This window comes from Zunongwangia endophytica (assembly GCF_030409505.1).
In the GTDB taxonomy this organism is placed as follows: domain Bacteria; phylum Bacteroidota; class Bacteroidia; order Flavobacteriales; family Flavobacteriaceae; genus Zunongwangia; species Zunongwangia endophytica.
The window spans coordinates 1,499,456-1,552,500 of record NZ_JAUFPZ010000002.1 but is presented as its reverse complement, the minus strand read 5'-3'; the positions used below and the strand labels follow the sequence as shown (position 1 = coordinate 1,552,500).

The window sequence follows — 53,045 nt, the reverse complement described above, 5'->3', positions numbered from 1 at the left end:
TCTAGGATATTCCTGTCCAAAACTTGTCCAGAATTTCTGTCTCAAAATTTTACTTTCCGATTTACTGAACATGAACGATTAAATTAAATAGGCGAGTAAAATGCCTAAAATGATCACTGTAAGTTTAGAGGCATTAAATTTATGATTTTTTGAAGCCTCGAATAATATTGTTGTAGAGATATGAAGAAATATTCCGATTACTGTTGCGTTGATATATGCAGCATACTTTTCTATAAAATCAAATTGTAGTTTTAAAAGGCTACCAAGCGGAGTCATAAGAGCGAATAGTAAAAGAAATAAAATAGCTTTAGTTTTTCCTAATTTCGAATTGAAAAGAAAAATACTTAATATAGCGGCAACAGGTATTTTATGAATTGCCACTCCATATAGTAAATGACTGCTTTCATTTAAAGGAAATCCTTCAAGAAAAGAGTGGATACCCAAGCTTAAAAGTAATAATATTGGGAATTTCTTAGAGTTTGGATCATGGTGCATGTGACCATGTTCTAATCCTTTAGAGATAAATTCCAGTATAATCTGGAATAAAAGACCTAAGAGAATAAAAACACCAATATCTTTACCGCCTTCTTCATATACTTCAGGTAATAGATCAAATACTGTTACAGACAATAAATACGCACCGCTAAAGGATAGTAGAAGTTTGAAACTAGTAGAAGATGAAGGCTTCAGAAATTTAGCAATTAAATAGCCAATTAAAACTGCTACTAACGGTAATATAAAAATCATTAATTGTAATAAGTAAAATTATGAAGCTGGTTAGTCGCTCGTTCTCTTAAATAATTTCAGAAATAATAAAATTTTTAAGCAATTGACTTTGTGCTATTATTTGCTGCGAAAATAGTGTAATTTTGCTGTTCTTTAAAACAAAATTATGGCAGGCAATTTTAAAATGATAGCGAAAACTTTTTTTGGCTTCGAACCTTTATTAGCAAAGGAACTTCTTGATCTTGGAGCTATGGAAGTGAAAGAAGGCAACCGTATTGTTAGTTTTGTAGGAGACAAAGGTTTTATGTATAAAGCGAATTTATGCCTACGCACTGCTATTAAAATCCTGAAACCGTATGCCGGATTTAAAGTTTTTTCTGAAGAAGATTTATATCAAAATATAAAAAATCTGGATTGGGATTCGTTATTGGACGTAGACGGTAGTTTGGCTATAAATGCCACTTTGCATTCTGAAGTTTTTACACACTCAAAATATATCTCTTTAAAGACTAAAGATGCGATTGTAGACCGCTTTCGAGAAAAGTACGGTAGAAGACCAAATATCGATTTAAAATTCCCTGATCTAAAAATAGATATTCATATTGAAAAAACCTGGTGTAACGTTTCGTTAGACACTAGTGGAGAATCTTTACATAAAAGGGGCTATCGAACCGCAACAAATATTGCTCCTATAAACGAAATTCTTGCCGCGGGAATGATTATGAAATCTGGTTGGCACGGTGAATGTAATTTTATGGATCCTATGTGTGGTAGTGGAACTATCCCAGTGGAGGCCGCTATGATTGCTTGTAATATTCCGGCTAATATTAACCGAAAAGAATTTGGTTTTGAACGCTGGAAAGATTGGGATGAAAGTTTATTCGATAAAATTGAAGAATCTTGTTTGAAGAAAGTACGTGACTTTCATTTTCAAATAATAGGTTATGATAAAGCACCATCTGCAGTTGAAAAGGCCAAGGAGAATGTGAAAAACGCAAACTTGTCTGAATTTGTTAAAATAGAACGGACAGATTTTTTTGAAACTGAAAAGCAGACCGATGGTCATTTACACATGGTTTTTAATCCGCCTTATGGGGAACGCTTAGAAGTTAATATTGCTGAATTTTATAAAAGAATAGGGGATACCCTGAAGCAAAGTTATCCAGGAACAGAAGCCTGGTTTATAACTTCAGATACTGAAGCTATGAAAAGTGTGGGATTACGACCGTCCAGAAAAGTGAAAATGTTTAACGGAGGTCTTGAATCTCGCTTTTTGAAATATGAAATTTACGAGGGAAGTAAAAAACACAAAAAACAAGTCTAGTTTTTGGCTTTTTTGAAGATAGGAATTAAATAGGATATGGAATAGCCGTATCCTATTCCGAATTTGCTATCATCAAATGTTCTACCAAAGCCTGGTATGGTGAGATTATCAAAATCTTCTGGTTTACTCTCATTAACGCGGCTTTTTAATTGAACGTTTGCAGATAGAAATAGGTTGTTTAAAACTTCTACTTTAAATCCGGCCATTAATTCTATCCAACCAGTAGTAAGGCCAGAAGTTTCCCCGCGATCTCGCCTAATATCATCATCAAAATAGGTGTTTCTTGTATAGATTCTATATTGTTCTACATCTTGACTGAATGTAGAAAAGCCATAGCGTATACCGGCAAAAACAATATTTTCCATTCCTGCCCAGTTTTCATAAGCATTATAGTTGACCCCTAATTTGATAAAGCTACCGGAAGCCGATACTTCGATTTCATCTTCATTAAACGGTAAAGTTTCATTACCAATTTCAGCAGCAGCATAATAGTTTTTATAAACTCTCATATCCCCTTCAATAAGAAAACCGGTATAATTGTCTTCAAAAAAAGTTCTCGCTAATTTGCTAAGATCGATTCCTATTCTAAGTCCGTATTTTTCTCTGTAGGTGGTATCATTCAGCGTTTCTGGAGTGTTAGTTTCTGAATCTAAGTTCCTTTCCTGAGCAATTAAATTTACTTGGAAGCAAAGGATGCAACAAAGACTAAGAATTGCCGATAGCAAATTATTCTTGCTAGTATGTTTTTTTACTATTCTATTCAAAATATAAATTTAAATGAGCAGTATTAGCATCAGGATCGTTTTCTACATTATTAAAATTATCCGTTACGACATCTTCAACCAAAAGACGCATGCGGCTAATCCATCGACCATCGTCTCCTCCATCGGTAAGGTAAGACATGTTTAGAAAATTTACTTTGAACGAACAGGCGCGGTTAATATATTCTTCTTCGCGACTATAGTTAAAAGTGATAATATCTGTATTGGTATCGTTTTCTTCATTTAGCTCTGGATCGGGATCTCCATTTTCGTCAAAAATCACTCCATTTTGCACAAACTCATATTTAGTACTATCCCTATCTGTTCTTAACGGAATCCTGATACTTTGTCTATTTTCTCTATAATATAATGTATCAATTGTTTCTCTACCTACTTCGCGGATGGTTAGATTTACCGAAGGTCTTGGTTCTAAAGAACTTGAATTTTCATCAAAAAAGTTGATTACTAACATCGGGGTTGTATCTGTGCTCTCTGGACAGATGTCGTCTCGCTGGCATCCCGCAAATAATGCGAATGTAAAAATCCCAATGAGTAAGTAAGAATGTCTAATTTTTAAGTGCATTATTTTCTTTCTAAACAAACCACATTTTCTACGTGAAAAGTTTGCGGAAACATGTCGACAGGGCGAATCTTAGTTACTTTATAATATTCATCTAGTAACGCAAGATCTCTTGCCTGAGTTGCCGAATTACAGCTTACGTAAACTATTTTCTCTGGTAAAATACCGATAATTTGTGCAACAACGTCTTTATGCATTCCGTCACGTGGTGGATCTGTTATAATAACGTCTGGATGGCCATGTTTATTGATAAAATTTGAAGTAAAAACTTTTCTCATATCTCCGGCAAAGAATTCAGTATTGGTGATACCGTTTCTTTCTGCGTTTTCTTTTGCATCTTGTATAGCTTCTGGAACAGCCTCTACACCAATCACTTTTTTTGCTTTTTTAGCAACAAATTGAGCAATAGTCCCTGTGCCTGTGTATAGATCATAAACTAACTCGTCACCTTTTAAATCGGCAAATTCGCGAGTTATTTTATAAAGCTCGTAAGCTTGTGCCGAATTTGTTTGGTAAAAAGACTTTGCATTAATTTTGAATTTGAGACCTTCCATCTCTTCAAAAATATGATCTCTTCCTTTATAGCAAATTACTTCTTGATCATAAATAGTATCATTTCCTTTATTATTAATCACATATTGAAGCGAGGTGATTTCAGGAAATTCTTCAGCTACCCCATTCAGTAATAATTCTCTACTTGCTTTTTCTTCTTCAAAAAACTGAATAAGAACCATAATTTCACCATTGCTGGAAGTTCTAATCATCAATGTGCGTAGAAGTCCGGTTTGTGCTCTGGTATTAAAAAATGGAATGCTATTTTGTGTGGCGAAGATTTTCACAAAATTCCGGATAGCATTGCTGGGATCTTCCTGTAAGTGACATTTTTTGATGTCTAAAATTTTGTCCCACATTCCGGGAATATGGAATCCTAATGCATTCTTATCGTCAAATTCTTTACCACTTTGTATTTCATCCAGCGTTAACCAACGGCTATCACTAAAAGAAAATTCCATTTTATTACGATAAAAATAGATTTCCTTACTTCCTAATATTGGGGTAATCTCTGGAAGTTCTATTTTTCCTAATCGTTGTAAGTTATTGGTAACTTCCTGTTGTTTATATTCTAATTGGTACTTATAATCCATAAACTGCCATTTGCAACCACCACAGGTTCCAAAATGTTGGCAGACAGGCTCTACACGTTTTTCTGAAATTGAATGAAATTTTACGGCAGTACCTTCAAAATAAGACTTTCTTTTCTTAGTAGTTTGTATATCGGCAATATCACCCGGCACTGCGTTATTTACAAATATTACTCGGCCATCTGGCGATTTTGCGATGCTTTTACCTTTAGCCCCAGCATCTACAACTTCCACAGCTTCAAAAAGCTTATTTTTATTCCTTCTTCCCATAGCGCAAAAATAGAATAATTGCAGGATTTATAGTGGATGTCTTTAAAAAATTCATTAAACATTTAGTAAATTGCGGAGACATTAAATGGGTGATTTCTCTCCTAATCTGTAAAACAGAATAAGAAGGAATTGTAAATATTAATGAATAAAATTGAACAAAGAATGTCATTATCTAAAATTAATTCTTCTGAACAGGCAATAGAATTAGAAGAACAGCACGGAGCTCATAATTATCATCCGCTGCCGGCTGTTTTAAGCAAAGGAGAAGGTGTGCATGTTTGGGACGTAGAAGGAAAAAAATATTATGATTTTCTTTCAGCATATTCTGCTGTTAACCAAGGTCACTGTCATCCAAAAATTCTTGAAGCTTTAAATAAGCAGGCAGCTACATTAACTTTAACTTCCAGAGCATTTCACAACGATGTTTTGGGACCTTTTGAAAAGTACGCTACAGAATACTTTGGTTTTGATAAGTTATTACCAATGAATACTGGTGCTGAAGCTGTAGAAACTGCTATTAAATTAGCTAGAAAATGGGCTTACGAGACTAAGGGAGTTAAAGAAACGGAAGCTGAAATAATTGTATGTGAAAACAATTTCCACGGAAGAACAACAACTATAATTTCTTTCTCCAATGATGAAGGAGCCAGAAGAAATTTTGGTCCATATACTCCAGGTTTTCAGAAAATACCTTATGATGATGTCGATGCTTTAGAGCAGGCATTAAAGGAAAATGATAACATCGCCGGATTTTTGGTTGAACCAATTCAGGGAGAAGCAGGAGTTTATGTTCCTTCAGAAGGATATCTAAAGAGAGCTAAAGCGCTTTGTGAAAAGCATAATGTATTATTTATTGCAGATGAAGTACAAACCGGAATAGCTAGAACCGGGCAGTTACTCGCGGTAGATCACGAAGATGTGAAGCCAGATGTACTTATTCTTGGTAAAGCAATTTCTGGAGGTGTGTATCCCGTTTCAGCGGTATTAGCAAATAACAATGTAATGAATGTCATCAAACCAGGACAGCATGGATCTACTTTTGGAGGAAATCCTTTAGCCTGTGCTGTGGCTCATGCAGCACTTGAAGTTATAAAAGACGAAAAGCTTGCGGAAAACGCAGAAAGACTTGGAGGCTTATTCCGTAGATTATTGGATGATTATATAAGAAACTCGAATATTGTTGAGTTAGTAAGAGGTAAAGGTTTACTAAATGCTATTCTTATTAATGATACAGGGGATAGCTCAACAGCTTGGGATATTTGTATGGCTTTAAAAGAAAATGGTTTATTAGCAAAACCTACACATGGTAACATAATTCGTTTTGCCCCACCGTTAGTGATGAATGAAGAACAATTAAAGGATTGCGTGGATATTATTACGAAAACTTTAAAGCAATTTGAGAAATAATTGATGTATTCTTCAAAAAATAAAAATCCCCGGAATTCCGGGGATTTTTATTTACATCAATTTTAAAAAATCTTAAGTTTCATTTGGAACCTATTTTTAAAACTCATTTCCATATATTTCTCTTTGAATTTCCCAAAAGGCATCGAGTCCACCACCTATAAAAAACGTAACTATTCCGCTTACAATAGCTAGTATACTTAGTACTAATCCAATAATTCCTAAAATACGACCAGTCTTTACATTTTCGTAACCCATATAAAGGTCTGGGTTTGCATAATAAAGTGCTTTGGCTTTGTTCGCTAAAACTATCGCCAGTATTCCAAAGATAATTCCTAGTACTCCATAGCAGCAGCAACCGATAATGGATAAAATCCCAAAAACTAGAATTAAGGTTGAGTTAGGTAATTTTTCTTTCATTGATTAGATTAGTTGGTTAGATTATAAAATTGCACCATTTTAATGATATATGAAATAATCATTACAGATGCATTAAAAAGAATAAAGGCGATTTTAATATTAAAATCACCTTTGAATTTATAAAAAATATTGAAAATTAGAAATATAGCAAATAAGACAAGACTATATATAGCCGGATACATTATAAAGGCTTCTTTAAAATTGCCTTGGAATAATAACACCGCAGCTCTTTGTCCACCGCAACCATAACATTCTACCCCTAAGAGCGTTTTGTTAAGGCATGGGAGCATATATTCTTCGTATCCCGTATTAATTTTTCACAGTAATTTTCTTAGTAACACTACGGTTATCTGAAGTATTTAGTTGCACTATATAAATAGCATCTCTAAAATTAGCAGTAGTAAAACTAAATTCTTTTTCGCTTGTTGAGAGGTTTTTACTTACAACAGCTCCACCATTTAAATTGAAAATAGTAATGTGGTTTACTTCAACATCCTGAGGTATTTTCACCTGTAAGCGCCCTTCATTATTATTCTGAAAAACATCTATAGAAGCAACGAATATTTCTTCTTCTTTCGTTTCCTGAACTTTTTCTTCTTCCGTTGGTTGATCATTTTGAAAAGCCAAAAAGAAGCGATCTTTAGATTCACCATTTACCTGAACTTTGTAATGATCCTCTTTAATATCGGTAAACCTTTCATTTTCTGAATCGTATAAATATATATTTTCGTTGCCTAGAAATTCAGTTTCTGCAATAAAGAAATCAACTTCCATTTCGCTTGTAGTTAAAATATTAAGCGGAAGCATTGCAGAGCGATCGAAAGGTAAAACATTTATCATATATTCTCTTCCGTCGATATTCCAAGCAGCATCGCTGGTCAATTTACCAAACATTGGTGCGTCCATAGCTTTATCGGCTCCTTTAGTAGCTTCATCTTTAAATGCAACTAATAGCTGTCTGGTGTAAGTATCATTTAAGCTGATATTCAACCGAACTTTATATGGTTTTTCTTCGTCAATTATTACTGAAGAATTTTTGTTCTTACCATTACCGTAAGAAGATTTTGTTCTTGTTTTCAAATTAATTCCACGTTCATCTACTCGGTAACTATTTTTAAAAGTTAATTTGCCACCATTTTTTGTACCTACGACTGTAAAACCTTGTCCTATGGGAGCATATCTTCTTTCATATTCAAGGCCTAAAGCACCACCGCTATTTTCTACTTCTTTCCCGGTTTGATTTTTATATTTTTTAAAAGTTGCAGGAACATAATCATTTGCACCGGGAGAGTAAGCACCATATCCACCCTCATAATCTTTTACATAGTGAGAATTACCATTTTCCTTACTATCCCAAAAATAAGCGATTCCAGTTATATCATTGTCGGGATCTTTTAAAAAAGCGTTTAGATCGATTGTAGAGGGGTAAGGATTTCCTACGAGAATCGTGTTATTTTCATTAACATTAACTATTATGTCGCCATTGTTAGGTATCCCTCTAAAATCATAGCGTTGTTGACTACCAGGGTTATTCTTAACTCCGTTTACGGTAACTGTATTTTTTCCGTTGGTGCCTTTCATGGTAAAACCCATACCTGGCTGCAGTTTATTAATTTGCTTACCAATTGGATCCCATGATTTATAACCCACGCCAGAGAGTTTGTAGATCCATCTTGTAGAGATGGTTAAAGGGCTGGCACTACCATTGGGACCATTAGTTAGCCTAACAGGATTACTAAGTGTATTGGTTGCTGGTTCAAATAAAACCTGATCTAAAGTTTTGCCATTCGTTTCTACCGGCATGCCCCAGTAATCATAATCAAAAGAATTAGATGTTCCTTCCTGGAAAACCGATAAATAGCCTTTGCCTTTATTTTTGGTATCTAATCCCTGCAATAACTGAGCATCTTCTCTTAAATATATACTTGCTTCAGTTTCTTTAGAATTATTTTTATTTAATTCTATGGCACCATTAACGAATAGCAATTCATTTTTCACATACACATAATTATCTTCTCCATTCTTAGATGGAGAAACACTCAAATCTGTTTTATTTTTTTCATTTTGTGCATGCATAAAAATAGGGAAGATTAGTGCTAAAATTATATAATAGTGCTTCATAATTACTTTAAATTTGCAAGACAAAAATAGTCTAATTTTCTCTTTAATATACGGAATTTTTTAGAATTTAGACGAAAGGAAGAAAAATGAAGACGAAAAATAACAAATCTCAAATACTTAATACTCTTGTTATTATAGTAGGTGGTGTCTTATTGATATATGGAATGTCGGTTAATGACAGTTCTCCTTATGCTAAAATTTTTGGGATTATAATTTTAATGTTCGGTCTTTATCGCGCGACGCAATATTGGTCTGCAACCAAAGATGATTATAAAAAAGATCAAAAAGAACAGGAATAATGACTTTAAAACAAGGAGATGTAGTTCATGTTCTCGATGATGATATCGAAGGAGTAATTGTAGAACTGTCAGGTAGTTTCGCAACAATAGAAACGACAGACGGTTTTCCTATGAAGTTTGAATTGAAGGATTTAGTCAAGATCGAGCGGAATAACGATCCTTTGCTGGATGTCGAACAAGACGTTATTCGTAGAGCCCTGGAAGAGAAAGAGAATTTCAAAAAGAACAGGAAAAGAGCTATTTCTAAGAAAAAAGAAAAGCAAATTCCTGCGATGGAGGTAGATCTTCATATAGAGAAATTACTACCTTCAAAAAGAGGATTTTCTAATCACGATATTCTTACAAAACAAATCGATACTGCACGTGGGCAGCTAGAATTTGCGATTAGAAAAAGAATTCAGCGGATTGTTTTTATCCACGGAGTGGGGGAGGGTATTCTAAGAGCCGAATTAGAATATCTATTTAGTAGATACGATAACGTGAAATTTTATGATGCCAACTATCAACAATATGGTTTAGGCGCTACAGAAGTCTATATTTTCCAAAACGCCTAATCCACATTTTTTATTCTTCAACATTATCGGTTGGGGTTTCTTCTTCGCTATCTTCTTCAGAATCTATATTTCTTAGATAAGTTTTATTGAATGAAGAATTGAAGGAGCCCATGTTATAATCTCTGTTCGTATTGATATCTGGAGAATTTCCGTTGCTATCTTTCAAACTAAATCCCGAAATAATAACTTCAGTAATAATCTTTCTATTAATACGGTTCTCAATATAGGTAGGGTTTTCTCCAACTAATTCTTTATAAAATTCATTTAAAAAATTTAGTTCGCCTTCATTTCTATAATTTAATGGATTTAGAATCTGTCCTTCATCCAAATTTTCTAAATCTCTTTCGTCCACTTCGTTTCTGGTAGGTACGCCATCACCATCATCATCTGCATCTAAGTAATTAGGAGTTCCGTCACGATCGGTATCTAAAAAACCGTTATCTTCCCAACTTCCTTCTTCCGGATCAAGTTCAAGCCTGGTTGGTACATTGTCACCGTCGTCATCAATATCTAAATAGTCGGGAATTCCATCACCGTCGGTATCTAGCATCTCTGCATCTGATAATGCAGGATCGTAGCCTTCCATACTATTTGGTATGCCGTCGCCATCGGTATCGGCATCATTATTATCATTAGAGACATCGCTATAAGCAACGCGAATAGTCACCGTTCCTGCATCTCCGCTTACAAATTCCTGCAGCACTTTAGGTTGGCTAGGAGGAACATTAGAACAGAAATAGTCGTTTGCTATCGCGCCATCGTAAATCCTGTAGATAAGTCTATTACTGCTGCTTAAACTGAAAGTGTACTCATCTTCCCGAACATCTGTAATTAAAAGATTGCTTACGCTATCATTTATAGTACCGCTCGCATTTAAAACAAGGGATAGACTTTCGTAAACTCCATCATTGTTTGTTGCATAAATTACTTTTTGCTCCAAACCGCAGACATTAAGAGTTGCATTTTCAATAGCAAAATCGGTAACCACTATATCGCCATCATCACAAGAGTACAGTAATATTATAAGGCTTAACAATCCTAATGTCTTTTTCATAAAGAAGCTTTTCGGCAAAAATAGAAGTTTTCTATATTTTCAACGGAGCTTCTTTAAAATTATTTTAAATACTCTTACATTTGCGCACCATGGAAAAAGTATATTTAGACTCTGCCGCAACAACCCAAATGCGACCTGAGGTTATTTCAAAGATAACCGAAGCAATGCAGCAAAATTACGGGAACCCTTCATCTACCCATAGTTTTGGTCGATCTGCTAAATCGTTAATCGAGAAAGCTCGTAAAACCATAGCAAAACAGTTAAATGTTACAGCTGCTGAAATTATTTTTACTTCAGGAGGAACTGAAGCTGATAATCTCGCACTTAACAGTGCTGTTCGAGATCTTGGTGTGAAAAGAATAATAACTTCAGAAATTGAGCATCACGCTGTTTTATATTGTGTAAATCAGCTACAAGATTGTTTTGATGTCGAAGTTGAATACGTAAAGCTAACTAATGAAGGTGAAATTGATCTTGAAGATTTAGAAAATCGCCTTGACTCTTCTGAAGTTAAAACTTTGGTTAGTTTAATGCACGTAAATAACGAAGTAGGAAACAAACTTGATATCAAGAAAGTAGCTGAAATGTGTAAGGCACATAAAGCCTTGTTTCATTCAGATACTGTACAATCTATTGGGCATTACGAAATGGATTTGCAGGAAGTTCCCGTAGATTTTACAGCAGTTAGTGCGCATAAATTTCACGGCCCTAAAGGAATTGGCTTTGCTTATATTCGTAAGAATAGCGGTTTAAAACCATTAATCTTTGGAGGAGAGCAGGAGCGTGGTTATCGCGCCGGTACCGAAGGTTTACATAATATTGTTGGTTTAGAAGAAGCTTTCAAACTTGCATACAGTAACTTAGAAGAAGAAAAAGCGTACACCACTAGCTTAAAATCTCATTTTATAGATGCTCTTAAAAACGAAATCCCCGGAGTAAAATTCAATGGGAAAAGTGGAGATTTAGATAAAAGTACGTATACTTTAATTAATGTAAATCTTCCTGTGAGTGAAGAAAAGGCCTTGATGTTGTTGTTTCAACTAGATTTAAAAGGTATCGCTTGTTCTAAAGGAAGTGCGTGCCAGAGTGGAAGCGACAAAGGTTCGCATGTTTTGAATGCTTTTTTAAGTGAAGAGGATTTAAAAACACCTTCTATACGTTTTTCATTTTCAAAATTTAATACCAAAGAAGAAATTGATTACGTGGTGAAAACCTTGAAAGAATTTATGGAATCTTAGTTTATCTTTTAATAAAATAAAAAGCCTCGCAATTTGCGAGGCTTTTTTGTGTTGCTTAAAGAAGCTTTTTTCTGAAAAGATTATTTTCTGAAGAATTTAGCTTCATAGGTATTGACATTACCTACGTTATCTGTCACTATCAGTTTGAAATTATTCTCTGTTTCGGTAACCACACCATCAGAAAAGTCGTGTGTTAGCGTATTATTTTTATACTCATATTCCATCAATATGAATTTCCCATTAACTGTTGCTCTATAACCCTGGATACCGGAAAGATCATCGCTAATTTTCACCTTTAGCGTATTATTACTCGAAATCCATTGGCCATCACTAAAATTAACTGGTCTAATAGATGGCGGAGTAACATCTGCAACCAATGTATATTCTCCAAATGTTCTCGTACCGGTGGTAAAGCGCGTTGGTTTTTTATATGTTGTAGAATAACTTGGGCGACCATAGCTATTGATTCTGGCAACAAATAGCTTCTCTTTTTGAGCCTCTGGGATATCACTAACATCAAAACCAATAGTCATGTTTTTGTGGAGCGGCACATCGTCATGATGTACATTTACAGTATCACCCATAAATTCTATATCTAAGAATGTATCATAATACAAAGCATTTTTAGGAATGTAAATATCGATACCATTTTCTTCTATAGAAAAAGTTTCATTGTAATTGGTAAAATAATCGGTAGTTTTTTCATCTTTCGGTGTTATTTCTCCAGCAAAACTTCCTTTGATAGGAATTCTTATTGTTTTAGAATTTCCTTTAAAATCGGTAACTTCGACTACATAGTTATAATCTAATCCATCTTCAATTTCCAATTTTCCTTCGTTTACAACACCGCCATAAATACTTAGCGGATTGTTACTTTCTTTAAACAATTTCTGAACTCTTTTTCGATGATTCGAATAGTATTCATAATCAATTAAAAAATTAAGATATCTACTTTCTCCAAATGATATACGCTGAAAGTCGAGATTAATAACCGGAGAACCGTTAAGACTGGCTTCAATTTTATAAACTCCGTTTTTATTGGGGGCAAGACTTTTTTGATCTACTGTAGAAATACCAAAACCAATTTCTCCACATGCTTCTACCGGATTTGTAGTGTAGGAGCCATCATTTTGCGGAATCAATCTCAATTTTTGTCGATTTGCTGAATTATTCACATGTGCTCCTTCGCCTATAGGATATGCAAAAAGGCCATCTACAATGGGATCGCGATTATCTTCAATATCAATTCCAAACATTTCAGGATTCATTGGTCGTTGGCTTCCGTCACGAATTTCAAAATGAACGTGTGGGCCACCGCTTCCGCCGGTATTTCCGCTAAAAGCAATTAATTCACCTTGTTCTACCGGTAGGTCTGCAGCTTCAGGAAAAAGTTCTATTTCGTAAGATTCTTTGTTGTATTGTCTTTCTTTTAGATAGGCTTCAATTTTTGGCGAAAGCTTCTTTAGATGGCCATAAACCGTGGTGTAGCCGTTTGGATGCTGAATGTAAAGTGCCTTACCATAACCATAATGCTGAATTTTAATTCTGCTAACATATCCTTTTGCTGAAGATTTCACCTCTAACCCCTGTCTTCCCTGAGTTTTAATATCTAACCCAGCGTGAAAGTGATTAGATCGTAATTCTCCAAAAGTTCCCGATAATATCAATGGAATATCCAGTGGTTTTTCAAAATAATCCTGAGGGACATTATCAACCTGTGCATAGGTTGCCAAAGAAAATAAGCCTATAAAAAGAATAAATAATTGCTTCATAAATCGTCTAAATACATTAAATTCTACTCGCGTAAAGGTAATCAAACTTCATGCAAAATTAAGTCACTATAATTTAGAATGTTAGGAATTACAAGGCTTAAAAAAGAAAATTGAAATAAAAAATCATTGCAAATTTAAAACGGTATGTTAACTTTGTAAGGATTAGTATCGAGTTTAGCTTTTATGAGTGAGATCACCGAAATAGTTGATAATCTTGAGAATAGGATTAGCAAATTACTGCATAGGCACGAGTTGCTAAAGCAGGAAATGCAGTCGATCCAAGAGGAAATGACAGCGGTGAAATCTGAAAATACCTGGATGAAGGGAGAGTTGGAACGCTCTAATAACCAGATAAAAGACTTAAAAGCAGCAAACGCGATGCTTGGCAGTAATGATTATAAAAAAGAAACTAAGCTTAAAATAAATAGTCTCATTAGGGAGATCGATCAATGTATCGTTCAGTTATCTGAATAAATGCCGATGGAAGACAAGCTTAAAATAAAAATTTCGATTGCAGATAGGGTGTATCCTCTAACTATTGATCCTCGCCAGGAAGAAGGATTAAGAAAAGCTGCAAAAAAAATCGAAGCTATGATTAAGCAATTTGAGCAAAGTTATGCCGTTAGGGATAAGCAGGATGTATTAGCAATGTGCGCATTACAGTTTGCAGCCCAGACGGAACAAAAAGATATAGATAAAAGTGAAGAGATGCAAAAAGCAGAAGACAAGTTAAGGTCACTTAACGATTTATTGCAAAAGCATATGGCTTCCTAAACGTTCTTTAAATAAAATAAGGTTACTGCCTGTATTAGTTAAATTTTGATAAACTCAACAGATAATTCTTTAAAGAGGGTGAGTCTAAGTTGTAAAAGCGCGCCGTTCCCGTAAGGGACCACGGATTCTTGATCAGCTTGTTAGCCCTAAACTTGATTTTAAGGAGTTTAATACAAAACAACTACTAATACAGGCTTTTTTTATATATAAACATAACATATGGAAATAGTATTAGCAATAGTTGGAATTATAGTGGGCATAGGTATAGGTTTTGCCGTAGCCAAATCTCTAGAGAAGAAAAAAGCCTCTGCAACGATTAAAGAAGCGCAGGATAAAGCCGCCGGAATTGTAAAAGAGGCGAAAAGTGAAGCAGAAAGTATTAAGAAAGATAAAATACTTCAGGCTAAAGAAAAGTTTATAGAATTAAAGTCTGAGCACGAAAAAGTAATTCTTTCCAGAGATAAAAAAATTGGTGATGCAGAAAAACGTACTCGTGATAAAGAATCTCAGGTTTCCAGCGAGCTTTCTAAAAACAAAAAATTAAATAAAGAATTAGATACCAAGGGTAAAGAGTTAGAGACTCAGATTGCAGATTATAATCATCGCAACGAATATCTTGAAAAGAAACAAGAAGAGATCGATAAACTTCATAATAGTAAAGTTCAGCAATTAGAAGTTATATCTGGATTGTCTGCTGCAGAAGCTAAAGATCAATTAGTAGAAAGCTTAAAAGACGCTGCGAAGGCAGATGCAATGGCTGTAATCCAGGACACTGTAGAAGAGGCAAAACTTACCGCTCAGCAGGAAGCTAAAAAGATTATTATTAACACGATCCAAAGAATAGGAACAGAAGAAGCGGTAGAAAACTGCGTATCTGTTTTTAATCTTGAAAGTGATGATGTAAAAGGTAGAATTATTGGTCGTGAAGGACGTAATATTCGAGCGATAGAGGCTGCTACTGGTGTAGAGATTATTGTTGATGATACTCCTGAAGCTATTATCCTTTCTTGTTTTGATTCGGTTAGAAGAGAGGTTGCAAGACTTTCCTTGCATAAATTAGTAACCGATGGTCGAATTCACCCAGCAAGAATTGAAGAGGTAGTTAAGAAGACGAGAAAACAAATAGAGGAAGAAATTATCGATATAGGTAAACGTACCGTTATCGATCTTGGAATCCATGGTTTACAACCAGAATTAATAAAGATGGTAGGACGAATGAAATATCGTTCTTCTTACGGGCAGAATCTGCTACAACACTCGCGTGAAGTTGCTAAACTTTGTGGCGTGATGGCTGCGGAATTAGGAATTAATCCGAAACTAGCAAAAAGAGCAGGATTACTGCATGATATTGGTAAAGTCCCAGAAACAGAAACTGAAATTCCTCACGCTATTTTAGGAATGCAATGGGCAGAGAAACATGGCGAAAAGGCCGAGGTTTGCAACGCTATTGGAGCTCACCATGATGAAATTGAAATGAATTCTTTACTTTCTCCTATCGTACAGGTTTGCGATGCTATAAGTGGAGCCAGACCAGGAGCTAGAAGACAGGTTTTAGATTCTTATATTCAACGTTTAAAAGATCTAGAGGAAATTGCCTTTGGATTTGGAGGCGTTAAAAAAGCCTATGCTATTCAAGCGGGTAGAGAATTACGTGTGATTGTAGAAAGTGAAAAAGTGAATGATGATAAAGCGAGTAATTTATCTTTTGAAATTTCACAGAAAATTCAAACAGAAATGACCTATCCAGGTCAGGTTAAAGTGACAGTGATTCGTGAAACAAGAGCAGTAAATATTGCGAAATAATTGTTCAAGACTGAATTGAATAAAAAAAATCCCCGGAAATTCCGGGGATTTTTTTTATTTTCTACTATTTCAGATTGATTACTAATCGTCGTAAATATTAGAATACGAATTACCTTCAGTCACAAAAAACTCTCCGGTAACATATCTAAAATGATCATCTAATTCATCGATTTCCGCTAAATCGTCTTGATCTAGTTGATAACCAGAACTCGCTAGGTTTTCTTTAATTCTACCTTCGTTTGTAGATTTCGGAATTACCGCAGTTCCTCTTTGCACTGCCCAGTTAATCAAAATTTGCCCTGCAGAAGCACCATGTTTTTTAGCAATTTTGATAATTATAGGATTTTCTAGTAAACTTGGTTCATCCTCACCTTTCATTGCTTCAGAACGGTCACCGCTTCCTAATGGAGAATAAGCAGTTACATTGATCTTATGCTTACTGCAAAATTCTAAAAGTTCATTTTGGTGTAAATATGGGTGTAATTCTACCTGCAATGCTTCAGGCTTTTCATCGGTTTTACTAATAAGGTCTTCCAATTTATTTGTACTGAAATTAGAGACTCCTATGTGTTTTACTAAACCCTGTTTTTTAGCTTCAACCATAGCTTCCCAGGTTTCTATAATAGGCACTTCTTCTAAAGAGTAGTATTGTTCGTCTTTATCAGGAAATCCAACTCCTTTTTCAAAAGCTACCGGCCAGTGAATTAGATAAAGATCTAAATAATCTAGTTTTAGGTCGCTTAAAGTCTGCTTTAAAGCAGGGATTACATCCTCTTTTTTATGCGAATCATTCCATAGTTTAGAGGTGATCCATACATCTTCTCTTTTTACATCCCCTTCACTAAATACTTTTTCAAAGGCTTCACCAACTTCGGCCTCATTACCATAAGTAGCAGCGCAATCTATATGTCTATAGCCATTGTTTAAAGCTATTTCTACTGCCTTCGCAACCTCTCCTTTGCCAGATTTCCAGGTTCCAAGACCAATAGCTGGTTGTTCATCTCCGTTCTTATACTTTAATGTTCGTAATGGTTTCATAATAATTTCTTTTTTTCTAAATTAAGAAGAGAATTATCCAAAACGAAGAGTATAGCTTGTTTTAGCAGAAATTTAATACGGTTTCTTAACCTTGGTTAATTTTTCTTAGGATGGAATTTTTCCAGCACTTCTCGTAGATACGTTCGATCTACATGCATGTAGATTTCTGTAGTAGTAATACTTTCGTGACCTAACATTTGCTGAATAGCTCTTAGATCGGCTCCATTTTCTAGTAGGTGTGTCGCAAATGAATGCCTAAAAGTATGCGGACTAATTTTCTTTTTGATATTCGCTTTTTCAGCTAACTGTTTTATGATCGTAAATATCATTGCGCGGGTAAGTTGACCGCCACGTCGATTAAGAAAAAGTGTATCGGTAGCTTCAGGTTTTATTTTTTGATCGGGTCTAACTTCGTCTTTATAAATATTAATGTACTTAATATTGTAATCTGAGATGGGTACAAAGCGTTGCTTATCACCTTTCCCGGTTATCTTTATAAAACCTTCATCAAAAAATAAATCCGATATTTTTAGATTCGTAAGTTCAGAAACACGTAAACCACAACCGTATAAGGTTTCTATAATTGCGCGGTTTCTTTCGCCTTCAGCTTTACTTAAATCTATTGTTGCAATAAGCGAATCTATTTCTTCTACAGAGATGGTAACTGGTAGTTTTCTTCCAATTTTAGGAGCTTCAAGAAGATCGGTAGGATTATCTTCTCTATAATCTTCAAATATCAGATAGTTAAAAAAGCTTTTTAAGCCAGAAATAAGTCGTGCACGAGATCTTGCATTTAGTTCTTTTGCTATCTCATATAAAAATAATTGTAGTGTTTCCTGGTTAATTGTAAGCGGAGAGCTAGAAATCTCTTTAACTTTTAAAAAGCCTATCAATTTAATTAAATCTAATTCGTAGCTATTAATCGAATTAACTGAAAGTCCGCGCTCTAACTTTAAATAGGTAAGGTAATCCTTTAAAATATGCTCCCATTTCATGTGTTAAAGATACAATTTTGGCTCATTCAACCTTAATAATACTTTAGGCTTTGCTAAGATTTATTTAAGAATCCCATGATTACATTTGCGACATAATCAAAAACAAAAATGTTATTATGAAGAAGTCAATTTTCGTTATTGCTTTAGTATTATTTGGAGCAACAACTATGAGTGCGCAGGAAGCTTGGAATTTTGGTGTTAAAGGTGGAGTAAACTTCGCTAACTTTACTGGAGACGATTTTAGTTCAGATAATTCAAGAACTAGTTTTAATGTAGGTGTATTAGCAGAAATTCCAATTGCAGATCGTTTTTCTATTCAGCCAGAGGTTTTGTATTCTGGACAAGGTTTTGATTTTTACGAAAGAGATCAAGAAAATGTGTTCGATACAGATGATAATGTAGAATACCAAGTAGATTACGTAAGTGTTCCTGTTTTAGCTAAAATTTATTTAGTTGAAGGTTTAAGCTTACAAGCGGGACCATCATTTAACTTTAAAGTGAATGAAGAGCTGGATTATCAACCACTAGATGATGCTGGTGATATCGATACTGATATAGCTAGAGATTTTGAATTTGGCGGAGTTGCTGGTCTAGAATATAAGTTTAACAATGGATTCTTTATTCAAGGCCGATATAACTACGGTTTCACTAAACTTATTAAAGATGATAGCGCATTTGGAGACGCAGACATTCACAACTCTGTAATTCAAGCAGGTGTTGGATTTATGTTCTAAGAGATCATAAAAGCAACCAAACTAACTAACCAAATTATGAAATTAAGCGGAAGATTTTTCTTCCGCTTTTTTTATACCTTTACCTCACTAACTGCATTATTTATGAAATTACTTATCATTAATGGGCCAAACCTAAATCTTTTAGGAACAAGAGAGCCTGATATTTACGGTAATCAAACTTTCAAGGAATATTTTGATGATTTACAAAAGAAGTTTGGTGATGTAGAATTGTCGTATTACCAAAGTAATATTGAAGGCGAAATTATTGATATGCTTCATGATGCCCGTAAAGAATTTGATGGTATCATATTAAACGCCGCTGCTTACACTCATACTTCCGTAGCTATAGCAGACGCCATAAAAGCGATCGAAATACCAGTTGTAGAAGTTCATATTTCTAATACTCACGCAAGAGAAGAATTCAGGCACAAATCTTTTTTATCTCCTGTAGTAAAAGGCGTGATTTTAGGATTCGGACTCAAAAGTTACGATATGGCGATCCAAAGCTTTTTATAATTTCTTCGGAATGAAAAAAGCCTATCTTAATTGGAGTAGTGGTAAAGATGCTGCATTGTCGTTTTATAAGATTCAGCAAAAATCTGAATTTGAAATAGCAACATTATTTACTTCTGTAAATAGCGATGTTAATCGAATTTCGATGCATGGAGTACGCCTTGAACTTCTAGAAGCACAAGCGAAAAGTATAGGTTTGCCTTTGCAAGTTGCAGAGTTATCAGGAAATGTTTCTATGAAAACTTACAACGAAGTAATGCAAACCGAAACCACAAAACTGAAAAATGAAGGAATCGATTTTGCAGTTTTTGGCGATATATTTTTAGAAGATTTAAAAGAATATCGAGATCAGCAATTATCCGAAATAGGTCTTAGCGGAGTTTATCCACTTTGGAAAAAAGATACCAAAAAATTAGTGGAAGATTTTATCGAATTAGGATTTAAAGCGATTGTAGTTTGTACGAATGCTGAATATCTAGACGAAACCTTCTGCGGAAGAATAATTGATCATCAATTTTTAAAAGACTTGCCAGAAGATGTTGATCCTTGTGGTGAAAATGGTGAATTCCACACTTTTGTTTACGACGGACCTATTTTTTCTGAAGCAATTAAATTCGAAATTGGTGAAAAAGTACATCGCATTTATCAAAAAGAAGAAGAAGGAGAGGATAATTGTTTTACAGATGAAGATACGAACTGGGATACCGGTTTTTGGTATTGTGATTTAATCTAGAATATAGACCGCTTCGTTGTTAGATGTTAGAAGATAGACTTTTTTAAATGCTAAATGTATTGAATTTTTAATGCTGAATGAAAAACATCCAAATTGGACGTTTTTAAACTGTTTTTTTCAATGCTCAGCACCAAACCGAAAATATTCCCCCTTCGAGGCTAGGGAAATTCATATAGGTCGTTCTTGAAGTAATTTTTTTCAGCGGAAAACATTAAACGGAAAACCGGTACTAACGTCTAAAGACTAACAACTTTTTCAACCGAACAAAAAAAGCCCTGAAAATATCGATTTTCAGGGCTTTTATCTTAAGTTTAAGTTCTAATTTCTCAGATCTTATTTCTGTTAGATATGGATCACTTCATCGTAAGCAGCAGCAACAGCTTCCATAACCGCTTCACTCATTGTTGGGTGAGGGTGAACGGTTTTTAATACTTCGTGACCTGTAGTTTCTAGTTTTCTACCAAGAACCGCTTCAGCAATCATATCGGTAACGCCGGCACCAATCATATGGCAACCTAACCATTCACCGTATTTTGCATCAAAGATCACTTTTACAAATCCGTCTGATTTTCCGGCAGCTTTAGCTTTACCAGAAGCAGAGAATGGGAATTTACCTACTTTAATTTCGTAACCTGCTTCTTTGGCTTGTTTTTCAGTAAAACCAACTGATGCAATTTCAGGAGTAGCGTAAGTACAACCAGGAATATTTCCGTAGTCTAAAGGTTGTACATTCATTCCTTTAATTTTTTCAACACAAATAATTCCTTCCGCAGAAGCAACGTGAGCAAGCGCCGGGCCGTGAACTACATCACCAATGGCGTAAATTCCGTCTTTATTTGTTTTATAGAAATCGTCTACTATGATCTTATCTTTATCGGTTTTGATGCCTAATTCTTCAAGACCAATATTTTCGATATTTGTTTTAATTCCAACTGCAGAAAGTACAATATCAGCTTCTAAAGTTTCTTCACCTTTTTTGGTTTTCACTTTCGCTTTTACGCCTTCGCCAGAAGTATCAACACTCTCTACAGAAGAGTTTGTCATTACTTTAATACCAGCTTTCTTAACGCTACGCTCAAACTGTTTAGAGATTTCCTCGTCTTCTAAAGGTACAAGATTAGGTAAGAATTCTACGACAGTTACCTCGGTTCCCATCGAGTTGTAGAAATGAGCAAACTCAACTCCGATCGCACCACTACCAACAACGATCATTTTCTTTGGTTGTTTATCCAAAGACATAGCTTCACGATATCCAATCACTTTCTTACCGTCTTGCTTTAGGTTTGGCAATTCGCGAGAACGAGCTCCTGTTGCTACGATAATATTATCTGCAGAATACTCTGTCTTTTTATCTTTAGCATCGGTAACTTCTACTTTTTTACCGGCTTTAAGTTTACCGTAACCATCGATAACATCGATTTTGTTTTTCTTCATAAGGAACTGTACGCCCTTACTCATTCCACCAGCAACATCACGACTTCTTTTAATTACAGCACCAAAATCCTTATCCGGACTTTCTAGTGTTAAACCGTAGTCTCCGGCATGTTTAAGATAGTCAAAAACCTCTGCACTTTTAAGCAGCGCTTTTGTAGGGATACATCCCCAGTTTAGACAAACACCACCAAGGTTTTCTTTTTCCACAATAGCTGTTTTAAAGCCTAATTGTGAAGCACGGATTGCAGTTACATAACCACCGGGCCACTACCTAAAACAATGATATCGTATTTACTCATATTTGGATTTTTTTTAAACAAAAAATAGTTCCTGCGAATTTAAGGAATATTAGTTTAACCGAAAAGTTTTGAAGTTATGGGATTGCTTGAAAGTTTAATGATTTGCTAAAATATAAAAAGCCTTTATCTATTTTGATAAAGGCTTTTTTGTTATTTAGACTTAATTTTTATTTATTAAAATTAGTCAAGTTTTTTAACCGCGTTCTCACTTATATTAGAAGCTTTCATTACGGCTTTATAATCTGAAATATCAATATTGTTATTTTTAGCTAAGACACCTGAGGGAACGATTACCATTCTGAAAGTTTGATCTACTGTAAAGTCTTCTCCCAAAGTTTCTAAAGCAATATTTCCTTGAAGATAGATATTTACGTCATCTAGAGTATGATTATAATTGTACTGCATTTGGCCACCACCTTCCAAATAAAAAGTTTGTGGTAACAAAGTCCAAACGTCATCTCCATCATCTTCTTTTTCTAATAGATAAACTAGTACCGCATCAGATCCAAAAACATCAACATCAATTGGGAAATTATAAAATATAGAATATTCTGGAGCGGTAAAAGTCACTGTTTTCTCTAGAGTAGTTCCTATCAATCCATCTTCACCAGGAGGACCCTGTGGGCCTTGAGGGCCTGGTTCGCCATCATCAGAACAAGAGGCGAATAAAAATGTAGTTGCGAATAATAAGGTGAATATCTTTTTCATAGGTAGTAAGTTTAAGTTATTTATTAAAATTGATACTGGCTGAATTTACACAATAGCGTTGTCCTGTTTCTGTAGGGCCATCATCAAAAACATGACCTAAATGGCTTCCGCAATTAGCACACAATATCTCTGTTCTAAGCATTCCGAACGTTCGATCTTGTATGTATTCTACTTTTCCTTCGATAGCATCGTCAAAACTTGGCCATCCACAGCCACTTTCAAATTTGCTATCACTTTCAAACAATTTTGTATGACAGGCAGCGCATTGATATTCGCCATCTTCAAAATGTAAATTATATTTACCGGTGTGCGGTGCTTCGGTGCCTTTTTCTCTTAATACTCGATATTGTTCGTCAGACAGCTGTTCTTTCCATTCAGCATCCGATTTTTCTATATTATACTTTTTCATGATATATTTTATTTGTTGGTTGCTTCAAAGTCCATAGCGACACCGTTTATACAATGTCTTTTGCCAGTAGGTTTAGGGCCATCATTAAAAACATGACCTAAATGACCGCCGCATTTTGCGCAGTGAACTTCGTCTCTTTGGTATCCTAGCTTAGAATCAGATCCAAAATCTACGCCACCTTCTATAGCGCGATCAAAACTTGGCCAGCCGGTACCGCTTTCAAACTTATATTTGTTTTCGTAAAGTTCGTTTCCGCAAGCAGCACAGGTAAACGTTCCGTTTCCTTTTACAGTTAATAGGTCACTAGAGAACGGGCGTTCTGTAGCCGATTTTCTAAGCACTTTAAATTCTTCATCTGTAAGCTCTTTTTTCCATTCACTTTCAGATTTAGAAATTTCAAATTGTTGCTTTTTTTGCGCTTTTTCATCTTGCGCATTTCCTTTGCAACTTATAAGCGAAAAAGTGGCAAGCATTATAAATAGTAACTTTCTCATTGTTTTTATTTTGAAAGTTACAAAGATTATGCCGTGATGAACGTTGTGATTTTGTTAATAACAGTTGGGTCACCTAATATTCGGCGATGGCCTAAACCTTCAGTCAAATAAAGCTCGCTGCTTTTTAATTGCTTATGGATTTCTTCTGCGCAGCGGTAATTTACATCAACATCATCTTTATCGTGTATCACCAGTGTTGGAGTAAAAACACTTTGCGCTGAAATCGCCCCAGAATAATTATCCATATCCTGACCAAATTTCTCATCAAAATTGGACTTGAGCAGGTAAGCTACTTCTTTATCCATGTGTAGATTTTGGACAAATTCTTCAGTTAATTTAGTGATACTATTAGCAGTGCCTATAATCACGGCTTTATTTGCGGGAAGCCTTCTTTTAGCACTTTTAATGTTGACATTCCCCCTAAAGAATGACCAACAATTGAATGGAATGGCCCATGTTTCTTTTTAAGGAAATGAATGGCTTCGATAAAATGTGGCATCATACTCATTTTTCCTGGAGCTTTTCCATGTGCTGGAGCATCGAAGCTTACCGTACTAAAACCTAACTTCAGTAATGCTTCTGCGATTTTAGAAAGTTGAGTTCCACGACCGCTCCAACCATGCACCAGCAGTACTTTTTTATCACTTTTACCATATTCATAAATTACAATTTCTCTATTGCTTTTGGGTAAAATCACCTTAGATTGTACAGAATTCGAATCCATTTCTTTTTCTCGCTGCGGCAATTTGTAATTAAGTGGAGTGAGAAATAGTTTAGCTGCAAATTTACTAGCCAGAAATGGCGATAACCAGTTTAACACCTTTCCTGTATATAACAGATAGGAGGGTAGCAATAGTTGCTGTATCGGAGTTTTATCTTTATGCTTCTTCGCCATTATGTACTAAAATATGGAATTAAAGTATTTCTTATTTTTTCATGTCTTATTTGTTAAATCATACTTAAACAAATCTTTAAACAGGTTTCGCTTTTGTAATTTTAACAAAATTAATCTATTAAACTATGAAAATTAAGAAGTGGGTATTAGTTCTTTTTGCTGTTGCTCTTACAGTAGTCGCATGTAAAGTGAATCCTTTCACAGGAGAAAAGAATATCAATTTTGTAAGTAACGATCAATTATTTCCGTCATCATTTCAGCAATACGATGCATTCTTAGATAGTAGTAATGTGGTAACCGGAACGGCAGATGCTAGAATGGTAAAAAGAATAGGTGATAAGATAAAAACTGCTGCAGAGCGCTATTTAAATGCTAATGGCTATCAGGGATTTTTAGATGATTTTAGATTTGAATATAATCTTGTGAATGACAATCAGGTAAACGCCTTTGCGATGCCGGGAGGTAAAACTGTAGTATATACCGGAATTTTACCTATTACACAAGATGAAACTGGTCTTGCTGTGGTAATGGGACACGAGGTAGCTCATGCACTTGCAGATCACGGCGCGCAGCGAATGAGTAGAGCACAAATACAGCAGTTAGGAGCGGTGGCAGGAACCGTTGCTTTAAGCGGAAAAAGTGCACAAACGCAACAAATTTTTGCTCAGGCCTACGGAATTGGTTCTCAGGTAGGAGTAATGTTACCATTTAGTAGAAGCCAGGAGGCTGAGGCTGACAGAATTGGTCTAACATTAATGGCTATAGCTGGTTATAATCCAGAAGAAGCAGCTGATCTTTGGAGAAGAATGCAACAAAATAGCGGAGGAGCTTCAACACCAGAATTTCTAAGCACACACCCATCAAACCAAACAAGAATAAATAATCTTGAAGCATGGGCGCCAGAAGCTAAAGCTGAAGCTAAAAAATACGGTGTTACTTCGTTTCAGTAACAACTCAAAATAAATAGATAATAAAAAGCTACACTTTGGTGTAGCTTTTTTATTTTTATTCCATGAAAAATCTTCCAAAAGGTAGTAAGAAACTACTAAACGCATGGGCATTTTACGACTGGGCTAACTCGGTTTATAGCCTGGTGATATCATCAGCGATCTTTCCTATTTTTTATGGGGCACTTACTATTATTAAAGATGCTGAAGGAAATAAAATTGATGATACGGTTCGTTTTCTTGGAATAGATTTTAATAACGATTCCTTAATTTCTTATGTAACTGCGGCTGCTTTTTTAGTAGTTTCCGGGCTTAGTCCGTTTTTATCGGGAATAGCCGATTATGTAGGGAATAAGAAGAATTTTTTAAAATTCTTTTGTTATCTGGGCGCGATTTCCTGTATAGGCTTGTTTTGGTTCGATTTGGATTATTTATGGTTTGGATTGCTATGCTATTTTCTAGCCCTTATTGGATTTTGGGCGAGTTTAGTATTTTATAATAGTTATCTACCAGATATCGCTTTTCCCGATCAGCAGGATAAAATAAGTGCGAAGGGGTTTTCCTTAGGATATATTGGAAGTGTAATCTTGCTAGTTCTTTGCTTATTGATGATCCTGAAATATGAGATGTTCGGTTTCGAAGATGAAGGTTTACCTACACGATTATCATTCGTATTAACCGGAGTTTGGTGGATAGGTTTTAGTCAGTATACTTATCATTATCTCCCAAAAGGAACAAAAAAAGCCAAGCTAACGAAGAATGTAATGTTTAATGGTTTTAAAGAACTCCGAAAAATATGGAAATCCTTAAAACATAATTTACAGCTTAAAAGATACCTCGTTGCCTTTTTTGTTTATAGTATGGCAGTGCAAACTATTATGCTAATTGCTACGTATTTTGGTATTGAAGAACTAGATTGGGGAGAGCAGGATGCAACTACAGGATTAATTGTAAGTATCCTATTAATTCAGTTAGTCGCAGTTTTGGGCGCAACAATTACTTCTAAATTAGCAGCCAAGATTGGTAATATTAAAACCTTAATTTTTATAAATATAATTTGGGTACTCATATGTGTGTATGCATATTTTGTCACCACCCCTAATCAATTTTATGTTGCAGCAGCCAGCGTTGGTTTGGTAATGGGTGGAATTCAGTCACTTTCGCGTTCTACCTACTCGAAGATGTTACCCGAAAATGCGCTGGATACTGCAAGCTATTTTAGCTTCTATGACGTTTCCGAAAAAATAGGGATTGTGATCGGAATGTTTATGTACGGCGCAGTTGCACAAATTACCGGTAGTATTAGAAACTCAATTTTATTTTTAGTAGTCTTTTTTATCGGAGGGATAGTTTTGTTGTTTAGAGTGCCAAAAATAAGTGAATAGAAGATAGAAACTGGATATTAGAACGCTCCGCTGTGAAAATATAGATCATAGAAAATAGACGAGAGAAACAAGAAGCAGGAATGAGGATTATATTAAGTTTAATTCTGAATTTTGTATTCTATATGTCTTTGAAACAAATAAAATCGCTACGTTTTAAGATGATAAAAGAATGAGAAAAATGAGATTTTTATTTCGCTGAATTTTTGTTTTGGAAGCAAAAGGAATACATTAAATTGCTGATTGCTGATTGCTGATTGCTGATTGCTGATTGCTGATTGCTGATTGCTGATACCCATCCATAAAAAAGTCCCTTCCGTAATAATAGAAGAGACTTTTCGGTTCAAAAACTAAACAATAATTACTTTTAAAGACGATTAATATTTTGAAATATCTCCAGATCCTGAAGTTTTAAAATTTTCTTTGCTTGGGTTCCCTTTGTATTCGATATCTCCAGATCCTGCTACTCGTGCATTAAGCTCGTTTTCTGCCCAGACCATTACATCTCCAGATCCTGAAACTTGTGCGTGAACAATTTTTGCTTTTAGTTTAAAGGCGTCAAAATCTCCCGAACCTGTAACTCCGCAATCCAGCTCATTTGCCTGTCCCATAATTACTACATCACCACTACCGGTTACTTTACCTTTAATTTCATCGGCATCAATTTCTAATTTGATATCACCGCTTCCAGTCACAGAGATAGAGAAATCTTTGGCTGTAATCTTATCTTCGTTCCAGATGTCACCGCTACCTGTTACAGAAGCGCCTTCAATATCTTCAAAAGGAACTGTAATTTTAATACTGTTATTTCTCGACGGACTAATACTTGTTCCTTCTTCAATTGAAATTCTTAGTGTGCTTCCTTTTACTTCCGTAGTAATATATTCCTGAAGATTACTTTCTGCTTCAACTTGAAGATTTCCTTCTGTACCTCGTACAAGGACAACGTCCATAGATCCTACCAAACTTACTTCGTCGTAATCGGAAACCTTACGATTTTTGGTGACCATATCCCCGTTTCCTTTGATGTTTTTGTTGCTGCTCCACCATTGTGCGTTAGCTGAGGTTATTCCTAGAAATAAAGTGAATGCTACTAAAATTGATTTTTTCATGATTTGATTGATTAATGGTTATGCCAACTTGGCTTTGTTGATTTTATTTAAATTTTATCTTACTTTTTGAAAACTCACACTTCCGTAACTTGTTGAAATATTTATCGAATTTCGGCTATTTTGATTGCCGTAATATCCGGAAATATCTTTGCTGGTATTGCGATCATGGCGCTTGGTGATCTCTAAATCATCGGTTCCTTTAACGCCGCCATAAGAAGTTTGTACTTCGAAAACAAAATCCATCTCGGCATCGTAACCTAAGCGTATTCCTGCATAATCTGTATCGATGTTAACGCTTTCTACTCCGTTTATTAATTTTTCAATATTTATCGAGCCATAATCCTGATTAATACTTAGAGAACCGAATACACGACCAATTTTAGTGCTCAAATAATCTCCGTCAGCATTTAGATGTTTTACTTTATCTACTCGAATACTACCGTAATCACAATTGAATTTTAAGCGTGATACCTTTTCGATATTCGAATCACTATAATCTGCGCTTATTATTAATTCTTCAGCTTCTTCAATAGTAAAACCAGAATAATCGGCATCGATTTCCGCAGAAGTTATATATCCAAAATGGCAATTACGAGTATAATCAAAATTTAAAAAGTTTTTTCGGCCTCTTAATTCACCAATATCGATTTTACCATAATCACAAGAAATATCTGTGTTTCCAAGAACTTTATCTATATAAATAGCACCGTAATCGTTATCGATTACCATGTCATGATTTGCAGGTGCTTTAATTACATAATTAATCTCCATGTTTACATTATTGTTGCTATTAAATAGCCCACTCCACCAAGATCGATCTTCTTTTTGATAATGTGTTTCAGCACTTACGCGATTTCCGGTTTGATGAAATTCTACAGAAATATCATCTAATTTATTCTTAACCCGGTCTAAATCATTTCCGTTTGTTTTAATAAAAACCTGAATAACAATTCGATTTTCGTTCCATGTTGAAATATCAACATTTCCGTAGTTATTATCAATATCTAGAGTACCGGTTTGAGAAACTTTAAATTCTTTCTTGATCGTTTTTTCTTTAGTATGCCTGCCATCTAGATCGTTGCTGGCAAAACTTATCGCTGGTAGCAGTAGTGCAAGCAAGAATAGTTTATATAATGTTAGTTTCATTTTCTTGTGTCTTTAGTTGTTTTATAGTTTGAATTTGGTTCAAAACCTGGTTTAGTAGATCTATCCTTTTCTGAAAATTGTTAATCATGGCATAGATTACGCGTTGATCCTGGCCACTTTCTAAAAGGTCTTTTTTTAGTTTATTGTATTCTTTTTCTAAGTTTTCTAGTTGCACCAATGCATCATTAATGATTTTGTTGGTTTTTGGACTGCGTTCTCCTTCCAGCGATTTAAGCTCTCTCTCGATAAGTGTGCTATAGAAGTCTTGCGTTTCTTTCATTTTTGGTGAAACAGCTGCTAAACCACTTTCTTTAGCAAAAACCGGAGTAGAGAAAATATTTCCAAAAGCAAGGAATGCGATAACTAAGGCCGCAGCAATGCTACTTAAAGGAATCCAAAGCTTTCTAAGTTTTCCTTTTTTAGGAGCTTTATTTTTGGTGTTGAGCTTTTCTAAAAATCGATCTTCGTGATCTGCGTTTGGTTCAGCAATATCGAAGTCTAATTCTTTTAAATCCTCAAAAAAATCATCATTTTTCATCTTTCATCATTTTTTTTCTTAAACTTTCTTTAGCTCTAGAAATGGTAGTTCTGCAGTTGGCGTAAGAAATATTTAGAATATCTCCTATTTCTTCGTAATCATATCCTTCGATTAGATGAAGGGTTAGGCAGATTCTATAATTTTCTTTTAAATCTTGCATAGCATTCAACACCATTTTTACTTTTTTATTTTGAGTATAGGTTGTTGTTATACCATCATTTTCTTCTGTTTCGTTTTTTAGATAATCCTTATAACTTACTTCTTCGTATTTCGATCTTTTATTATGCGCATTAATACTATTATTAACGACAATTCGCTTAAGCCAGGCGCCAAAAGAAGCTTCAGCTTTAAATTGATCAATTTTCTCGAAAGCATTTAAAAAAGACTCTTGCATAATATCTTCCGCCTCAGCGCTATGGTGCACAATTCTTAAAGAAGTATTATACATGGCTTTGTAATAGCGATTATAAATCTCCATTTGAGCACGTTGGTTTCCCACGCGGCATTTATCGACAAGATCTTCAATATGTGTGATGGTTGGTTGCAAAAATTATCCTGTTTCTTCTATAAAGATAGAATAGGATTTGATTTGTTACACTTTTAGAAAATGTTTTATAAAAAAATATGATGGCATGGGAATTGAAACAATTATTAAGCAGCAATTTTAACTACCTGAGCGATACTATTTACAGGGGTTAAAGTCTCAAAACGAAACAAAATATACAAACTGCAGTGACAGTTTGGCTTTTAAAGATAACTTATGGCTAAAACGAAATTTACGGATATTGACAGTTTGTCATTACAAGGTATAAATGAAGATGCAGAGTTAATACCGTTAATGACGCCTGAAGATGAAGAGGAAATAAACAAAGAAGAATTACCCGGAAATCTACCCATTTTACCCTTACGAAATACGGTACTTTTCCCAGGTGTGGTTATACCAATTACAGCGGGGAGAGACGCTTCAATTAAATTAATTAATGAAGCGAATAATGGAGAAAAAACTATCGGTGTTGTTTCACAAAAAGATGAAGAGGTAGAAAATCCTGGCGTAAAAGACATTAATAATATTGGTGTGGTAGCGCGTATTCTTAGGGTTCTTAAAATGCCTGATGGGAATACAACAGTGATAATTCAGGGTAAAAAGCGATTTAATATTACTGAAGTTACTCAGGAAGAACCTTTCATGAGAGCTAATGTTGAAGAAATTGCTGAAACCAGACCCGAAGCTGAAAACGAAGAGTTTGGTGCTATTATCGATTCGATTAAGGATTTGGCACTTCAGATTATAAAAAGCAGTCCAAATATTCCAACTGAAGCTTCTTTCGCTATTAAGAATATAGAAAGTAGCTCGTTTTTAATCAATTTCGTTTCTTCTAATATGAATCTTTCAGTAGAGGAGAAGCAAAATTTATTAGCAACCAATGATCTTAAGGAACGTGCATTGGCAACCCTTAAGTTTATGAATGTTGAGAATCAAAAACTAGCGCTTAAAAACGATATTCAGTCTAAAGTGCAAAGTGATATGAGCCAACAACAGCGCGAATATTTCTTGCATCAGCAAATGAAAACCATCCAGGAAGAATTAGGTGGTGTTTCTCATGAAGACGAGATTGAAGAAATGCGCGTTCGTTCTAAAGATAAACAATGGAGCGAAACCGTACAAAAGCATTTTGATAAAGAGTTATCTAAAATGCAACGAATGAATCCTCAGGTCGCTGAGTATTCCATTCAGCGTAACTATTTGGATTTGTTTTTAGATTTACCTTGGGATGAGTTTAGTGAAGATAAATTTGATCTTAAGCGAGCGAAAAAAGTTTTAGATCGAGATCATTATGGTCTGGACGATGTAAAACGTAGAATTATAGAATATCTGGCAGTTTTAAAATTGCGTAATGATATGAAATCGCCTATTCTTTGTCTTTACGGTCCTCCGGGAGTTGGAAAAACAAGTTTAGGGAAATCTGTGGCAGAAGCTTTAGGTCGTGAGTACGTACGAATTTCTTTAGGTGGATTGAGAGATGAAGCTGAAATTCGTGGTCACCGTAAAACTTATATTGGTGCAATGCCGGGTAGAATTATCCAAAGCCTGAAAAAAGCGGGAACAAGTAATCCGGTTTTTGTTTTGGATGAAATCGATAAATTAAGCATAGGTAATGCAGGAGATCCATCTTCAGCTTTATTAGAGGTTTTAGATCCTGAGCAGAATAGCGAATTTCATGATAATTTCTTAGAATTAGGTTTCGATCTTTCTAAAGTGATGTTTATTGCTACCTGTAACAATCTAAATACGATTCAGCCTGCATTACGTGATCGTATGGAGATCATTAATGTGACCGGTTATACTATAGAAGAAAAGATAGAAATAGCGAAACGTCATTTACTTCCGAAGCAATTAGAAGAGCATGGTCTTACCAAAGATCACCTTAAAATTGGCAAATCTCAGCTAGAGAAAATAGTGGAAGGTTATACTCGTGAATCTGGAGTTCGTGCTTTAGAGAAGCAGATAGCTAAAGTTGTACGTTACGGTGCTAAAAGCATCGCTATGGAAGAAGAATATAATGTCAAGGTGACCAATGATGATATTTTGGAAATTCTTGGCAGTCCGCGTTTAGAGAGAGATAAATACGAAAATAATGAAGTTGCCGGAGTTGTAACAGGATTGGCCTGGACGCAGGTTGGTGGTGATATTCTATTTATTGAGTCTATTTTATCAAAAGGAAAAGGAAACCTAAATATTACCGGGAATCTTGGTAAGGTGATGAAAGAATCGGCTACCATTGCAATGGAATATATAAAATCTAACGCCGATACTATAGGAATTGATTCTGGTATTTTCGAAAAATACAATGTTCACATTCATGTGCCAGAAGGAGCAACGCCAAAAGATGGTCCTAGTGCAGGGATTACCATGTTAACATCCTTAGTTTCTTTATTTACTCAGAAGAAAGTAAAGAAAAGCATAGCAATGACAGGAGAAATCACTCTAAGAGGAAAAGTGCTTCCTGTAGGCGGAATTAAAGAAAAAATTCTTGCAGCGAAAAGAGCAAGAATTAAGGAACTGATTCTTTGTAAAGAAAACAAACGTGATATTAAGGAAATAAAAGAAGAATATTTAAAAGGTCTTACTTTCCATTACGTTAATGATATGAGTGAGGTTATTGATCTTGCTCTTACCAATGAAAAGGTTGTGAACGCAAAAGAATTGTAGATAACCATATTTATTTACAAAAAGCCCCGAAGATATTCGGGGCTTTTTTGTTTTAAGCATGATCAATTCTCTATTTTTGTAAAAACTTCAACTAAATGACCAAGAAAATAACTATTGCCATAGATGGGCATTCTTCAACCGGGAAAAGCACAGTAGCCAAGCAGTTAGCAAAGAAACTGGGCTATGTTTATGTAGATACAGGAGCTATGTACCGTGCTGTGACACTCTATGCGATGCGTAAAATAATGGTAACCGATAATAAATTGGATAAAGAAGCCATACTAAGGCATCTTGCATTTATTAGCGTGAAGTTTAAGTTTGATGAAGATCTTGGCTATGGCGTAATTCATTTAAATAACGAAAACGTTGAAAAGGAAATTCGTTTAATGGAAGTTTCCAATAATGTTAGTAAAGTGGCTGCAATTCCTGAAGTTCGGGAAATGTTAGTTAAACAGCAACATGAAATTGGTGAAGATGGAGGTGTAGTGATGGATGGTCGAGATATAGGAACTGTAGTATTTCCAGATGCAGAATTGAAGTTATTTATGACAGCTTCTGCTGAAAAACGAGCGGAACGTAGATATAATGAATTAAAAGAAAAAGGGGAAGATGTAAATTACGAAGAAGTGCTAAAAAATGTTGAAGAACGTGATCATTTAGATTCTACTCGAGAAACTTCTCCATTAGTAAAAGCTGATGATGCCATCGAGATTGATAACTCTAATCTTAGTAGGGAAGAACAATTTGAAAAGATTCTCTCGCTTGTAAAAGAAAAAACCGAGGCCTAAAAAATGCCAGAAAATAGGGAAGAGGGTTTAAAGAATTCAGTTTTATACTTAATGTCTGCAGGAGCCGGTTTGGTGGTTGCAAATAATTATTATAATCAGCCATTATTAAGTTTAATGGCTAAAGATTTTCAGGTTTCAGAATCGGCGGTAAGTAATATTCCACTTTTTACGCAGTTGGGTTATGCCTTTGGATTATTATTTATAATTCCGTTGGGAGATAAATTTCCACGGAAAAAAATGGTAATGATAGATTTCATATTCATCATTGCTAGTTTATTGGCGATGGCCTTAGCACAAAGTCTTCCTATTTTGATAATATCAGGCTTTTTTGTTGGGTTTTCTTGTGTAGTTCCGCAGGTCTTTGTCCCTATGGCAGCACAATTAGCAAAGCCAGAAAAACGAGGTAGTGCCATTGGCATTGTAATGAGTGGACTGCTCATCGGGATCTTGGGTAGCCGATTTATAAGTGGTTTTGTTGGAGAATATTTTGGATGGCGGTTAATGTATTTTATTGCTGCCGGAATAATGTTGATCTTCTGGCTTTTATTAAAATTGAAATTACCCGAATTAAAGTCAGATTTTAAAGGAACCTACAAAGAATTAATGCAATCGCTTTGGGGATATTTTAAATCTGAACCTCCAGTTCGATTAGCAGCTGTAAGAGGAGGATTGGGATTTGCAGGTTTTAGTGCATTTTGGACTACGCTTGTGTTTTTAATGGAAGAAAATTTTAACTACGGAAGTGGTGTTGCAGGAGCTTTTGGAGTTTTAGGAATAGCAGGAGCGTTAGCCGCAAGTCTTATAGGTAAGTTGAGTGATCGAATGAATAAAAACTTATTGATTACCATCGCAACCGCTATTATGATCTTTGCCTGGGTAGTATTTGAGTTTTCAGGCTATTCTATTGTAGGATTAGTTATAGGTGTTATTCTCGTAGATATGGGGTTGCAATCGCTACATATTACAAATCAAAATATTATTTTTTCCAGAAATCCTGATGCTCGCAATAGGATCAACACTATCTATATGGTTGGCTATTTTATTGGCGGTGCACTTGGTACTACAACAGGAGCCTACGCCTGGGAGCTTTTTCAGTGGAGAGGTGTGGCTAGTTTGGGACTTTTTTATTCCATTTTAATCCTAATATTTCACTTCGCTTTCAAGAATTCTATTCCTGAAGAAAATTGATAAAACTACTATTTGAAAATAGTAAAATTAGTTGTATTTTTGCACACCTTTTTGGCAAGATTACGGAAGATCAGAAAGGCTTGAAAATCAAAATGTAAACATCTTCTGTGTTTTATATTGCTTAAAATTTTCCGAAAGACGCAGAATACAAATTTAAATCAGCAAATTATTATGGCTGAAGAAATCAAAGATCAGGAAGTTAAGGATGTAGCTGGAATGGCTACTGCATCTCAACCAGAGGTGACTGAGCAACAAGCTAACCCTGAAAAATTCCTAGAAGAATTTAACTGGCACAATTACGAAGAAGGTATCGACCCAATCGCAAATGATAAGCTAGAAGAATTCGAAAAATTAGTTGAAGAAAACTTCGTAGACACTCTTGATGATGAGGTTGTAACAGGAAAAGTAATTAATATTACAGATCGTGATGCAATTATCGACATTAACGCAAAAAGTGAAGGTGTAATTTCTCTTAACGAGTTCCGTTACAATCCAGATCTTAAAGAAGGTGATGAGGTAGAAGTTTTAATCGACGTTAGAGAAGATGCTACTGGACAGTTAGTACTTTCTCACCGTAAGGCTCGTGTTATCATGGCATGGGATCGTGTGAATAAAGCACACGACGAAAGTCTTATCGTTAACGGTTTTGTTAAGTGTCGTACTAAAGGTGGTATGATCGTAGATGTATTTGGTATTGAAGCTTTCTTACCAGGTTCTCAAATCGATGTGAAGCCAATTAGAGATTACGATGCTTATGTAGGTAAAACAATGGAATTTAAAGTTGTGAAAATCAACCACGAATTCAAAAACGTTGTGGTATCTCATAAAGCACTTATCGAAGCTGATATCGAAGAGCAGAAGAAAGAGATTATCGGTCAATTAGAAAAAGGTCAAGTATTAGAAGGTACTGTTAAGAATATTACTTCTTACGGTGTATTCGTTGATCTTGGAGGAGTTGATGGACTTGTTCACATTACCGATCTTAGCTGGTCTAGAATCAACCATCCAAACGAGATCGTTGAATTAGATCAAAAACTTAACGTTGTAATCTTAGACTTTGATGAGGCTAAGACAAGAATCCAGTTAGGTCTTAAGCAATTACACAAACACCCATGGGAAGCTCTAGATGAGAATCTTAAAGTAGGTGATAAAGTAAAAGGTAAAGTAGTTGTAATCGCAGATTACGGTGCATTTATCGAAGTTGCTGAAGGTGTAGAAGGATTGATCCACGTTTCTGAAATGTCTTGGAGTACGCACTTGCGTTCAGCTCAGGATTTCGTAAATGTTGGGGACGAAGTTGAAGCACAAATTCTTACTTTAGATCGTGATGATCGTAAAATGTCTCTTGGAATTAAGCAATTAACTCCAGACCCATGGACTGATATCACTTCTAAGTATCCTGTTGGATCTAAGCATACAGGTGTAGTTCGTAACTTTACTAACTTTGGAGTATTTGTAGAGTTAGAAGAAGGAATCGACGGACTTATCTATATCTCTGATCTTTCTTGGACTAAGAAGATCAAGCACCCATCAGAATTCTGTAATGTTGGAGACAAACTAGATGTTGTTGTATTAGAATTAGATGTTGAAGGACGTAAACTAAGTTTAGGTCACAAACAAATCGAAAGTAACCCTTGGGATAAATACGAAACTGAATTTGCTGTAGGTACTACACATACTGCTGCAATTTCTGAAATCGTAGACAAAGGTGCTACTATCGAATTTAATGAAGATATTACTGCATTTGTTCCACAAAGACACCTAGAAAAAGAGGACGGAAGTAAACTTAAGAAAGGTGAATCTGCAGAATTCCAAATTATTGAATTCAACAAAGAGTTTAAACGTGTTGTTGCATCTCACGCTGCAATCCACAGAGAAGAAGAGCAAAAAATTGTTAAGCAAGCGGCTAAGAAAGCTTCTGCTCAAAACAACGACAAAACCACTATTGGTGATGTAAATGCAGATCTTCAAGCTCTTAAAGATAAAATGGAAGGAAAATAAATTCCTCTGATTTTATAAAACTGAAAACCTCCTTTTTTAAGGAGGTTTTTTTATTTAAAGCTGTCTTTACCAAAAGTCACTTGAAGGAATTATTCTAAGCTTCTAATATGTGCTTAACATGTTGGTATGTATTATAGACATCAACTTTAATTGAATAATTAGAATAGTGTTCTTTCCAACAATGCTTATATTAATTCCCTTAATTTTAGAGAATGCGTATTTAAAAGAAAAGATTTGATTCTAAAAACTTATCTGTTAGTGGTAACTCTTTCGTTTAAAAAAATACTATTAATTAAACTTCGTGGTTTTTCAAGACCTTTTTAAGACTATCAATTGTAACTGGTTTAACGATATAATTGCTAACACCATCATAAGACTTTGCTTTATCTATATCAGATTGATCTACTGAAGAACTTACGATATAAATAGTAATAACCTTTTCACTCTCTATCTTTATAAAATTATCAAGGAATTCCCATCCATCCATAACAGGCATATTCAAATCTAATAAGATAACATCCGGTAGTTCTTTATTAGAAGCTATTAGCGCATGTAAGTGATTCAAAGCTTCCTTACCATTGCCGAATACGATAAAGCCATTAGAGAAATCAGCAAGCTCCATTATCTTTTTCGCACTAAAGACAAAGATTGGATCATCATCGATAATGCATGCAAGATCAATTTTTTTCATGATTAATTTAAATTTGTTTCTTTATAGCTTATCTATTTATGTTTTTCAAAAAATTCAATAATTATTACTTTTAAAAAAGAATGCCAATTCGGCAAAAAATAGACTAAGGTTATTCATTTAAAAAGAATCGATTTCTAATTTATAGAAGATTCAATTTTTAAAAAGTTTATAGAGGTCGAGGAACATAGCTATATAGGTTCAACGACAATAATTAATTGTTTTCAATTTTAACTAATAAAAATTAGCAGTTTTGAATCTATTAGTATCTAAAAAAATTTAAAAATCTAATTTAAAATCGTGATAAACCACATTTAAAAAAGTTTCAAATTATTTTTCTGAAATTACCATGCCTCCTTAAATCCATTCTCAAGCGCCTCATTATAAGTTTCAGCGTTAAAAGTATAAAGGTTAGGTGCTTTATGAGCTCCGCCTTTACGCGTTTCCTTTAGTTTGTTAAGTATGCCATACTTAGTCATTTTACGATAAAAATTCCCTCTGTTTAAAGGTTTATCTAAAATTATCTCGTATAATCGCTGTAACTCAGGCATTGTAAATTTCTCAGGTAAAAGATTTAGACCAACGGGGCGATAATTTAAACCTTTTCTAAGTTCTAAAAGGGCTGCATCAAAAATTTCTTGATGATCCATCAGCAATTGTGGTAATTCATTAATATTCTTCCACTCACAAGCTTCCGATAGATAATCTATTTTAGGTTCGACCTTTGCAAAATTTGTAAGTGCGTAATAACCCACGGAAAGAAATCGCCTTTTGTGCCATAAATTTTTATCGTATTCTGAAAAGAAATCATTACTACGGTTCAACTTACCGAACGTTTTGAACTGCTGAAGATAAATTTCACTTACTCCAGTTCTAGATTCTAATATTCTATAGGCTCCATCTTCTAGATTTTCAGATTTATGCAAATAGCCACCAGGAAGCAGCCAACCATCCTTTTCTTTTACTTTTGTTAGTAGTACTTTTAGTGAGGCCGTGTCGAATCCAAAAACTACGCAATCGATGGAAATACTAGGTAAACTTTTTTCTATATTTATTTCTGAATCCTTTAATAGGATATCTGCTAATTCCGATCTCATCTCCTTCTGTTTAATTTCCAAAACTACATTATGATTTTAATTATTCAAACTATTATTTAGACTTCAGTGAATTATTGTAAATATATTCTATTTTCCTTTATATAAAAATCCTCTTAAATCATAAATTTCCTGCGATGGAGGAATTAAATTATTTAGATTTCTCGTTCTTCATTATTTTTAAAATTGGACATTATTAAGATAAATAAAAAGGGGAATGCTCACAGCATTCCCCTTTTTGATAATTTATTTATTATACCTTAAAAATCAATTTCACTACATAATTCGCTGTCTACATTGAATTGATAATCTGTAGACGTAATTAGCTCTTCGTAGGTATAACTTTGACCGTCAAATTCAATTTGAAATTCGTAAGTATTTCCTGCTTCCATTTCGTAAGACTCTAACGTCAGGTCCTTTATAATGCCATTAATCCATTGCGTGTCTCCCAATTTTCTATATTTGATTGGATAGCTTGCTATATTCAGATCCACATTTTCACATGGAATATTGATTGTAATTGTAAGCAATTCGCTATCAGGTGCTGGCATTTCGATAGCCGGAGATTCCCCACATGATATATTATCCACAGTAATTACATCGCCAGAGGTGTAAAGTTTTAAAGAAATGTTATCACCTATGCCGTTATAAGGGATTTGATTTACACCAGGAACGAGATTTTGCTCAATAATTTTATAAATTCTATTTTCTGTATCACCAGCTATTTCTAATTCTATTTTCGCTTGAATATTGGATTGAGTTGGATTATTGATTTCAAAAATATCAGAACAAACAGGTAACTCTGCAACGATTGAATAATCTGTCAAGTGATTAGTTTCAAAGTTTGCATATAATTGATTTCCTACTGATGATATTGTAACTTCTTTTTCGTAAACCCACATACCGTTTTCCAGTTCATAACTGTACAAGGCCAATTGATCACCAGCTTTGACTTTCGTTGCTGTTTTAGGGTTATATAAGTTTTTATCTATTTCCATTTTCACTTCAATAGATTCAGTAAAATCTTTTACTTCTTCAGTTCCAACATACATATTTATAGAAGTATAGCTCATCGGTAGAAAAGATGTTCTCTCTGTGTTGCCGTTTTTAGAAACAGATTGATCTGCAAAACCACCTGGAAACACTTTAGCTAAATTTGTTGTATTAGCATCTACGTCTATAACTTCCATGCTAATAGAATTGCCAGATAAAACTTCGCCACTTTTATTTAAAAACTTTGTACCAGCCTTAACCTCCACAGAACCATCGGTTTGTTTAGTAGTTTGATTTCCAAAATTCAAAATTTTACTTTCCTTAAGTTCGTTTTCAGAAAGATTAGCATCTTCGGATACAGAGCTTACTCCATTTGATTCTTTAGTCTTATTAAGTAAAGAAACCGGAATTTGAACAGTTTTGTTGTTTTCAGTAAAACTTACTTTTACTTTTGAAGATTGATAACCGGGAGCCGATGCTATAAAATCAAAACTTTTAACTTCATTAGCCGATTGAGGTCTATCCATAGGATTAAGTATAAGAGTTATACTTCCTCCAGAGACCTTAAAGTTTCGCTCCCCCGCAGAATTAAGAATTGCTGTGCCATAATCCGTGACAGGAGTTAATTTAATATTTTCAGGATAGCTACCGTCCTCCAGGTCTTGGATTTCTACTTGCGCAGTATATTCTAAAAAGTTTACATCGAGTCCAAGTTTAAAATTGTCAGCAACTTCATTGGGGTTATTCTCACAGGCTGTATGAATGATTATTACAGCCATCATCATCATAAATAATAATACTCTTTTCATGTGTAAGGGATTTAATTAAATTCTAATTGATAATCTTAAATTGAGGAATGGATACCATCTATAATCTTTAATATCTTCTTGAAGGGATTCAGCTTGGTTAGCAGTGGGAGCGAGCATTCCTGTAGCATTAATGCCAACCTGAGGCTTGGGTAAATAAAAGCTGCCTGCTTCGAACGCAATTCCAAATTTATTTTTTGGAACGGCTCTACCCATTCCTATTCCAAGGTATGGAGCAATACCGCTATAGTCTAAAGATAGTCTTAGATCACCAATGTCTTCAGGTCCTATTATAATTTCTCCATACTCGAAGGAGCCATCATATGTCGCTAATGCCTTCGTCTCTCCATCACTAAAATATGCTGCACCTCCTACAATTTTGAAGCTACTTTGTGTAAAAGGGAGATACTCTAAACTTAAATCGAATTCTAGGAATCTTGAATCTGCAGTAACGTTAAGGTTCGCGTCATCTATTTCAATTTCTTGTACAAAATCTTTAATACTAAATGTATTACCTCGCAATCTGAGATTAAAATGTGGTGAGATATTTTTTGCTACTTCAAGTCCACCACCTAGTGTAGACCCATTTACAGCAATAGCATATTTATTAGCATAATTGGAAGTTTCATTTTCTTGGCTAATTACATCACAAGAAATCAAAATGAAACAAAAAAATAAAAGGAAATTGAGGTGCAAATGGGGTAAAAAGTTTTTCATCGTCATTTATCTATAAAATTACTATTAGGGATCGTAATTTAAACTTATGTTAAACTTACATATCAAAGATAGTTAATTATCTAAGAAAAATGCCTTTTATCGATATAATTCTCTTTTTGTGGCAATAAAAATTCTATTATTGTTAATTATACATCGTTTTTGTAAGAAAAGTATTGTTAAATAAAAAAGGCTCCTATAAATTTTAGGAGCCTTTTATCAAATTAATTACTTTGCTTATAGTGCAAATTCACAAATTTCATCGCTATTAATATTAATATAATTTACACCAGAGGATACGGTAAATTCGGTTTCAACTAGGCCTCCGAAATATGTCCTAAAGTCATAAGTTTTGCCTGGAGTCATAAAGTAGGATTGAAATTTCCCGTTGCTCATATATCCATATCTCCACCAATATGATCCTTTTTCTTTGTAATAAAAGTAGTACGACGGTTTGAATTCAAAGTTAGAGTCTGGACAACTGAAAGTGACATCTGCAGAAATTACTTCAGGAAAAGCAGAAGCTGGTAATTTGATACTTGTATTTTCGTCACATGGATAAAACGGAGCAGTTTCAGCAATTAATTCTCCTTTGTTATACCATGATGATCCAGAATATATTTTAAACTTACAATAGGCTAGAGGGCAGCGATAAAAATTTATTTCTGCATTATTATATAGGCGCATATTTTTCCTTGCATAATAACTAACTGGCTGATCGTTGTATGCATAGACCAATTCTGTATAAAAATAATCATAAGCATCTGTTCCGGGGGCATTTATTACAATTGAGTTCGACCTGTAACATATTCTTCCGTAAAAATCTAAATTATACCATGTTAGGTGATCGGTTTCAAAACTAACTTTAAGTTTTCCGCTGTTGTTTACAACAGTTCCTTCTTTTTCGAATATCCATTGGCCAGATTCTACTTCATAACTCCAAACAGGAATTTTGTCACCCACTTTTATTTTTGAATCCGTTTCTAAGTTGTATCCTTCAGGATTTATTTCCATTGTCACTTCTATAGGTTTGCTGAATTTTCTAACGTTAGTGCCAGCTATATTCATATCGATGGATGCGAAACCAGCAGTAACAAAGAAAATATTTTCTTCTTCTCCGGTTTCACCAATTACACTTTCAGGCGTGAAACCTCCAGGAAATGAATTTAAAGAAGCATCACCATTCGCATCAAAATGAGTTAAACTAACCTTAAGTGTTCCTCCTGAAATTTGATTGCCGTCTACATCATAAAATTCTGTTCCAGAATTGATTTTAAGATCTGCTCCTGTAATCTTATTCCCCGCAGAAGCTACTGAAACGCTTGAGGTATTATTGAGAGTTCCACCACTTAAAGAAATATTCTTTGTATTATTAGCAACACCTTCTGGCGGGGATGTAGTATTAACCATATTGATTGTTAAGTTTTGATCTTTTTGATCTTTTGTAAAATTTACAGTGAAATTGACAGGTAGAAATCCAGATGCAGTGGCGTAAATATTATACGTTTTGATATCATCAGGGCTATTGGGTTTACTTGTAGGATTCAAAATAAAGGATGCTATACCGTTGTCCACCGTAAATCCTTCTTTACCTTCAGAATCCAATAAACCATTGTTTTCGTTATTTAACACTTTCAATTCTATATTTTCAGGAGGTGTAATGGGATTACCTGCATCTACAAATTGAACCACCAAGGTATATTCAAGAAAATCCGAATTAACGCCGAGTTTAAAATCATCAACAACTTCATCAGGCATTTTTTCGCAAGAAGATGGAATAAAAATTAAGGCAATTAAGATTATTATTAATGTATATTTTTTCATGGCTTTTATTAAATTTTAACAGAGAGTCTTAAGTTTAGGAATGGATACCATCTATAATCGCGAATGTCTTCTTGAAGTGATTCAGCTTGATCGGCAGTTGGAGAAAGCATTCCTGTGGCATTAATTCCAACTTGTGGTTCTGGAAGATAGTAGCTACCTGCCTCGAAGGCAACTCCAATTCTTTTTTTAGGAACGGCCCTACCAAATCCAAGCCCAAAATATGGTGCGAAACCATTGTAATCTAATGTTAGTTCTAAATCACCTATTTCATCTGGTCCAATAGTAATTTCCCCATATGTAAAGGATCCATCGTACTTTGCTAAAGCAGTTGTTTTTCCATCATTGAAATATGCAGCTCCTCCAACAAGTTTAAAACTGCTACTTTCAAAGGGTAAGTATTCTAAACTCAAGTCAAATTCTAAGAATCTAGAATCGGCAGTTACATTAAGATTTGCATCATCTACTTCTATATCTTGAACAAAATCTTTAATTCCAAAAGTATTTGCCCTAAGTCTTAAGTTGAAATGGGAAGAAATGTTCTTCGCAACCTCAATTCCTCCACCAAGAGTTGAGCCGTTTAATGCGATAGCAAACCTATTGTTGTAAGTCTGTTTTTCCTCTTGAGCAAATAGTTTAGTTGCTGTGACGAAAAGGAATAATAGAATGAGTAGTTTTTTGATCATTTTAAAAGTTTAAATTAGATACTTTAATAAGTATCAAATATAATCTCTTAATTAAATCTTAAAAATACCTGATATCAGGTATTTTGTGTTAATTAAATTGCAATTTTTTAATAATTCATGAATTATTATGCAAACCGAATATCTATTTTAAGGTGACTATTATTACTTCAAATTCACCACTTATTAATAGAACTTGGTAAATCCATTCAAAAAATACTTAATGAAATTAATCTTAAAGAGTATAAAACATGAAGTCAATAAAAATTGTTATTTAATAGTTTTTTTCAAACCTAACAGATATCTTTTTGCTCCTTTATATCCGATTTCAGCGAAACACCGCTTACTTTTTTTGCAAAGGATTCTTGAATTAAAAAACTGAGTAAATTAACGGCAGCTTTGGTTTGCATGCCATCGTTATGGATATTTGAGATACAGTTTCTTTTCTCGTCAGTAGTGCCGCTTTTTGGATTATAAGTGGTGTAAATTCCTAAGCTTTCCGGACTAGATAAGCCCGGACGCTCACCAATAAATGTAGCGGTAAATTTTGCATTCAGTTTTTCAGCAATTTCGTCTCCAATGGCTACTCGACCATTTTCAACGATGCTTATTACAAACGTATACTTTTCACTCAATTCTGGTAATAATTGCGCTATAATTGGAATACTATGCTTAATCGCATCGGGAGATAATCCGTCAACAAGATTCAAAACAATATCGACTTCAGAAATGTCTTTTATTTCGGTTTTAGCTAATAGTTTTCCGAGATCAGGCCTTTTTAGATATTTTTCGCGATCTTGTGCCTGAGTTTTAAATTTGTAAATAGGTAGATTGAATTTCTTCATATCTGCTTCTAATTTTTCAATGTCAAATTCAGAATAAATAGCATCTCTCGCTTTAGCATGATCTAGTTGAAATTTCAAGACATCTTTTAAAGATTGACTTCCGCCTGTATTTCCTAAGGCTATACGAGCTCTTGAGAGTTCTCTAAGCTGCGTATACGGATCTTTTTGTATGTTATTTTTATATAATTTTGGTTTATCCATTGCTAATCAATTTATGAGATTCTGGTAAAGTCTGGCGATTTCCTTTTTCATCAATAATCCCCATTTTTAAGAGCCATTCTTCAAATTCGGGTGCAGGGCGCTTATTTAAAACTTTACGTAAATACATCGCATCATGGAAAGAAGTGCTCTGGTAATTCAGCATAATATCATCTGCTCCCGGAACTCCCATAATGTAATTACATCCTGCAACTCCTAAAAGAGTTAGTAAAGAATCCATGTCGTCTTGGTCTGCTTCAGCATGATTGGTATAACAAACATCACATCCCATAGGTAATCCCATTAGTTTTCCGCAGAAATGGTCTTCTAAAGCAGCGCGCGTAATTTGTTTGCCATCATACAAATACTCGGGACCAATAAAACCAACAACCGTATTTACCAAAAAGGGATTATATTTTCTAGCTACAGCATAGCATCGTACTTCACATGTTTGTTGGTCGATACCGTGATGTGCACTAGCCGAAAGTTCAGAGCCTTGTCCCGTTTCAAAATACATCATTTGGTTTCCTATAGTTCCGCGATCCAGGCTTAACCCTGTCTCATAAGCCTCTTGAAGCATCTCGAGATTGATACCGAAAGATTCGTTTGCTTTTTGCGTTCCACCTATAGATTGAAATATAAGATCTACCGGAGCTTTATCAATAATCTGTAGGGTAGTGGTTAAATGACTAAGAATACAGGTTTGTGTAGGTATTTCGTATTGTTCCCTAAAATTATCTAATAATTTTAATAATTCTGAAACAGCCGTTGGGCTATCTGTAGCAGGATTTATCCCTATAACCGCATCACCGCAGCCATATAGTAATCCATCTATTGTGCTAGCGGCAATTGCTTTAGGATCATCAACCGGATTGTTAGGTTGTAATCTAACCGAAAATCGATCTTTTAGACCTACAGTATTTCTGAATTTCGTGACTACTTCGCATTTTTGAGCTACTTTAATTAAATCTTGATTCCGCATTAATTTAGAAACCGCTGCAACCATCTCCGGGGTAAGTCCGGGTGAAATCGATTTCAAAACTTCTGGAGTAGCTTCATAACTTAGGAGCCAATCTCTAAATTCTCCCACACTAAATTGCGATATTGGATAAAAATCTTCAGCATTATGTTCATCCATAATTAATCGGGTAACTTCATCTTCAGCATAAGGGATTAAAGGCTTTTCTAAAATTTCTTTCAACGAGACTTCACTTAAAGCATATTGTGCTATCACTCGTTCTTTATTATCTGCAGCCGCAACACCTGCAAGAACGTCACCTGAACGATGCGGACTCGCTTTGGCTAAGAGTTCTTTCAAATTTTTAAAGGTGTAAGTGGTGTTATGTACGCTGAATTTATAACTCATAGAAGTCACTTTTCTAGAAAGTTAGCAAATAGCAGCATTGTATGATGTTTAAAAGGTATTAATTTAATAACCGGTAGTTGATTTTTTATAATTATGCATTTTATCTAAATAATTGTGAAGATTTGTTTTTTTAATCTATTAAAATATGATAAAAAATGAATAAATTTTATATTTAAGAATAAATAGCTATATTTAAGAAAATCAGCTATTTAATGATTAGACTTTTACGCCATTATTTTAAACATCATAATATTTTCAAGTTTAGCCTCTGTATATTCTTACTAGGGACTCTTATAAATTGTTCAGAAAGTAGGAATACTAATATTGAAGAATTGCCGGAGCTTGCGCTCAATCAATATTCTAAATCTTTATCAGAAATTAAACAAGACGGTAAACTTACCGTTATTACTATTTATAATTCAACAAGTTACTTTTTATATCGGGGGAAACCTATGGGTTTCGAATATGAGTTGGTAAAAAAACTTGCCGACCATTTAGGGCTAGAACTTGATATAAAAGTTGCCGATGATATTGATCATTTATTTGATATGCTAAACGCCGGAGAAGGCGATCTAATTGCGTTTGGGTTATCTATTACCGAAGATCGAAATAAACTCGTCAATTTTACCGAATATCATTATTTAACGCATCAAGTTTTAGTACAACGTCGTCCAGATAACTGGCGTAAACTTCCTATGTACAAGATCAAAAAGAAAACAATCAACGACCCGATCGAGATGATCGGGAAAACGGTACACGTTCGTAAAAATTCCTCGTATTTCGAGCGATTGGAAAATCTGGAAGATGAAATTGGAGGGCAGATAGATATTCAATTAGTGCCTGGTAATAAAACTACAGAAGACATCATAAAAATGGTGGTGAAAGGAGAAATAGATTATACGATCGCCGATTATAACATCGCTGCTATCAACCAAACCTATAATCCTATTTTAGATATAGATACTGAAATTAGCTTTTCGCAACGCATCGCTTGGGCCGTTCGAAAGAATTCACCAGAACTGCTAGCTGAAATTAATTCGTGGCTAAAAAATATCAAAAAGAAAGACTTTTATTATGTGGTGTATAATAAGTACTTCAAAAATAAAAAGTCTTACAGACGCCGAATTAAAAGTCAGTTTTACAGTAAAAATGAAGGTAAAATTAGTCAGTATGATGAGATTGTGAAAACCCACGTAGAAAAATTAGGTTGGGATTGGCGACTTTTGAGTTCTCAAATTTTTCAGGAATCACGTTTTAAACCTAATGAAAATTCTTGGGCTGGGGCAGGAGGTCTCATGCAAATTATGCCGGCCACTGCACAAGATTTAGGAATTTCAGATGTTACTAATCCTTCAGAAAATATACGTGGTGGTACAAAGTATTTAAAGCAACTCCGTAAAAAATTCACGAAGGTAGAAGACAGTATTCAGAAAATAAAATTTACGCTTGCGGCTTACAATTGCGGGTTAGGTCACGTTCGTGATGCCCAACGTTTGGCAAAAGTTTTTGATGAAGATCCTTATGTATGGGACGATAATGTGGAAGACTATATGCTGAAGCTTAGCTCTCGCGAGTTTTTTAGTAGACCGGAAGTAAAATATGGTTTTGTGAGAGGTCGTGAACCTTTTTTATATGTAAAAGAAATCTTCTTGCGTTACGACCATTACAAGAAATTAATTCCGTTTGAAACTCCGCAGACTGAAGCTAAAGTAGCTTCAAATTAACTAGAGTTTAACTTCAAAAATCTTTCTGTTCAGTCCTTACTTAATAATTTAGGGATAAAAACGTATTGTTTCTAATTGAATCAAAAATAAAATTATGGCTAACAGGAGAAAATTCATTCAAAAGTCACTTTTAGGTTCTGCCGGTATTTTGGCGGCACCTTCTATTATAAATGCTGCTCATAAAACTACAGCTCCAATTCCTTCAGCAAAAATTAAAAACAACCATTTACGCGAGAAGTTCAAACCCGAATGGAAATTTGGAATGGGCGGTGTTGCTGCCGGGAATGGCTTTCACGTAAATTCAGATGAACAAATTCGGAACGCTATGGATGCTGCTTGGAATAGCGGAGTTCGTTATTATGATACTTCACCTTGGTACGGACTAGGAATTAGTGAGCGTAGAATGGGAAGTTATCTTTTTAATAAAAATCGAGAAGATTTTGTGCTTTCCACTAAAGTAGGGCGAGTGCTTACTCCAGATCCCAATTTTGAATTACCGGGCGCACTTTGGAAAGGAAAATTGAATATGAATTATGAATATGATTATTCGGCAGAAGGTACTCGTAAATCTGTAGAGCAAAGTTTACATCGTTTAGGTTTAGCTTATTTAGATATCGTTTTTATTCACGATTTATCACCCGATAATCCTGATTTTTCTAGAAGTGATTATGAAAAATATTTTGAGCAGGCTAAAAATGGGGCGATGCCCGAGCTCACTAAAATGCGCGAAGAAGGTTTAATTAAAGCTTGGGGATTGGGCGTAAATACGACGGAACCTATTTTAGAAACCATTAAAGTTGCCGATCCTGATATTTTCTTATCGGCCAAACAATATTCGTTGATTTATCACGAAGACGATTTAAATAATGTTTTTCCGGTATGTGAACGAGAAGGTATCAGTATCGTGGTTGGAGCTCCTTTTAATTCCGGATTTTTGGCTGGGAAAGATCGCTTTGATTATAGCAAAGATATTCCTGAAGAATATTTAGAAAAAAGAGCTGAATTACAAAAAGTAGCCGACAAGCATCAAGTAGATTTAGCTACGGCAGCACTTCAGTTTTGTGCAGCTCCTGCTGTTGTTTCGAGTGTGATTCCCGGAGCAAGTTCTGCCCAGCAGTCTTCTGCAAATGCAGAATCTATGGATGTGAAAATTCCAAAAGCATTTTGGGCAGAATTAAAAGCAAAAGGATTAATCGCAGAAAATGCTCCAGAACCTAAATAAGGATTTAAATAGATTTTGAGAGAAGCTTAACACTATTGTTCGGCTTCTTTTATATATTTGCATCGTGAACGATTTAATCGTAAATGAAATAAAAATTTAAATGTTATGAATACACAATATCAAACTACAGTAGAAGCAACCGGAGGAAGAAACGGTCACGTAAAAAGCGAAGATGGATTTGTAGATTTTGACGTTTTAATGCCGAAAGAATTAGGCGGAAAAGGTGGAGCTACTAATCCAGAGCAATTATTTGCAGCAGGTTATGCCGCTTGCTTTGATAGTGCGCTAAATTTAGTGATGGGAAAAGCTAAGGTGAAGCCAGAAAATCCAACTATTGTTAATGCAACCGTAGGTATTGGACCAAATGATGAAGGCGGTTTTCAATTAGCTGTGAAACTTGCTGTAGAAATTCCTGGCGTAGAAAAAGAAAAAGCACAAGAATTAGTAGAACAGGCACATCAAGTTTGTCCTTATTCTAACGCAACTCGCGGAAATATTGAGGTTGAATTAGAAGTGATATAATTTAATCTTGATTTATAAACTATGATTCCCTTTTTACAAACGTAGAAAGGGAATTTTTTTATTACTTTCATAGCTGAAAAGAATACTGAAAACTGCGGAATAATGAGTGAGAAATATGAAGATTTAAAACTAGAAAATCAACTTTGTTTTCCGTTGTATACGGCATCAAGATTGGTGATTCAGCGGTATCAGCCAATGCTTAAAGAATTAGATCTTACTTATCCGCAATATTTGGTGTTAATGGTGCTTTGGGAAAAAGATGAGGTGAATTTAAGTACGATTGCTGAAAAACTTCAGCTACAATCCAATACGTTAACGCCACTTTTAAAACGACTTCAGCAACGCGGATTTCTTGAGCGAAAACGCTCTGAAAAAGATGAACGTAACATTGTAATTACCTTAACGCAGAGAGGGAAATCACTAAAAGATGAAGCTTGCGATGTTCCTGCATTTTTAGCCGAACAGCTTCCGTTATCTATAGAAGAAGCTAAAGAATTATACCGATTATTATATAAAATGATTGGTAAAATGGGAGAGAAATAAAATTCGGCACCCATCCTCGAATCAAAGCGAAAGTTTAAATTTATTTCAAACCATCCGATTTCAAACTTATTTAATTTTTCAAATTGAAATTTTCCAAATTTCGCCAAGATTAGATAAATACCGTTATTATTTTTCAGAAAAAATCTTTTCAGAAGTCATTAATTTTTTCGTTTCCTAATAGAGAAAGAATTCATTGATTGATTTTTTTCTTATCAAAAACTAATAGAATCCAATCTCGTACAAGATTAGTCCTTTCTTGCTATAATTTAAATACTTATTCATGATTTTATCATTTCTGAACTTCATAACTTTTCAGAATTAACTAGAAACTAACAAGGATTTTAAGAATTGCATTTATCTTTAGGAAGTAAAACGAATTTAGATGAATAAAATAGGAGTTTGTTCTTGGATTTTGGGGATTGAAGATCCTCATGAGATGATGGAAAAAGTAAAATTATTGGGTCTTGATGGTATTCAGTTTTCCGGGGATTGGCGGAATTACGATGCAAAAGAAATTAGCGCCGCTGCCGACCATTTTCAAATTGAAATTTTTGCCATAGATCCTTATAATTGCGCTCCGCCGATATTAGAAAATGCTAATAAATCTTCGGCAATTGAGTTTTACCAAAAGATTATTAATTTTGCAGTCGAAGCAAATGTTGCTGCTGTTAATTTACAAGGTTTACCGCAATGGACGATTAACTGTTCTAATCGTGAAGAATGCTGGGAGATGTTAGTAGATTGCTGTAAAACCTTAGATGCATACGCTCAACTAAAAAAAGTTAAGTTAGTTTACGAATGTGTCAACAGATACGAATCTTCCATGATCCATACGGTGACACAAGGCCTCAATTTGATCAATGCAGTTGGTCATACTAATTTCAGTTTGATATTGGATAGTTTTCACATGCATATTGAAGAAACTGATCCAATTGAAGCGATAAGGGATGCTGCAGATTTTATGTATAGTTATCAAATCTCAGACTCTAATCGATCTGGAATAGGAAGGGGGCAGGTTGATTTTGTAAAACATCATGCTATTTTAGATGAATTAGATTTTGAAGGCCCCATAATGATTGAAGTCGTTTTACCTGAATTAGTTCCTAACGATACTCCAAAAGATGCAGCGCAGCGCGAGCGATTAGATGAAGAAATTAGGCGAAGTGTAAGAGTATGGCGTAATCTAAAAGATAGCGAAAATTACTAATATTTCATTTCAAAATTATAAAAGGAAAAACCGAATCTTAATAATCGATTCGGTTTTCTTTTCTATCCCATTTTTCAAAAACAGGTAAAGCTTCTTCTCTAATAATATTTTCAAAAGGCACTTTTCTGTTTTCTATATCTTTATCCAATTCTTCATAGATAAACTGATCATCGAATCCGATTTTAGCAGCATCATTGTGATTCAATGCATAATATACTTTTTTAGGTCTAGCCCAATAGATTGCTCCTAGGCACATTGGACAAGGTTCGCAGCTCGTATATAAAATGCAATCTTCTAATTGAAATGTGTTTAAATTTTCGCAGGCTCTTCGTATTGCAGTAATTTCAGCATGAGCTGTCGGGTCGTTACTAGAAGTAACTATATTCCAACCCTCGGCAACAATTTCTCCGTCTTTTACAACTACAGCTCCAAAAGGACCTCCTGCTCCGGTGTCCATTCCTTCTTCCGCCAATGCAATCGCTCGACGCATAAATTTCTTATCTTCTTCAGTCATAATTTTTTTTCTTTTTTTCTAAATTAAATAAAAAAAGATACTTTAAAAGTCTCAATGCAAAAGCCTTTATAAAACAACTCCTTCTATAGCTTTTTGTTTTTTAGGGAAATTTTTATCACCAATCATTTCTTTTAAATTGGTTTCTATAGTTAAACTAATGGCGGTAAGCGGAGTATCGTCCATCCGATTTTCAAAAGGATCTTCTGTACGTTCTCCAATCGTATCTAATGCAAGAAAAATAAAGTTAATAATTAAGGATAACGGTACGTTTAACCATCCTAAATCTTCGATAAATGCAAACGGAACCAATGTGCCGTGCAGATAAACAAATACTCTGGAAAAGAAACTATAAGGCCGGGGCATTGGCGTATTCTTAATTCGCTCGCTCATTCCCTGGTGATTATTAAATTCGGTTAAAGTTTCGTCCAATCTTACAAATCGATAATCTGAAATCCACCCTTTTCTATAAGCATATTTTAGATCTTCACTCTGTAGTTGGATAAGGTAATTTGGCGGATTGTTTTTGTCTAGAAAACTTTTAAATTCTTCTGCGCTTACAAAATCTTTGATATCATCGTACTGGTTTGATCCTTCGTAAATCTCAGTTTTATTTTGATTATAGGGATGTTTAATCCTCAAAAATACTCTAAGGGAATGAACAAAAGCAATATGGCGATAAATTACTTTTTTCTGCCAATTAATTATTTCTTGAGATTCGTCATTTTTAGCTGTAAAGCTTAGGCTTAAAATTTCTCTACTCCAAGCTCTACTATAATTTACCAGCAGGCCCCAAATTTTTCGGGCTTCCCACCATCTATCATAGGCGCTGTTATTTTTAAAACCCAAATAAATAGCAAGTGCCGTACTTAGAGTTGCCACGGCATTAAATGGAATGCTTAAGCTCTTCATACCAAATTTAGCGTGCAATATGTAGATTACTAAAGATAATACAAGAAAATAGAGCATAGGCTTCCACATATAGAAGAAAACCTGTTTCCATTTTAAATTTCTGGCTACAATCATATAGAATTTTTGATGAAGATAACCATAATGAAATAGGGGGCTTTAAACTTTAGAAAAGATTATAGCATTATTATGAATCTATGTAAAGAATTACATAAAATTTCTAGCTATAGATCCAAAACTAGCAGGAAGATCTTTACCATTTTTTAGAGGTATAATTTGCGACAGCTGTTTTCTTTGATCCAGAATCATCAAATATTCACCAATTAGTTGTTCTAAAAGCGTTCGATGCGACTTGCTAAGATGTGCCGTATTAATTTCAATAGAATCATCTT

Annotated in this window: 54 protein-coding genes, 1 other RNA gene and 1 pseudogene (2 of these 56 running past the window's edge); 23 read left to right on the top strand and 33 right to left on the bottom strand. The window is 34.6% G+C overall.

All coding sequences use genetic code 11. From position 1 onward, the window contains the following. Positions 1 to 45 carry the beginning of a DUF4268 domain-containing protein gene (locus QWY91_RS06955; protein WP_353958646.1) on the bottom strand. 357 nt of this gene lie to the left of the window's left edge, so 45 of the gene's 402 nt are visible here — the first part of the coding sequence; it begins with the start codon at positions 43 to 45; its stop codon lies beyond the left edge, outside the window. 33 nt (positions 46 to 78) lie between these two features. Continuing rightward, the gene (locus tag QWY91_RS06950; RefSeq protein WP_290232992.1) at positions 79 to 747 is read right to left on the bottom strand and encodes a ZIP family metal transporter; all 669 of its coding nucleotides are present in this window, start codon (positions 745 to 747) and stop codon (positions 79 to 81) included. A gap of 145 nt (positions 748 to 892) precedes the next feature. Here QWY91_RS06950 and QWY91_RS06945 point away from each other — a divergent pair, with 145 nt between their 5' ends. Beyond that, positions 893 to 2,050: a THUMP domain-containing class I SAM-dependent RNA methyltransferase gene (locus QWY91_RS06945; protein WP_290232990.1), complete on the top strand. Its 1,158-nt coding sequence runs from the start codon at positions 893 to 895 to the stop codon at positions 2,048 to 2,050. Here QWY91_RS06945 and QWY91_RS06940 read toward each other — a convergent pair. From QWY91_RS06940 to rlmD, 3 genes are read right to left on the bottom strand one after another with little or no spacing between them, the layout of a single operon-like run. Further along, positions 2,047 to 2,814 (bottom strand): DUF6048 family protein, encoded by a 768-nt coding sequence (locus tag QWY91_RS06940; protein WP_290232989.1) that lies wholly within the window; start codon positions 2,812 to 2,814, stop codon positions 2,047 to 2,049. The two genes, QWY91_RS06945 and QWY91_RS06940, sit on opposite strands and share 4 nt — an antisense overlap. Then, entirely contained in the window at positions 2,807 to 3,394 is a 588-nt protein-coding gene (locus QWY91_RS06935; RefSeq protein WP_290232987.1) for a DUF6452 family protein, read from the bottom strand. Before QWY91_RS06935 ends, QWY91_RS06940 begins: the two co-directional genes overlap by 8 nt. Beyond that, positions 3,394 to 4,803: a 23S rRNA (uracil(1939)-C(5))-methyltransferase RlmD gene (gene rlmD, locus QWY91_RS06930; protein ID WP_290232986.1), complete on the bottom strand. Its 1,410-nt coding sequence runs from the start codon at positions 4,801 to 4,803 to the stop codon at positions 3,394 to 3,396. The genes QWY91_RS06935 and rlmD overlap by 1 nt, the downstream gene beginning before the upstream one ends. Positions 4,804 to 4,965: 162 nt before the next feature. On the opposite strand from rlmD, the gene rocD reads away from it, so the two are divergent. Beyond that, entirely contained in the window at positions 4,966 to 6,210 is a 1,245-nt protein-coding gene (rocD, locus tag QWY91_RS06925) for an ornithine--oxo-acid transaminase (RefSeq protein WP_290232984.1), read from the top strand. A 96-nt stretch (positions 6,211 to 6,306) separates the two neighbouring features. On the opposite strand, the gene QWY91_RS06920 is transcribed toward rocD, so the two are convergent. Genes QWY91_RS06920 through QWY91_RS06910 form a run of 3 tightly spaced genes read right to left on the bottom strand, consistent with a single transcriptional unit; the run spans position 6,307 to position 8,748 of the window. Continuing rightward, positions 6,307 to 6,627: a CCC motif membrane protein gene (locus QWY91_RS06920; protein ID WP_290232982.1), complete on the bottom strand. Its 321-nt coding sequence runs from the start codon at positions 6,625 to 6,627 to the stop codon at positions 6,307 to 6,309. An 8-nt stretch (positions 6,628 to 6,635) separates the two neighbouring features. Then, positions 6,636 to 6,917 (bottom strand): DUF2752 domain-containing protein, encoded by a 282-nt coding sequence (locus tag QWY91_RS06915; RefSeq protein WP_290232980.1) that lies wholly within the window; start codon positions 6,915 to 6,917, stop codon positions 6,636 to 6,638. A 19-nt stretch (positions 6,918 to 6,936) separates the two neighbouring features. Then, on the bottom strand, positions 6,937 to 8,748 hold the full coding sequence (locus tag QWY91_RS06910) for a T9SS type A sorting domain-containing protein (RefSeq protein ID WP_290232978.1): 1,812 nt from the start codon (positions 8,746 to 8,748) through the stop codon (positions 6,937 to 6,939). 86 nt (positions 8,749 to 8,834) lie between these two features. Between QWY91_RS06910 and QWY91_RS06905 the strand changes: the two genes are divergently transcribed. Together QWY91_RS06905 and QWY91_RS06900 are read left to right on the top strand one after the other, a co-directional pair. Beyond that, complete coding sequence (locus QWY91_RS06905) at positions 8,835 to 9,047, top strand: hypothetical protein (protein ID WP_290232976.1); 213 nt, start codon at positions 8,835 to 8,837, stop codon at positions 9,045 to 9,047. Further along, on the top strand, positions 9,047 to 9,601 hold the full coding sequence (locus QWY91_RS06900; protein ID WP_290232974.1) for a DUF8465 domain-containing protein: 555 nt from the start codon (positions 9,047 to 9,049) through the stop codon (positions 9,599 to 9,601). Before QWY91_RS06905 ends, QWY91_RS06900 begins: the two co-directional genes overlap by 1 nt. 10 nt (positions 9,602 to 9,611) lie before the next feature. On the opposite strand, the gene QWY91_RS06895 is transcribed toward QWY91_RS06900, so the two are convergent. Continuing rightward, a complete protein-coding gene (locus tag QWY91_RS06895) occupies positions 9,612 to 10,655 on the bottom strand; it encodes a hypothetical protein (protein ID WP_290232972.1) in 1,044 nt (347 codons plus the stop codon). Positions 10,656 to 10,744: 89 nt separating this feature from the next. On the opposite strand from QWY91_RS06895, the gene QWY91_RS06890 reads away from it, so the two are divergent. After that, a complete protein-coding gene (locus QWY91_RS06890; protein WP_290232970.1) occupies positions 10,745 to 11,893 on the top strand; it encodes a cysteine desulfurase family protein in 1,149 nt (382 codons plus the stop codon). An 80-nt stretch (positions 11,894 to 11,973) separates the two neighbouring features. Here QWY91_RS06890 and QWY91_RS06885 read toward each other — a convergent pair whose 3' ends face one another. After that, complete coding sequence (locus QWY91_RS06885) at positions 11,974 to 13,665, bottom strand: M23 family metallopeptidase (protein ID WP_290232968.1); 1,692 nt, start codon at positions 13,663 to 13,665, stop codon at positions 11,974 to 11,976. Between the two features lie 183 nt (positions 13,666 to 13,848). Between QWY91_RS06885 and QWY91_RS06880 the strand changes: the two genes are divergently transcribed. The 4 genes from QWY91_RS06880 to rny all read left to right on the top strand — a co-directional run bounded on the left by QWY91_RS06880 (position 13,849) and on the right by rny (position 16,242). Beyond that, positions 13,849 to 14,139 (top strand): hypothetical protein, encoded by a 291-nt coding sequence (locus tag QWY91_RS06880; RefSeq protein ID WP_290232965.1) that lies wholly within the window; start codon positions 13,849 to 13,851, stop codon positions 14,137 to 14,139. Between the two features lie 6 nt (positions 14,140 to 14,145). Continuing rightward, positions 14,146 to 14,439, top strand: coding sequence for a cell division protein ZapA (locus tag QWY91_RS06875; RefSeq protein ID WP_290232963.1), 294 nt, complete (start codon positions 14,146 to 14,148; stop codon positions 14,437 to 14,439). 52 nt (positions 14,440 to 14,491) lie between these two features. Next, positions 14,492 to 14,608: non-coding RNA, 6S RNA (gene ssrS / locus QWY91_RS06870), on the top strand. Between the two features lie 50 nt (positions 14,609 to 14,658). After that, on the top strand, positions 14,659 to 16,242 hold the full coding sequence (gene rny, locus QWY91_RS06865) for a ribonuclease Y (protein ID WP_290232961.1): 1,584 nt from the start codon (positions 14,659 to 14,661) through the stop codon (positions 16,240 to 16,242). Positions 16,243 to 16,323: 81 nt separating this feature from the next. Here rny and QWY91_RS06860 read toward each other — a convergent pair whose 3' ends face one another. Together QWY91_RS06860 and xerD are read right to left on the bottom strand one after the other, a co-directional pair. Next, positions 16,324 to 17,280, bottom strand: coding sequence for an aldo/keto reductase (locus QWY91_RS06860; protein ID WP_290232959.1), 957 nt, complete (start codon positions 17,278 to 17,280; stop codon positions 16,324 to 16,326). A 95-nt stretch (positions 17,281 to 17,375) separates the two neighbouring features. Further along, complete coding sequence (gene xerD / locus QWY91_RS06855) at positions 17,376 to 18,275, bottom strand: site-specific tyrosine recombinase XerD (RefSeq protein ID WP_290232956.1); 900 nt, start codon at positions 18,273 to 18,275, stop codon at positions 17,376 to 17,378. Positions 18,276 to 18,391: 116 nt separating this feature from the next. Between xerD and QWY91_RS06850 the strand changes: the two genes are divergently transcribed. From QWY91_RS06850 to QWY91_RS06840, 3 genes are all read left to right on the top strand, one after another. Further along, positions 18,392 to 19,009 (top strand): porin family protein, encoded by a 618-nt coding sequence (locus tag QWY91_RS06850; protein WP_290232954.1) that lies wholly within the window; start codon positions 18,392 to 18,394, stop codon positions 19,007 to 19,009. A gap of 102 nt (positions 19,010 to 19,111) precedes the next feature. Beyond that, positions 19,112 to 19,525: a type II 3-dehydroquinate dehydratase gene (gene aroQ / locus QWY91_RS06845; RefSeq protein WP_290232952.1), complete on the top strand. Its 414-nt coding sequence runs from the start codon at positions 19,112 to 19,114 to the stop codon at positions 19,523 to 19,525. A 10-nt stretch (positions 19,526 to 19,535) separates the two neighbouring features. After that, positions 19,536 to 20,255: a Dph6-related ATP pyrophosphatase gene (locus QWY91_RS06840; protein WP_290232950.1), complete on the top strand. Its 720-nt coding sequence runs from the start codon at positions 19,536 to 19,538 to the stop codon at positions 20,253 to 20,255. A 342-nt stretch (positions 20,256 to 20,597) separates the two neighbouring features. On the opposite strand, the pseudogene lpdA reads toward QWY91_RS06840, so the two are convergent. From lpdA to QWY91_RS06810, 6 genes and pseudogenes are all read right to left on the bottom strand, one after another. Next, positions 20,598 to 21,988: pseudogene (gene lpdA / locus QWY91_RS06835) on the bottom strand (dihydrolipoyl dehydrogenase). A 180-nt stretch (positions 21,989 to 22,168) separates the two neighbouring features. After that, positions 22,169 to 22,696 (bottom strand): hypothetical protein, encoded by a 528-nt coding sequence (locus QWY91_RS06830; protein ID WP_290232947.1) that lies wholly within the window; start codon positions 22,694 to 22,696, stop codon positions 22,169 to 22,171. A 16-nt stretch (positions 22,697 to 22,712) separates the two neighbouring features. Next, positions 22,713 to 23,105: a peptide-methionine (R)-S-oxide reductase MsrB gene (gene msrB, locus QWY91_RS06825; RefSeq protein WP_290232945.1), complete on the bottom strand. Its 393-nt coding sequence runs from the start codon at positions 23,103 to 23,105 to the stop codon at positions 22,713 to 22,715. A gap of 8 nt (positions 23,106 to 23,113) precedes the next feature. After that, positions 23,114 to 23,599 (bottom strand): peptide-methionine (R)-S-oxide reductase MsrB, encoded by a 486-nt coding sequence (gene msrB, locus QWY91_RS06820; RefSeq protein ID WP_290232942.1) that lies wholly within the window; start codon positions 23,597 to 23,599, stop codon positions 23,114 to 23,116. Positions 23,600 to 23,625: 26 nt separating this feature from the next. Then, positions 23,626 to 23,904 (bottom strand): alpha/beta fold hydrolase, encoded by a 279-nt coding sequence (locus tag QWY91_RS06815; RefSeq protein WP_290232940.1) that lies wholly within the window; start codon positions 23,902 to 23,904, stop codon positions 23,626 to 23,628. Between the two features lie 59 nt (positions 23,905 to 23,963). Continuing rightward, complete coding sequence (locus QWY91_RS06810) at positions 23,964 to 24,494, bottom strand: alpha/beta hydrolase (protein ID WP_290232938.1); 531 nt, start codon at positions 24,492 to 24,494, stop codon at positions 23,964 to 23,966. 125 nt (positions 24,495 to 24,619) lie between these two features. On the opposite strand from QWY91_RS06810, the gene QWY91_RS06805 reads away from it, so the two are divergent. Beyond that, positions 24,620 to 25,444 (top strand): M48 family metallopeptidase, encoded by an 825-nt coding sequence (locus QWY91_RS06805; RefSeq protein ID WP_290232936.1) that lies wholly within the window; start codon positions 24,620 to 24,622, stop codon positions 25,442 to 25,444. Between the two features lie 62 nt (positions 25,445 to 25,506). Next, positions 25,507 to 26,826, top strand: a complete 1,320-nt coding sequence (locus QWY91_RS06800; RefSeq protein WP_290232933.1) for an MFS transporter — start codon at positions 25,507 to 25,509, stop codon at positions 26,824 to 26,826. 374 nt (positions 26,827 to 27,200) lie between these two features. Here the strand turns inward: QWY91_RS06800 and QWY91_RS06795 are convergent, their stop codons facing one another. Genes QWY91_RS06795 through QWY91_RS06780 form a run of 4 tightly spaced genes read right to left on the bottom strand, consistent with a single transcriptional unit; the run spans position 27,201 to position 30,166 of the window. Continuing rightward, entirely contained in the window at positions 27,201 to 27,935 is a 735-nt protein-coding gene (locus QWY91_RS06795) for a head GIN domain-containing protein (protein WP_290232931.1), read from the bottom strand. A 54-nt stretch (positions 27,936 to 27,989) separates the two neighbouring features. Next, entirely contained in the window at positions 27,990 to 29,081 is a 1,092-nt protein-coding gene (locus tag QWY91_RS06790; protein WP_290232929.1) for a DUF4097 family beta strand repeat-containing protein, read from the bottom strand. Beyond that, positions 29,062 to 29,619: a DUF4179 domain-containing protein gene (locus tag QWY91_RS06785; protein ID WP_290232927.1), complete on the bottom strand. Its 558-nt coding sequence runs from the start codon at positions 29,617 to 29,619 to the stop codon at positions 29,062 to 29,064. Before QWY91_RS06785 ends, QWY91_RS06790 begins: the two co-directional genes overlap by 20 nt. Further along, a complete protein-coding gene (locus QWY91_RS06780; protein ID WP_290232925.1) occupies positions 29,609 to 30,166 on the bottom strand; it encodes an RNA polymerase sigma factor in 558 nt (185 codons plus the stop codon). The genes QWY91_RS06785 and QWY91_RS06780 overlap by 11 nt, the downstream gene beginning before the upstream one ends. A 213-nt stretch (positions 30,167 to 30,379) precedes the next feature. On the opposite strand from QWY91_RS06780, the gene lon reads away from it, so the two are divergent. The 4 genes from lon to rpsA all read left to right on the top strand — a co-directional run bounded on the left by lon (position 30,380) and on the right by rpsA (position 36,807). Next, entirely contained in the window at positions 30,380 to 32,830 is a 2,451-nt protein-coding gene (gene lon / locus QWY91_RS06775; protein WP_290232924.1) for an endopeptidase La, read from the top strand. A 95-nt stretch (positions 32,831 to 32,925) separates the two neighbouring features. Further along, positions 32,926 to 33,618, top strand: a complete 693-nt coding sequence (gene cmk, locus QWY91_RS06770; RefSeq protein ID WP_290232922.1) for a (d)CMP kinase — start codon at positions 32,926 to 32,928, stop codon at positions 33,616 to 33,618. A 3-nt stretch (positions 33,619 to 33,621) separates the two neighbouring features. Further along, positions 33,622 to 34,806 carry an MFS transporter gene (locus tag QWY91_RS06765; RefSeq protein WP_290232920.1) on the top strand — a complete coding sequence of 395 codons (1,185 nt, stop codon included), beginning with the start codon at positions 33,622 to 33,624 and terminating at the stop codon, positions 34,804 to 34,806. A gap of 171 nt (positions 34,807 to 34,977) precedes the next feature. After that, positions 34,978 to 36,807 carry a 30S ribosomal protein S1 gene (gene rpsA / locus QWY91_RS06760; protein ID WP_290232918.1) on the top strand — a complete coding sequence of 610 codons (1,830 nt, stop codon included), beginning with the start codon at positions 34,978 to 34,980 and terminating at the stop codon, positions 36,805 to 36,807. Between the two features lie 292 nt (positions 36,808 to 37,099). Here the strand turns inward: rpsA and QWY91_RS06755 are convergent, their stop codons facing one another. The 8 genes from QWY91_RS06755 to QWY91_RS06720 all read right to left on the bottom strand — a co-directional run bounded on the left by QWY91_RS06755 (position 37,100) and on the right by QWY91_RS06720 (position 46,015). Further along, positions 37,100 to 37,498 (bottom strand): response regulator, encoded by a 399-nt coding sequence (locus QWY91_RS06755; protein ID WP_290232917.1) that lies wholly within the window; start codon positions 37,496 to 37,498, stop codon positions 37,100 to 37,102. 341 nt (positions 37,499 to 37,839) lie between these two features. Then, on the bottom strand, positions 37,840 to 38,592 hold the full coding sequence (locus QWY91_RS06750) for an NUDIX hydrolase (RefSeq protein WP_290232915.1): 753 nt from the start codon (positions 38,590 to 38,592) through the stop codon (positions 37,840 to 37,842). A gap of 257 nt (positions 38,593 to 38,849) precedes the next feature. Beyond that, positions 38,850 to 40,391: a hypothetical protein gene (locus QWY91_RS06745; protein WP_290232913.1), complete on the bottom strand. Its 1,542-nt coding sequence runs from the start codon at positions 40,389 to 40,391 to the stop codon at positions 38,850 to 38,852. Positions 40,392 to 40,406: 15 nt separating this feature from the next. Next, the gene (locus QWY91_RS06740) at positions 40,407 to 41,105 is read right to left on the bottom strand and encodes a hypothetical protein (protein WP_290232911.1); all 699 of its coding nucleotides are present in this window, start codon (positions 41,103 to 41,105) and stop codon (positions 40,407 to 40,409) included. Positions 41,106 to 41,339: 234 nt separating this feature from the next. Continuing rightward, on the bottom strand, positions 41,340 to 42,926 hold the full coding sequence (locus QWY91_RS06735) for a hypothetical protein (RefSeq protein ID WP_290232910.1): 1,587 nt from the start codon (positions 42,924 to 42,926) through the stop codon (positions 41,340 to 41,342). A gap of 8 nt (positions 42,927 to 42,934) precedes the next feature. Then, positions 42,935 to 43,609 carry a hypothetical protein gene (locus tag QWY91_RS06730; RefSeq protein ID WP_290232908.1) on the bottom strand — a complete coding sequence of 225 codons (675 nt, stop codon included), beginning with the start codon at positions 43,607 to 43,609 and terminating at the stop codon, positions 42,935 to 42,937. Positions 43,610 to 43,899: 290 nt separating this feature from the next. Then, entirely contained in the window at positions 43,900 to 44,652 is a 753-nt protein-coding gene (gene eutC / locus QWY91_RS06725) for an ethanolamine ammonia-lyase subunit EutC (RefSeq protein WP_290232906.1), read from the bottom strand. Next, positions 44,645 to 46,015, bottom strand: coding sequence for an ethanolamine ammonia-lyase subunit EutB (locus tag QWY91_RS06720; RefSeq protein ID WP_290232903.1), 1,371 nt, complete (start codon positions 46,013 to 46,015; stop codon positions 44,645 to 44,647). The genes eutC and QWY91_RS06720 overlap by 8 nt, the downstream gene beginning before the upstream one ends. Before the next feature lie 212 nt (positions 46,016 to 46,227). On the opposite strand from QWY91_RS06720, the gene QWY91_RS06715 reads away from it, so the two are divergent. The 5 genes from QWY91_RS06715 (at position 46,228) to QWY91_RS06695 (ending at position 51,233) form a co-directional block, all read left to right on the top strand. After that, entirely contained in the window at positions 46,228 to 47,739 is a 1,512-nt protein-coding gene (locus QWY91_RS06715; protein ID WP_290232901.1) for an MltF family protein, read from the top strand. A gap of 94 nt (positions 47,740 to 47,833) precedes the next feature. Further along, positions 47,834 to 48,961 (top strand): aldo/keto reductase, encoded by a 1,128-nt coding sequence (locus tag QWY91_RS06710; protein ID WP_290232898.1) that lies wholly within the window; start codon positions 47,834 to 47,836, stop codon positions 48,959 to 48,961. A gap of 105 nt (positions 48,962 to 49,066) precedes the next feature. Continuing rightward, complete coding sequence (locus QWY91_RS06705; protein ID WP_290232896.1) at positions 49,067 to 49,483, top strand: organic hydroperoxide resistance protein; 417 nt, start codon at positions 49,067 to 49,069, stop codon at positions 49,481 to 49,483. Positions 49,484 to 49,585: 102 nt separating this feature from the next. Further along, positions 49,586 to 50,026 carry a MarR family winged helix-turn-helix transcriptional regulator gene (locus QWY91_RS06700; RefSeq protein ID WP_290232894.1) on the top strand — a complete coding sequence of 147 codons (441 nt, stop codon included), beginning with the start codon at positions 49,586 to 49,588 and terminating at the stop codon, positions 50,024 to 50,026. A gap of 382 nt (positions 50,027 to 50,408) precedes the next feature. After that, positions 50,409 to 51,233, top strand: a complete 825-nt coding sequence (locus tag QWY91_RS06695; RefSeq protein WP_290232891.1) for a sugar phosphate isomerase/epimerase family protein — start codon at positions 50,409 to 50,411, stop codon at positions 51,231 to 51,233. A gap of 37 nt (positions 51,234 to 51,270) precedes the next feature. Here QWY91_RS06695 and QWY91_RS06690 read toward each other — a convergent pair whose 3' ends face one another. From QWY91_RS06690 to QWY91_RS06680, 3 genes are all read right to left on the bottom strand, one after another. After that, positions 51,271 to 51,747, bottom strand: a complete 477-nt coding sequence (locus QWY91_RS06690; protein WP_290232889.1) for a nucleoside deaminase — start codon at positions 51,745 to 51,747, stop codon at positions 51,271 to 51,273. A 66-nt stretch (positions 51,748 to 51,813) separates the two neighbouring features. Further along, positions 51,814 to 52,770, bottom strand: a complete 957-nt coding sequence (locus QWY91_RS06685) for a bestrophin family protein (protein ID WP_290232886.1) — start codon at positions 52,768 to 52,770, stop codon at positions 51,814 to 51,816. A gap of 90 nt (positions 52,771 to 52,860) precedes the next feature. Beyond that, a protein-coding gene (locus QWY91_RS06680) for a hypothetical protein (protein ID WP_290232883.1) crosses the window boundary here: on the bottom strand, positions 52,861 to 53,045 show its 3' portion. 226 nt of this gene lie beyond the right edge of the window; 185 of the gene's 411 nt are visible here — the last part of the coding sequence; its start codon lies beyond the right edge, outside the window; its stop codon occupies positions 52,861 to 52,863.

Coding starts and splice junctions, on each gene's coding strand:
- QWY91_RS06950 (WP_290232992.1), bottom strand. CDS start 747: ATGATTTTTATATTACCGTTAGTAGCAGTTTTAATTGGCTATTTAATT.
- QWY91_RS06945 (WP_290232990.1), top strand. CDS start 893: ATGGCAGGCAATTTTAAAATGATAGCGAAAACTTTTTTTGGCTTCGAA.
- QWY91_RS06935 (WP_290232987.1), bottom strand. CDS start 3,394: ATGCACTTAAAAATTAGACATTCTTACTTACTCATTGGGATTTTTACA.
- rlmD (WP_290232986.1), bottom strand. CDS start 4,803: ATGGGAAGAAGGAATAAAAATAAGCTTTTTGAAGCTGTGGAAGTTGTA.
- rocD (WP_290232984.1), top strand. CDS start 4,966: ATGTCATTATCTAAAATTAATTCTTCTGAACAGGCAATAGAATTAGAA.
- QWY91_RS06920 (WP_290232982.1), bottom strand. CDS start 6,627: ATGAAAGAAAAATTACCTAACTCAACCTTAATTCTAGTTTTTGGGATT.
- QWY91_RS06915 (WP_290232980.1), bottom strand. CDS start 6,917: ATGCTCCCATGCCTTAACAAAACGCTCTTAGGGGTAGAATGTTATGGT.
- QWY91_RS06910 (WP_290232978.1), bottom strand. CDS start 8,748: ATGAAGCACTATTATATAATTTTAGCACTAATCTTCCCTATTTTTATG.
- QWY91_RS06905 (WP_290232976.1), top strand. CDS start 8,835: ATGAAGACGAAAAATAACAAATCTCAAATACTTAATACTCTTGTTATT.
- QWY91_RS06900 (WP_290232974.1), top strand. CDS start 9,047: ATGACTTTAAAACAAGGAGATGTAGTTCATGTTCTCGATGATGATATC.
- QWY91_RS06895 (WP_290232972.1), bottom strand. CDS start 10,655: ATGAAAAAGACATTAGGATTGTTAAGCCTTATAATATTACTGTACTCT.
- QWY91_RS06890 (WP_290232970.1), top strand. CDS start 10,745: ATGGAAAAAGTATATTTAGACTCTGCCGCAACAACCCAAATGCGACCT.
- QWY91_RS06885 (WP_290232968.1), bottom strand. CDS start 13,665: ATGAAGCAATTATTTATTCTTTTTATAGGCTTATTTTCTTTGGCAACC.
- QWY91_RS06880 (WP_290232965.1), top strand. CDS start 13,849: ATGAGTGAGATCACCGAAATAGTTGATAATCTTGAGAATAGGATTAGC.
- QWY91_RS06875 (WP_290232963.1), top strand. CDS start 14,146: ATGGAAGACAAGCTTAAAATAAAAATTTCGATTGCAGATAGGGTGTAT.
- rny (WP_290232961.1), top strand. CDS start 14,659: ATGGAAATAGTATTAGCAATAGTTGGAATTATAGTGGGCATAGGTATA.
- QWY91_RS06860 (WP_290232959.1), bottom strand. CDS start 17,280: ATGAAACCATTACGAACATTAAAGTATAAGAACGGAGATGAACAACCA.
- xerD (WP_290232956.1), bottom strand. CDS start 18,275: ATGAAATGGGAGCATATTTTAAAGGATTACCTTACCTATTTAAAGTTA.
- QWY91_RS06850 (WP_290232954.1), top strand. CDS start 18,392: ATGAAGAAGTCAATTTTCGTTATTGCTTTAGTATTATTTGGAGCAACA.
- aroQ (WP_290232952.1), top strand. CDS start 19,112: ATGAAATTACTTATCATTAATGGGCCAAACCTAAATCTTTTAGGAACA.
- QWY91_RS06840 (WP_290232950.1), top strand. CDS start 19,536: ATGAAAAAAGCCTATCTTAATTGGAGTAGTGGTAAAGATGCTGCATTG.
- QWY91_RS06830 (WP_290232947.1), bottom strand. CDS start 22,696: ATGAAAAAGATATTCACCTTATTATTCGCAACTACATTTTTATTCGCC.
- msrB (WP_290232945.1), bottom strand. CDS start 23,105: ATGAAAAAGTATAATATAGAAAAATCGGATGCTGAATGGAAAGAACAG.
- msrB (WP_290232942.1), bottom strand. CDS start 23,599: ATGAGAAAGTTACTATTTATAATGCTTGCCACTTTTTCGCTTATAAGT.
- QWY91_RS06815 (WP_290232940.1), bottom strand. CDS start 23,904: ATGGATAAAGAAGTAGCTTACCTGCTCAAGTCCAATTTTGATGAGAAA.
- QWY91_RS06810 (WP_290232938.1), bottom strand. CDS start 24,494: ATGGCGAAGAAGCATAAAGATAAAACTCCGATACAGCAACTATTGCTA.
- QWY91_RS06805 (WP_290232936.1), top strand. CDS start 24,620: ATGAAAATTAAGAAGTGGGTATTAGTTCTTTTTGCTGTTGCTCTTACA.
- QWY91_RS06800 (WP_290232933.1), top strand. CDS start 25,507: ATGAAAAATCTTCCAAAAGGTAGTAAGAAACTACTAAACGCATGGGCA.
- QWY91_RS06795 (WP_290232931.1), bottom strand. CDS start 27,935: ATGAAAAAATCAATTTTAGTAGCATTCACTTTATTTCTAGGAATAACC.
- QWY91_RS06790 (WP_290232929.1), bottom strand. CDS start 29,081: ATGAAACTAACATTATATAAACTATTCTTGCTTGCACTACTGCTACCA.
- QWY91_RS06785 (WP_290232927.1), bottom strand. CDS start 29,619: ATGAAAAATGATGATTTTTTTGAGGATTTAAAAGAATTAGACTTCGAT.
- lon (WP_290232924.1), top strand. CDS start 30,380: ATGGCTAAAACGAAATTTACGGATATTGACAGTTTGTCATTACAAGGT.
- cmk (WP_290232922.1), top strand. CDS start 32,926: ATGACCAAGAAAATAACTATTGCCATAGATGGGCATTCTTCAACCGGG.
- QWY91_RS06765 (WP_290232920.1), top strand. CDS start 33,622: ATGCCAGAAAATAGGGAAGAGGGTTTAAAGAATTCAGTTTTATACTTA.
- rpsA (WP_290232918.1), top strand. CDS start 34,978: ATGGCTGAAGAAATCAAAGATCAGGAAGTTAAGGATGTAGCTGGAATG.
- QWY91_RS06755 (WP_290232917.1), bottom strand. CDS start 37,498: ATGAAAAAAATTGATCTTGCATGCATTATCGATGATGATCCAATCTTT.
- QWY91_RS06750 (WP_290232915.1), bottom strand. CDS start 38,592: ATGAGATCGGAATTAGCAGATATCCTATTAAAGGATTCAGAAATAAAT.
- QWY91_RS06745 (WP_290232913.1), bottom strand. CDS start 40,391: ATGAAAAGAGTATTATTATTTATGATGATGATGGCTGTAATAATCATT.
- QWY91_RS06740 (WP_290232911.1), bottom strand. CDS start 41,105: ATGAAAAACTTTTTACCCCATTTGCACCTCAATTTCCTTTTATTTTTT.
- QWY91_RS06735 (WP_290232910.1), bottom strand. CDS start 42,926: ATGAAAAAATATACATTAATAATAATCTTAATTGCCTTAATTTTTATT.
- QWY91_RS06730 (WP_290232908.1), bottom strand. CDS start 43,609: ATGATCAAAAAACTACTCATTCTATTATTCCTTTTCGTCACAGCAACT.
- eutC (WP_290232906.1), bottom strand. CDS start 44,652: ATGGATAAACCAAAATTATATAAAAATAACATACAAAAAGATCCGTAT.
- QWY91_RS06720 (WP_290232903.1), bottom strand. CDS start 46,015: ATGAGTTATAAATTCAGCGTACATAACACCACTTACACCTTTAAAAAT.
- QWY91_RS06715 (WP_290232901.1), top strand. CDS start 46,228: ATGATTAGACTTTTACGCCATTATTTTAAACATCATAATATTTTCAAG.
- QWY91_RS06710 (WP_290232898.1), top strand. CDS start 47,834: ATGGCTAACAGGAGAAAATTCATTCAAAAGTCACTTTTAGGTTCTGCC.
- QWY91_RS06705 (WP_290232896.1), top strand. CDS start 49,067: ATGAATACACAATATCAAACTACAGTAGAAGCAACCGGAGGAAGAAAC.
- QWY91_RS06700 (WP_290232894.1), top strand. CDS start 49,586: ATGAGTGAGAAATATGAAGATTTAAAACTAGAAAATCAACTTTGTTTT.
- QWY91_RS06695 (WP_290232891.1), top strand. CDS start 50,409: ATGAATAAAATAGGAGTTTGTTCTTGGATTTTGGGGATTGAAGATCCT.
- QWY91_RS06690 (WP_290232889.1), bottom strand. CDS start 51,747: ATGACTGAAGAAGATAAGAAATTTATGCGTCGAGCGATTGCATTGGCG.
- QWY91_RS06685 (WP_290232886.1), bottom strand. CDS start 52,770: ATGATTGTAGCCAGAAATTTAAAATGGAAACAGGTTTTCTTCTATATG.